This is a genomic window from Phreatobacter sp., assembly GCF_052440005.1.
Classification (GTDB): domain Bacteria; phylum Pseudomonadota; class Alphaproteobacteria; order Rhizobiales; family Phreatobacteraceae; genus Phreatobacter.
This window is the reverse complement of sequence record NZ_JBQVQL010000006.1, coordinates 1-54,594: the sequence shown is the minus strand read 5'-3', so window position 1 is coordinate 54,594 and position 54,594 is coordinate 1. Positions and strand designations below refer to the sequence as shown.

Below are 54,594 nucleotides of genomic sequence, written 5' to 3'. Positions count from 1 at the left end.
TCATCGCCCGGCCTGTGGAGAGCCTGCGCGCCGCCGCCCGCATCGCCGAGGCGGCGGGCCTGCCGACCCTCATTCTCGGCGACACCATCGAGGGCGAGGCCCGCGACGTGGCGCAGGTCCATGCCGCCCTCGCCCGCTCGGTGCTGGAACATGGCCTGCCCGCAGCGCCGCCGCTTCTGATCCTGTCGGGCGGCGAGACCACCGTGACCTTGCCGAAGGACCGCGCCATCGGACGCGGGGGACGCAACTCCGAATTCGCCCTCGCCTTCGCCGCCGCCATCCAGCCATTGTCGCCGACACTGCGGAACCGCATCCACGCCATCGCCCTCGACACCGACGGCATCGACGGCATCGAGGCCAATGCCGGGGCGCTGGTGACGCCGGAGATCCTCGCCGCTGCGGAAGCCCGGGGCCTCTCGCCCCGCGCCTTCCTCGACCACCACGACGGATTCGGATTTTTCGCTGCTCTGGACGGCCTCGTTGTCACAGGACCGTCACACACCAACGTCAACGATTTCCGGGCGATCCTTGTACAATGATACTCTCCGGCGTCGCGGCCGCGGGGATGGGTCGCGGGCCGGCATGAGGGGGATCAGAGATGACGATGACCTGGGTTCGTGCGGGGATCGGCCTTGCCCTCGCGTTGCTCACGCTGGGCGGCGGCGAGGCGCAGGCGCAGGCGCGCACGCAGGTCACGCTCTACACCTCGGTCGAGACTGACCAGCTCGCGGCGTTCAAGGAGGCGATCGAGAAGGATCTGCCGGACATCGAGGTCCGGTGGGTGCGCGATTCCACCGGCGTCATCACCGCCCGCGTGCTGGCCGAGCGGGCGAACCCGCGGGCCGACATGATCTTCGGCCTCGCCGCGACGAGCCTCTTGCTCTTCGCCTCCGCCGACATGCTGGAGCCCTACAAGCCGCGCAACGCCGAGGAGATCAAGCCGGCCTTCCGCGATTCATCGGCCCGCCACCGCTGGACGGGCATGGACGCCTATGTCTCGGCGATCTGCTTCAACCGCGACGAGGCGCGCAAGGTCGGCGCCCCCGCTCCCACCCGCTGGCGCGAACTGCTCCACCCCACGCTGCGCCAGCGCATCGTCATGCCCCATCCCGCCTCCTCCGGCACCGGGTTCCTGCTCGTCGCCGGCTGGATCCAGATCATGGGCGAGGAGGCCGCCTGGGCCTTCATGGAGCAGTTGCATGAGAGCGTCGCGCTCTACACGCACTCGGGCAGCGCGCCCTGCGTCCAGGCGGCGCGCGGCGAAAGGGTGCTGGGCCTGTCCTTCGACATGCGCGGCGCTCGCGAGAAGAGCATGGGCGCGCCCATCGAGGTCATCGTGCCCGAGGACGGCGCCGGCTGGGAAATGGAGGCCTTTGCGCTGGTCCGCGACCGGCCCAAGCACCAGGCCGAGGCCGCCCGCCGCATTGCCGACTGGGCGGCGAGCCGCCGGGCCAACGAGCTCTATGCGCAGTTCTATGCGGTGGTCGCCCATCGCGACGTGACGAACCGGCCGCCCAACTACCCGCCCCACGCCGAGGAGCGCATGCTGCGCAACGACTTCTCCTGGATGGCGCAGAACCGCGACCGCATCCTCGCGGAATGGTCGCGCCGCTTCGACGGCCGCCTGCCGGGATCGCGCTGAGCCGCCGGCAAGCTCTCCCGACACGGACACAATGAAAGACCCCGCCGCCTTGCGGGCGACGGGGCCTGTCGTCGCGGAACGGGGCGGCGCCGCCGCCCCTCTCCACAGCGTCAGTTGCTGGCGGTCACGCCCGCCGCCTTGATGACCGGCGTCCACTTGGCGATCTCGGCCTCCAGGAAGGCGCGCAGGCCGGCGGGGGTGGCGAGGTTGCCGGTGGGCAGGTCGGCGCCGAGCTCGGCGAGGCGGGCCTTGACGCCGTCGTCGTTCAGCGCGGCCACGAGAGCCTGGTTGAGACGGGTGACGATCGGCTCCGGCGTGCCCTTCGGCGCCAGCATGGCGTTCCACACCACCACCTGGTAGGCGGGCAGGCCGGCCTCGGCCGTCGTGGGCACGTCCGGCAGGGCGGCGTTGCGCGCGGCCTGCGCGACGGCGAAGGCCTTGATGGTGCCGGCGCGGACCTGCGGGGCGACGTTGACCACCTGGTCGCAGAGATAGTCCACCTGGCCGGCGACGAGATCGTTCATGGCCGGGCCGGTGCCGCGATAGGGCACGGACTGCGGCTTCACGCCGATGATCGCGTGGAGCAGCAGGCAGGTCGTGTGGCTGACCGAGCCGATGCCGGCATGGGCGTTGTTGGCGGTGCGCTCGTTGGCCTTCAGCCAGGCGACGAACTCGGAGAGGTTGTTCGGCGGCAGCGCCTTCTTGGCGGTGATCAGGATGGCGTTGGTGTTGACGAGGCCGATCTGGGCGAAATCCGTAACCGGGTTGTAGCGCAGGTTCGGGTAGAGCGCGACGGAGGCGGCGTGGGTGCCGGTGTGGCCGATCATGATGGAGTAGCCGTCGGGCTGCTGCTGGGTGAGACGGGTCGCGCCCGTGGTGCCGCCGGCGCCGGCGACGTTCTCGATCACCACGCTCTGGCCGAGGTTCTTCGACATGGCCTCCGCGACGATGCGGGCGACCACATCGGTCGGGCCGCCGGCGGCGAAGGGGATGATCATGGTGATGGGGCGGGTCGGATAGGTCTGCGCAGCGGCCGGAACGACGCCGGCCATGACGGCGGCTGCGGTTGCGGCGATGATGTGTCGACGATTCATGAAGGTCCTCCTGAACTCTGGAAATTCCGCATCCGGGTCCTGTGCTGCCCGGTTGCTCCACGCCATACCCAATTCCCCCGGGCTTGGATAGTAAGGAGCTAGTGCTGCGACGCTTCGCGGCAAGGAGACGGCATCCCGGTGTGGTGCCGGGGAGGATCGATGATCGAGCATGTGGTGACGGACCGTCTTTTTCCCGGCTTCAGGATGCTGGACGTCGCAACCTCCGGCACGACCATCCGGCTGCGCACCGGCGGGTCGGGCCCTGCCCTGCTGCTGCTCCACGGCTATCCGCAGACCCATGTGCTCTGGCACAAGATCGCCCCGCGTCTCGCGGAGCGCTTCACCGTGGTCGTCGCCGACCTGCGCGGCTACGGCGACAGCGGCAAGCCCGCGACCACCGCCGACCACGCCTCCTATTCCAAGCGCGCCATGGCCTTGGACATGGCGGAAGTGATGACCGCCCTTGGTCACGAGCGCTTCTTCCTCGCCGGCCACGACCGCGGCGGACGGGTCGCCCACCGCCTCGCCGTCGACCATGCCGACCGGGTCGCCAAACTCGCCGTGCTCGACATCGCGCCGACCCGCGAGATGTATGCCGGGACGACCGATGCCTTCGCCAGGGCCTATTGGCACTGGTTCTTCCTCATCACCCCCGCGCCGTTCCCGGAGCGCATGATCGGCGCCGACCCGGATGCCTACTGGCTGAAGAAGTGCGGCTCGGGCTCGGCAGGGCTGTCGCCCTTCTCGCCCGAGGCCCTGGCCGAGTATCTCCGCTGCTTCCGCGATCCCGCCGTGATCCATGCGAGCTGCGAGGACTATCGCGCCGCCGCCGCCATCGACATCGCCCATGACGATGCCGACGGCGATCGCAAGCTGGAATGCCCGCTGAGGGTCTTGTGGGGCCAGAAGGGCGTCATCGAAAGCTGCTTCGACGCGCTCGCCCTCTGGCGCCGGCGCGCCGCGGACGTCTCCGGCCGCGCCCTGCACGGCGGGCACTACCTGGCCGAGGAGCTTCCCGACGCGGTCGCGGACGAGTTCGAGGCCTTCTTCACCTGAGATCAGGGCGCGGGGGCGATGCCGGCTTCCCGGATGATGCCGCCCCATTTGTCGATCTCGCTGCGCACCAGGGCGGTCAGGGCCGCCGGATCCCGGTCCGCGGGGGCGGGCAGCTCGGCGCCGAGTTGCATGAGACGGGCGCTGACGGCGGGATCGGCCAGCGCCGTCTGCAGCGCGGCGGCGAGCCTCGCCACGACGTCGGGCGGCGTGCCGCGCGGCGCGAACAGGGCGTTCCACGCCGTCGCCTGGAAATCCGGCAGCCCGCCCTCGACCGAGGTCGGCAGGTCCGGTGCGGCCGGCGACCGCGTGCGGGTGGCGATGGCGAGACCCCTGACGGTGCCCGCGAGCACCTGCGGCAGGGCGCCAGCGGTCTGGTCGCAGCCATAGTCGATCTCGCCGGAGATCAGCGCGTTCAACACCGGCGCGGTGCCGCGATAGGGGATGTGGGTGACCTCCACGCCGATCAGCGCATTGAACATGGCGCAGGCGAGATGAGAGGTGGCGCCGACGCCGGCCGTGCCGAAATTCAGCCGGTTCGCGTTGGCCTTCACATGGGCGATGAAGGCAGGGAGATCGCGGGCGGGCACCTTGGGGCTCGCCAGCAGCAGCATGGGCGTGGAGGCGATCAGGCCGACGGGGGCGAAATCGCGGACCGGGTCATAGGGCAGGTTCGCCTGCAGCGTCACCGCCGCGGCATGGGTGCCCATGTTGCCGACGACGATGGTGGTGCCGTCGGGGGTGGCCCGTGCCGCCCGCGTCGCTCCGGTGACCCCGGAGTTGCCGGCGACGTTCTCGACGACCACCGCGACGCCGAGGGTACGGCTCAGGCTGTCGGCAACGATGCGGCCGATGACGTCGGTCGGGCCGCCGGCCGCGAAGGGCACGATCACGGTGATCGGCCGGGACGGCGCCGTCTGCGCCGCCGCGGGATTGGTCAGGAGGCTCATCGCCGTCAGGGCGAAGCCGATCATCAGGCGTACCGGTGCCATCACCGCGCTCCCCGTTGTGTTCAGACGGGGATACGCAGGGGGCCGCGACGGCGTTACGGCCCTGCGCCGTGACGCCATCACGAGGGGGTGAACGCTGGCCTCAGTTTGCGGTGACGCCGGCCGCCTTGATCACCGGCGTCCACTTGTCGACTTCCGCCGCCACATGGGCGCGCAGGGCCTCGGGGGTCTGGCCGGCCGCATCGGGGATCTCGCAGCCGAGCTCGAGCAGCCGCTTGCGCACGCTCTCGTCGGCGAGGGCAGCGCGGCCGGCGGCGTTCAGCCGGTCGACGATCTCCCGCGGGGTGCCCTTGGGCGCGAAGATGGCGTTCCAGCCGACCGCCTGGAAGGCGGGCAGGCCGGCCTCGGCGCTGGTCGGCACGTCGGGTGCCGTCGGCAGCCGCGACGGCGTCGCCACCACGAAGGTCTTGAGGTTGGCGAGCTGCGGCACGATGCCGACGGTCTGGTCGCAGACATAGTCGAGCTGCTTGCCGAGCAGCGCCGCCATGGCCGGGCCCGAGCCGCGGAACGGCACGTGCTGCACCGGCGCGCCGACAAGATGGTGGAAGAACACGCAGGTCAGGTGCGAGGTCGAGCCGACGCCGCCATGGCCGTAGTTGAAGCGGCCGGGATTGGCGCGGATCAGCGCGATCATCTCCTGCAGCGTGTTGGCCGGGAAATCCTTGTGCGCCGAGATCAGCATCGGCGTGCCCGCCGCGTTGATGACCGGTTCGAAGTCGGTGCGCGGATCGTAGGCGAGGCGCGGATAGAGGCCGACCGAGGCCGAATGGGTGCCGAGATTGCCCATCATGATCGTGTAGCCGTCGGGCGTCGCCCGCGCGACGCGGGTGGAGCCGGTGGTGCCCCCGGCGCCCGCCGCGTTCTCCACCACGATGGACTGGCCGAGCGTGCGGCTCATGTGCTCCGCCATGATGCGGGCGATGATGTCGGTCGGACCGCCGGCCGCGAAAGGCACGATGAGGGTGAGGGGCCGGTCAGGGAAGGTCTGGGCGTGTGACGCGGAGGTGGCGGCGAGGCCGGCGACGGCGGCGAGGCCGAGGATCACGCGTCGGGTCAGGCGATTCATGGTCGTTCCTCCTGTGAAGGGACGCCGGTTGGCCCGGCTGCCCCCGCGGTTTCAGAGATGTTTCAGGCCCCAGGCCGCCAGCAGCGGCAGGAGCTCGGCTTGCGTGCGCTGGCGATGGCGTCGCGCCGCGGCATCGGCCGCGGGCCCGTCGCCGTCGCCGATGGCGGCGATGACCGCTTCGTGCTCGCCGGCGGAGGCCCCGAGATTGCCGCGCAGGTGCAGCGTGAGCATCCGCGCGCGGTGCATCTGGTCGCCCACCGTGCGGGCGATGCGGCTGATCCGCCCGTTGCCGGCGCTGTCGACGAGGTCGCGATGGAAGAGGTCGTCGGCCTCGCCCCAGGCGCGCATGTCGCCGCGGGCGAGCGCGTCCGCCATGCGGGCATTGTGCGCTTTGAGCCGCGCCACGATCCCGGCACGCTCGGTGGCCGGGCGCGCTGCCGCAAGCTCGGCGGCGCGGCCCTCGATGGCGATCATCACGTCGTAGATCTCGCGCACGTCGTCCGGTGCCAGCGCACAGATGACGATGCCGCGCTTCGGCACGATGCGGACGAGGCCCTCCTCCTGCAGCTTCAGCACCGCCTCGTGGACGGGCGTGCGGCTGACGCCGAGGCGGAGCGCGATCTCCTGCGCGGAGGCCTGATAGCCCGGCGCGAAGGTGCCGTCGCGGATCGCGGCCTTCACGGCGGCATAGGCGTCGTCGACCCGCGAGGGCCTCCTCTCCGCCATGGCTTCGCCTGCTGCCGTCATCGCGCCCTCGCTCACCTTTTCATCCATAACATCTTCCATGGAAGGTGCAATGGAATGTTGACAGCGGGCTTGCGGCGGAGCATTGGGCGATGAAACAGGAGGGGCTGCCCATGAAGACCTATCGCATCGCCGCCATCCCCGGCGACGGCATCGGGACGGAGGTCGTCTCGGCCGGCGTCGAAGTGCTCGAGGCGCTCGCCGCCCGGGACGGCGGCTTCGCCATGGCCTTCGATCATTTCGACTGGGGCGGCGACTACTACAAGCGCCACGGCCGCATGATGCCGGAGGATGGCCGTGAGCAGATCCGCCACCACGACGCCATCCTCTTCGGCTCGGCCGGCCACCCGGACATCCCCGACCACATCACGCTGTGGGGGCTGAGGCTCGCCATCTGCCAGCCCTTCGATCAGTACGCCAACGTGCGCCCCACCCGCATCCTGCCGGGCATCACCTCGCCGTTGCGCCATGTCACCGGGCCGGAGCTCGACTGGGTCATCGTCCGCGAGAACTCCGAGGGCGAATATGCCGGCGTCGGCGGCCGGGTCCACCAGGGCCTGCCGATCGAGGCGGCCACAGACGTCTCGATGATGACCCGCGCCGGCGTCACCCGCATCATGCGCTTCGCGTTCAAGCTGGCGCAGTCGCGGCCGAGGAAGCTCCTCACCGTCGTCACCAAGTCCAATGCCCAGCGCTACGCCATGGTCATGTGGGACGAGATCGCCGTCGAGGTGGCGAAGGAATTCCCCGACGTGACCTGGGACAAGGCGATCGTCGACGCCATGACCATGCGCATGACGCTGAAGCCGGAGACCATCGACACGGTGGTGGCGACCAACCTGCACGCCGACATCCTCTCCGACCTTGCCGCGGCGCTCGCCGGCTCGCTCGGCATCGCGCCGACCGCCAACCTCAACCCGGAGCGCGAGTTCCCGTCCATGTTCGAGCCCATCCACGGCTCGGCCTTCGACATCATGGGAAAGGGCGTCGCCAATCCGGTCGGCACCTTCTGGTCGGCCTCGATGATGCTCGACCATCTCGGAGAGCCGACGGCTGGCGCCCGGCTGATGCGCGCCATCGAGCGCGTCACCGCCGACCAAGCCCTGCACACGCCGGACCTCGGCGGCAAGGCGACGACGCGGCAGGTGACCGATGCGGTCATCGCCGCCATCAAGGCCGACAACGAATAGCAGGTCGTCGGGACGGGCTCTGGCAGGCCGCTACCGTCCCGTCTATGCCCCGGCGAGCGGCGGAAGTGATCGCTCTTCGCGGCATGGCCGGGCTTGTCCCGGCCATCCACGACTGGACCATGACGCGCTGAGAGAAAGTCGTGGATGCCCGGCACAAGGCCGGGCATGACGTGAGCAACGCGGCGCGTTCGATAGCGCCCCCAGGAGCTGGAGACCCCCATGGCCCGTTCGAACACCTACAAGCTCGCCGTCATCCCCGGCGACGGCATCGGCACCGAGGTGATGCCTGAGGGCCTGCGCGTGCTGGAGCGCGCCGCAGCCAAGTACCGCTTCTCGGTCGACCTCGACCACCACGACTTCTCGTCCTGGGCCTACTACGAGAAGCACGGCCGCATGATGCCCGAGGACTGGAAGGCGAAGATCGGCGGCTCCGACGCCATCTTCTTCGGCGCCGTCGGCATGCCCGACAAGATCGCCGATCATGTCTCGCTCTGGGGCTCGCTGCTGCTGATGCGCCGGGAGTTCGACCAGTACGTCAACCTGCGCCCGGTCAAGCTGATGCCGGGCGTCCCCTCGCCTCTCGCCAACCGCAAGCCCGGCGACATCGACTTCTTCGTGGTGCGCGAGAACACCGAGGGCGAGTACTCCTCGGTCGGCGGCCGCATGTTCCCGGGCACCGACCGCGAGATCGTCCTTCAGGAGACGGTGATGACGCGGGTCGGCGTCGACCGCATCCTGAAATACGCCTTCGAGCTGGCCATGAAGCGCCCGCGCCGCAAGCTCACCAGCGCCACCAAGTCCAACGGCATCTCCATTTCGATGCCCTACTGGGACGAGCGCGTGGCCGAGATGAAGAAGTCCTATCCGGACGTCGCCGTGGACCAGTACCACATCGACATCCTGACCGCCCATTTCGTGCTGAACCCGGACCGCTTCGACGTCGTCGTCGCCTCCAACCTCTTCGGCGACATCCTCTCAGATCTCGGTCCCGCCTGCACCGGCACCATCGGCATCGCGCCGTCGGGCAACATCAACCCGGACCGCAAGTTCCCCTCGCTCTTCGAGCCGGTCCACGGCTCCGCCCCTGACATCGCCGGCAAGGGCATCGCCAATCCCATCGGCCAGATCTGGTCGGCGGCGATGATGCTCGACCATCTCGGCGAGCCGGAGGCGGCGGCCGCCATCGTCCGCGCCATCGAGGAGGTTCTGGCGACGCCGGAATACCGCACCCGCGACCTCGGCGGCACCGCCGACACGGTCGCCTGCGGCAAGGCGGTCGCCGACGCGCTAGCGTGACGGACATCCATGGGAGGCGAGGCGGCATCGCCCTCTCCCACTCCGGTCATGAACGGCCCCTCACCCGCTCCCTACCGGCGGGAGCGGGTGATGGAAGGAGCGCCATCATTGAAACCACGTACGTATAGCTTTTCCCGTACGTAGTTTTCGTTGGCCTCCGCGCCAGCAATCGCCTGTTTCTACCCACAAATGCGTATGTCCATCCTGCACGCCGAAGCCTAGCTTCGCGCCCGAAATCTGGGGCGCGACAATGGACTTCTCGACTCTGACCTGGATCGGCCTGCTTCAGGTCATCTGGATCAACATCATCCTTTCCGGCGACAACGCCGTGGTCATCGCGCTGGCCTGCCGCGGCCTGCCCGACCGCCAGCGCCTGATCGGCATGGTTCTCGGCGCCGGCGTCGCCATCGCCCTGCGGGTGATCTTCACGCTCTTCGTCGCTGCGCTCCTCGACATGCCCTTCCTCCGCCTCGCGGGCGGCCTCCTGCTCTTCTGGATCGCGGTGAAACTGGTCACCGACGAGGGCGACGGCGAGGGCAACGTCCAGTCCTCCGACAAGCTGTTCCATGCGGTGAAGACCGTCGCCATCGCCGACGCGGTGATGAGCCTCGACAACGTGCTCGCCATCGCCGCGGTGGCGCGCGACAGCAAGGCCATGCTGGTGATCGGTCTCGTCGTCTCGATCCCGCTGATCGTCGCCGGCGCCTCGCTCATCATGAAGCTGCTGGAACGCCTGCCGATCCTCGTCTGGGCGGGCGCCGGACTGCTCGGCTGGCTCGCCGGCGACATGATGCTCAACGACCCCTTCATCCGCGGCCAGATCGGCGGCGAGGCGGTGCATCGCCTCGAATTGCCGGCAGAGTTCGTGGGGGCCGCCTTCGTCATCGCCCTCGCCTACTGGATCAGGAGGACCCGCGCCGCGGCGGCCGCCTGAGGCCCGCCGGAAAAAGTTCGAAGAAGCCTGCTGACATCGGCACAATTACGTAATATGTCGCACCACCCCCGGCTGCCCTGCGGCGGCCGCATCGGACGGAAGCGGCATGGACAATCAATTCTGGATCGGCCTTCTCCAGATCATCTGGATCGACCTTCTGCTCTCCGGCGACAACGCGGTGGTGATCGCGCTGGCCTGCCGCGGCCTGCCCGAGAAGCAGCGCAAGTGGGGCATCCTGCTCGGCGCCGGCGCGGCGGTCGGCCTTCGCATCATCTTTGCGCTGATCATCACCTATCTCCTCGCGGTCCCCTTCCTGAAGCTGGTCGGCGGCCTCCTGCTGTTCTGGATCGCCACGAAGCTGATCGTCGGTGAGGAAGGCGGCGACCACGGCGGCATCGAGGAAAGCGACAACCTGTGGAAGGCGGTCCGCACGGTGGCCATCGCCGACGCGGTCATGAGCCTCGACAACGTCATCGCCATCGCCGCCGCATCGCACGGCAACGTCTGGCTGTTCATCTTCGGCCTCGCCCTCACCATCCCGCTGATCATCTTCGGCTCGACGCTGATCCTCGGCATCATCGAGCGCTACCCGATCTTCGTCTGGGCCGGCGCCGCCCTGCTCGGCTGGATCGCCGGCGAGATGCTTCTCAGCGACCCGGTCGTTCTGCGCCAGCTCGTGGCCTGGGGCACCGGCCTCGTCACCCCCGTCGAGGTCACCCAGGTCTATCCGGCCGGATTGAAACCGGTCGCCCTCGCCCATTACGGGTCGGCGGTGATCGGCGCCATCATCGTGCTCGCGCTGGGCTACATCCTGCGCAAGCGTCGCGACGAAGCCGCCGCGACGCACTGAACGCCTACACGGCCGAGAGATCCCGATGCCCGCCCTCGTGGCGGGCATCGTCGTTTTGAGGGGTCAGGCGCGGGTGACGGCGCCTGCGGCGACGGTGAAGAGGTCGGCACGGCCGCCGAGCGCGGCGAAGGCGTGCGGGTCGGCCCCCGTCATCCAGACCTGGGCACCGAGCGCCTCCAGCGCGTCATAGAGCGCCGCCCGCCGCTCGGGGTCGAGATGGGCCGCCACCTCGTCCAGCAGCACGACGGGCGTGAACCCCGCCATCTCTGCCACCAGCCGCGCATGGGCCAGCACGAGCCCGATGAGCAGCGCCTTCTGCTGGCCGGTCGAGCAGCGCTCCGCCGGCGCGCCCGAGGGACCGTGCACGGCGAGGAGGTCGGTGAGGTGCGGGCCAACCGTGGTGCGGCCGGCGGCGCGGTCGCGATGGCGGTTGTCGCGCAGGACGGCGCGGTAGTCGTCCTCCACGGCGAGGGCGGGGCGCTCCAGGACACCCGCCTCCAGCGTGCCGTCGAGCGCCAGCAGCGCCCAGGGGAAGGGCGAGGCGGGGTCCTTGGTGGCGGCGATCAGCCCGGCGAGGCGGCGAACCGCCTCGGCCCGCGCCGCCGCCACGGCGACGGCGAGCTCCGCCGTCTCGTGCTCGACAGCGTCGAGCCAGGTCGGATCCGGCGAAACCTCCTCCAGCAGGCGGTTGCGCGAGCGCAGCGACCGCTCCAGCGCGTTGACGCGGCTGCCGTGCTCGGCATCCACCGCCAGCACCAGCCGGTCGAGGAAGCGACGACGATCGCCCGCAGAACCGAGGAACAGGCCGTCCATGGCGGGGGTGAGCCAGACGACGCGCACATGGTCGGCGAAGGCGGTGGCCGAGCCCACCGGGGCGCGGTCGATGCGGCACTGGCGCGAGCGCACGTCCGGGTCGCCGCCGTCGATGCCGGTGCCGAGCAGGGCCTCGTCATAGGGGCCCTCGACGGCAGCGCTCACCGCCCAGCCGCCGTCGCCCTGGTCGAAGGCCGCTTCCGCGAGCGTCGCGCGCCTCAGGCCGCGGCCGGGAGTTAGGAAGGACAGGGCTTCGAGGATATTCGTCTTGCCGGCACCGTTCTGGCCGATGAGGGCGACGAGCTTCGCGTCCGGCTCCAGGGTCGCGGCCCGATAGCTGCGGAACCGCGACAGCGCCAGCCGCGTGACGCGGCCGCAGAGCGGCGCCGCTCCCTCATCCACCAGCCGCCCGGGGCCCTGAATCGTCTCCGCCATGGCGCCCTTATGGCGATGCCGCGGATTCGACGCCACCCCGGATATGGCGGCAGCGTGGATGGGTCGTTCCCGAGGGGAGTTGCCGACACTGCCGGGCACTCACCGTCATCCCCGGCGAGGCCCGATGACGAAGGTCGTGCCCGGCACCGCGGCAAACCGGGGGAGCTGCCGGCCGAAGCCCCCTCTCCCCGCTTGCGGGGAGAGGGTCAGGATGAGGGGCATGCAACCACCGGGAACCCCGACCCTCAGGCCGCCGGCTTGTCGGCCTCGTAGGTGAAGCGAAAGTCGCAGTGCGAGGCGCCCTGCATGATCGTCTGGGTGCGCTCGAGCTTGAGCTTCGGGTCGTAGCCCTCGCAGAACGTGCCGTCGCGCTGGCAGGAGAGCAGCGCGCCGATCTCGCCGAGGCCCATCGCCTTGTACATTTCCGAATAGCGGCAGCGCACGACGTTGAAGGCGTAGGTGGTCTCGGTACGGCCGATCTCCTCGACCGTCAACGCGCCCTCCGCCGTCCACAGCGGCTGCATCGCGATGAAGCCGGCGAGCGAGGGGCCTTCCGGCGACTGGGCGGCGAAGCGCGCCGCCTGTTCGAGCGCCGAGCGGCGCACTGCCTCGCCGATGGTGGAGCGCGCCACCTCGACGCCGTGGCTCTCCTTCAGCTGATCGTAGACGTGCTTGAGGATCTCGGCCTCGATCCGCCGCTTCTCGATCATCGAGAGGCCGGCGGGATGGGCCGGGGGCGCAGCCGGTGCGGTGGTGGCGGCGGTCATGGGAAGGCTCCTTCGAACGGTTCGAAGGAGACAGGGAAGCCGGATCGGCGGCGCCTGACAAGAGGCGCGGCCGCGACCCTCCCGCGCCGTCAGGCGACGTTGGCGGGCGCGCTGATTCCCCGGGCCCTGAGGCGCGGCTCGACCAGCAGCTTGCGCGGCTCGGGGCCGTAATAGCCGTCGAGATGCACCATGGGCCGCGGCTTGACGATGATCGAGATGATGCGTTCGAGCAGCGCCTTGCCGGAGATCGGCTTGGCGACGAATTCGTGCACGCCGAGGCGCGTCGCCTCCATCACCCGCCAGCGCTCGAGATGCGAGGTGAGCATGATGATCGGCACGTCCGGCACGGGGAAGCTCTTGGGATTGCGGACGATGCGCAGCATCTCCGCGCCGTTCAGCATCGGCATTTCCCAGTCGAGGATGACGATGTCCGGCGCATGGACGCGGATGTGCTCGAGGCCGGCGAGGCCGTCGGCGGCCTCGTGCACGGTCTTGATCCCGATGTTCATCAGGATGTTGCGGACAACCTTCCGCATGAACTGGTTGTCGTCGACGATCAGCACGTCGACGCTCGACAGCAGTTGCTCCGCCTTTTTCGAGATCAGGCCGTTCATGGCTTCAACACCCACCCAGTCACCACTGCCGGGGACACTAGGGGGGCCGCCTTGAACCGCGGCTAAGCCAATCGAGTCAATTTGAGTGAAGTTGCATTTTTGCGCGCAGCGCCGTCGAGGACAGCGGCGACTTGATCCCATGCAGGAAGATCCAGGCCGGCGCCGGGGTGGTCGCGAGCAGCGGCCCCTCCCCCTCGCTGAGCCGGTGACGGGACAGGCTCTGCGCCGCGACGCCCGCTGCCGCCTTCAGGCTCGCGCCCGGCCGGTCGACCACCGCCATGGGCAGCATGGCGGCGATGCCGCGCCAGTTCTGCCAGAGGTGGAACTGGGCGAGGTTGTCCGCCCCCATGATCCAGACGAAGCGCACGCCGCGGCAGCGCGCCTTCAGCTGGGCGATGGTGTCGAAGGTGAAGCGTGTGCCGAGCGCCGCCTCGATCCCGGTGACGTGGATGCGCGGATGGCCGGCGAGCCGGCGTGCCGCCGCGATCCGCTCGTCGAGCGGCGCCAGTCCGCGGCCGACCTTCAGCGGATTGCCGGGGCTGACCAGCCACCAGACCGCGTCGAGGCCGAGCCGTTTCAGCGCGGTGAGCGCCACCAGCCTGTGGGCGTCGTGCGGCGGATTGAAGGAGCCGCCGAACAGGCCGATCTTCATCCCCGGCGCATGCGGCGGCATGACGGGGCGCAGGCCGGCGCGCGGCCGGCGCGAGGCGATGCGGCTGCCGGCAGGCCTCACGGACGCGTCTGTCCCGTGCCGCGGACGCGGTATTTGAAGGTCGTCAGCTGCTCGAGGCCGACCGGGCCGCGGGCATGCATGCGGCCCGTGGCGATGCCGATCTCGGCGCCGAAGCCGAACTCGCCGCCGTCGGCGAACTGGGTGGAGGCGTTGTGCAGCACGATGGCGCTGTCGACCTCGGCGAGGAACCGGTCGGCGGCCGCCTGGTCGGTGGTGACGATGGCGTCGGTATGGTGCGAACCATGGCGCTCGATGTGGGCGATGGCCTCGCCGAGGCCGCTCACCACTTTCACGGCGATGATGGCGTCGCTGAACTCCGTGCCCCAGTCCTCCTCGCTCGCCGGCTTGACCCGGGGATCGACGATACGGGACAGGCTGTCGCCGCGGACCTCGCAGCCCGCATCCAGCAGGGCGGCGACCAGCGGCCGCAGATGCGTGCCGGCGCAGGCCTCGTCCACCAGCAGGGTCTCCGCCGCGCCGCAGACGCTGGTGCGCCGCATCTTGGCGTTGAGGACGATCTCCCGCGCCATGGCGAGCGGCGCGGCCCCGTGGACATAGACGTGACAGTTGCCGTCGAGATGGGCGAAGACCGGCACCCGCGCCTCTGCCTGCACCCGCGCCACCAGGCTCTTGCCGCCGCGCGGGATGATGACGTCGAGGTTACCCCCCAGCCCCTGCAGCATGAACCCGACCGCGGCGCGGTCGCGGGTCGGCACGAGGCCGATCGCAGCCGCCGGCAGGCCCGCCTGGTCGAGCCCGAGGGCGATGGCCTGGTGCAGGGCACGGGACGAACGAAAACTGTCGGAGCCGCCGCGCAGGATGGCGGCGTTGCCGGACTTGAGGCAGAGCGCCGCGGCGTCCACCGTCACGTTGGGGCGGCTCTCGTAGATGACGCCGATGACGCCGAGCGGCACGCGCACCCGCTCGATCCTGAGGCCGTTCGGCCGGTCCCAGGCCTCCATCACCGCGCCGACGGGGTCGGCGAGGTCGCGCACCAGTTCGACGCCCGCGGCGATTGCCGCGATGCGGGCCGGGTCGAGCGCCAGGCGATCGATGAAGGAGGCGCTCATGCCCTCCTGCCGCGCCGCGGCGACGTCCTCGGCATTGGCCTCGCAGATGAGGGCGGTACGGGCGCGGATCGCCTGCGCCATGGCGGTGAGCGCGGCGTTCTTCTGGGCCGGGGTGGCGAGGGCGAGACGGCGCGCCGCCGCCTTGGCGCGGCGGCCCATCTCCAGCATCACCTCTTCGGTGCTGGCCTCGTCGCCGATCGCGCTGTGAGCCGCGGACATCGTTTCCTCCCGAGCCGACTTGCCTAGCACGGCGGCCCGAACAGGTAAAATCACGCGGGATCGGCGCGATCCTCCGTCCTTTGGCGGGTTTGGTTAACCGCGGTTTAACGGTTCGCGCCTGATCTAGAGGAGCGGTATTCGACCGCGCCAGCGCAGGCGCCATGACCGACGATCTCAACGCCCCGCTCGGGGTGGACAGCCAGCAGGAGACGAAGCGGCGGCTGCCGGCCCTGCCGCTGCTTCCGATCGCCGCCGGCGTCGTCGGCGCCCTCATCCTCGGCATCGCCGGCGCCATCGCCTTCATCCACAATCCGCTCGGCGGCGAGCCGCGCGTCGTCACCGCCATCGCCATGCCGCCGCCGCGCACCGCGGAGCCGGTGACGCAGCCGGCAGCACCCGCCGCACCGGCGACGGCGCCGACGGAGGCTCCGGACGGCAACACCATCAACATCATCGACGGCATGTCGGGCACGGCCCGCGCCGTCCGCGTCGCGCCGGCCGCCCCGGAGGCCTCCTCGGGCCTCGACCCACGCCTCGGCGAGCGCACGCCCCTCGGCGTCCTTCCCCGCGTCGCCTCGGATGGCTCGAAGCCACGCGAGGTCTATGCCCGCACCTTCCGCCTGCCCGCCGGCGCCGACGCCAACGCCCCCCGCATCGCCATCCTCATCGGCGGGCTCGGCATCAGCCAGCAGAGCACCGGCGAAGCCATCTCCAAGCTCCCCGGCGCCGTGTCCCTGGCCTTTGCCCCCTATGCCAGCGATCTCGAGCGCATCGTCGCCCGGGCCCGTGCCGAGGGCCACGAAGCCTTCCTGCAGATCCCCATGGAGCCCATGGACTATCCGGAGAACGACCCTGGCCCGAAGACGTTGCTGACCACGCTCTCCGTCGAACGCAACACAGAGCGCCTGCACTGGTCGATGGCGCGGTTCCAGGGCTATGCCGGTCTCGTCAACTACATGGGCGCCAAGTTCACGGCGTCGGAGAGTGCCGTGGCGCCGATCCTCCGCGAGGCCAACCGCCGCGGCCTGATGATGGTCGACGACGGCACCAGCGCCCGCAGCCTCATTCCGCAGATCGCCACGGGCCTGCAGCAGCCGGTGGTGCGGGGCGACGTCCACCTCGACCGCGTGCCCACCCCGACGGAGGTCGACGCCCAGCTGACCCGCCTCGAGGCGAGGGCCCGCGAGCGCGGCTTCGCCCTCGGCGTCGGCTCGGCGCTGCCGGTCACGATCGACCGCGTCGCCCGCTGGGCCCGCACCCTGGAGAACCGCGGCTTCGTGCTGGTCCCGGTATCCAACGGAGTCGCGCGGCGGCAGCCGAGCGGCTAGGCTGCCCTTCCCGCCCCGGATCCACTCCATGCCCCGCTTCGAAGACCTGCCCTACCGGCCCTGCGTCGGCGTCGCCCTGTTCAATCGCCAGGGCCTCGTCTTCGTCGGACGCCGCAAGGGACCCGCGCCCGAACATGTCGACGCCGTCCACGCCTGGCAGATGCCGCAGGGCGGCATCGACCCCGGCGAGGACCCGCTCGCCACCGCCCGGCGCGAACTCTACGAGGAGACGAACATCCGCTCGGTCACGTTCCTCGCCGAGGCGCCGGAGTGGTTCGCCTACGACCTGCCGCAGGACGTCGCCGGACAGGCCTGGAAGGGCAAGTATCGCGGCCAGACGCAGAAGTGGTTCGCCTTCCGCTTCGACGGCGAGGAGAGCGAGATCGACGTCCTACATCCCGGCGGCGGCCACAAGCCGGAATTCGACGCCTGGCGCTGGGAGCCGCTGGCGGCAACGCCCGGCCTGATCATCCCCTTCAAGCGCGGCGTCTACCACAAGGTGGTCGAGGCCTTCGCGCCCTTCGCGCATCCGGTCTGACGCGCCGGCATCCGCACTCTTCCGCATCGCACAATCCGCCGGGCGGCGTAGCCTTGGGTTCGGGTCCACCACGGAGGCCGCCATGACCGATCGCTTCACCCTCGACCGCCGGGCCGCCATCGCCGGCGCCACATTGTTCACCGCGGCCGCCGTCCGCGGCGCCGCGGCGCAAGGCCGCCCGGCAATCGACGCCCAGACCGCCCTCGTCGTCGTCGACGTGCAGAATGACTTCTGCCCCGGCGGCCGCCTTGCGGTCCCGAAGGGCGACGAGGTCGTCGCCGTCTGCAACACCATCGGCAGGCGGTTCCAGAACGTCGTCTTCACGCAGGACTGGCACCCGGAGGGCCATTCCTCCTTCGCCTCCAGCCATGCCGGCAAGAAACCCTTCGATGTGGTGCAGATGCCCTATGGGCCGCAGGTCCTCTGGCCCGACCACTGCACCTGGGATTCCGCCGGCGCCGAGTTCCACGACAGCCTCGACATCCCCCACGCCCAGACCATCGTCCGCAAGGGCTACCGGAAAGAGGTCGACAGCTATTCCGGCTTCCTCGAGGCCGACCGCAAGACCCCGACGGGGCTCGGCGGCTATCTGAAGGAGCGCGGCGTCACCCGCGCCGTGGTCGTCGGCCTCGCCACCGACTTCTGCGTCAACTGGACGGCGCAGGACGCCGCCAAGGCGGGGCTCGAGACCTATGTGGTCGAGGAGGCCTGCCGCGCCATCGATCTCGGCGGCTCGCTCGACAAGGCCTGGGCCGACATGGCGGCGCTCGGGGTGAAGCGAATCAAGGTGGCCGATCTCGGGTGAGGGCGGGGCGCGATCGGATCCGCCCCGATGGCCGAATAGGATTTTTGTCCTTGACCAGCGTCACGCTCGGTGGTAGATGATCGGGCAGGTTCCAGTGCTGCGCACAATGCCACGGGCCAGTCGGCCCATAACCCTCTTGCATCGGCCGAGTGCGTCCTTCGAGGCTCGCTGTCGCTCGCACCTCAGGATGAGGAGGGTGGTGACCTGCAGTCTCCAGCAGGGTTGCGACCGGTCTCCCATCAACCGACCCCGATGCCAGTCTCAACCACCCTCATCCTGAGGTGCGAGCCCCGGCGATGCGTCAGCATCGCCCGGTGGCGAGCCTCGAAGGACGCACTTCGCTGAAGCAGGGCTCAGGCGCGAATTGGACGAACAGCAACCTTCACCGCACTGCTCCTGCCACCCCCGGACAGCAAAAAGGCCGCCCGGAGGCGGCCTTTGAAGAGATGCGGTGCGGATCGCCTCAGTGGGTCGAACCGGCGGTCGCGAGAGCCGCCTTGACGCCGAGAAGCTGATCGAGCCGCTCGGAGGCCTTGATCTTCAGCGCGTCGTCCTTGGCGTCGGCCATGTCTTCCTGCGCCTCGCGGATCTCGCGGTCGATCTGGTCGACGTGGAGATCCTCGACCGCGGTCGCCCGCTCGGCGAGGATGGTGAGCCCGCCGGCCGAGATCTCGGCGAAGCCGCCGCGCACGTAGAGGCGCTTCGGCTGGCCGTCGGCATGGATGGTCAGGATGCCCGGGCGCAGCGTCGAGACGAAGGGCGCGTGACCGGCGAGAACGCCGAAGTCACCCTCCGAGCCCGGCACCACCACCTGCTCGACGGCTCCGGAAAAGAGCTGCCGCTCGGGCGAGACCAGTTCGAAATGGAAGGTCGCCATGTCGTGCGATCCCCTCTGTCAGGCCGATCAGGCCGCCTCGGCAGCGAGCTTGCGGCCCTTCTCGACGGCTTCCTCGATGGTGCCGACCATGTAGAAGGCGGCCTCCGGGAGGTGGTCGTACTTGCCGTCGACCAGGTCGCTGAAGCCCTTCACGGTGTCCTTCAGGTCGACGAACTTGCCCGGCGCGCCGGTGAAGACCTCGGCGACGAAGAAGGGCTGCGACAGGAAGCGCTCGACCTTGCGGGCGCGGGCCACCGTCAGCTTGTCCTCTTCAGACAGCTCGTCCATGCCGAGAATGGCGATGATGTCCTGGAGCGACTTGTAGCGCTGCAGGGTCTGCTGGACCTTGCGGGCCACCGCGTAGTGCTCGTCGCCGATGACGCGGGGGTCGAGCATGCGCGAGGTCGAGTCGAGCGGGTCGACGGCCGGGTAGATGCCCTTCTCGGCGATCGAGCGGTTGAGCACGGTCGTCGCGTCGAGGTGGGCGAAGGAGGTGGCCGGCGCCGGGTCGGTCAAGTCGTCGGCGGGCACGTAGATCGCCTGCACCGAGGTGATCGAGCCCTTCTGGGTGGTGGTGATGCGCTCCTGGAGGGCGCCCATGTCGGTGGCGAGCGTCGGCTGATAGCCCACCGCCGAGGGGATGCGGCCGAGAAGCGCCGACACTTCCGAACCCGCCTGGGTGAAGCGGAAGATGTTGTCGACGAAGAACAGCACGTCCTGGCCCTGGTCGCGGAAATGCTCGGCGATGGTCAGGCCCGAGAGGGCGACGCGGGCGCGGGCGCCCGGCGGCTCGTTCATCTGGCCGAACACGAGGGCGCACTTGGAGCCTTCGCCGCCGCCCTTCTTGTTGACGCCCGATTCGATGAACTCGTGATAGAGGTCGTTGCCCTCGCGGGTGCGCTCGCCGACGCCGGCGAACACCGAATAGCCGCCGTGGGCCTTGGCGACGTTGTTGATCAGCTCCTGGATGAGCACGGTCTTGCCGACGCCGGCGCCGCCGAACAGGCCGATCTTGCCGCCCTTGGCGTAGGGAGCGAGGAGGTCGACGACCTTGATGCCCGTGACGAGGATCTCGGCTTCCGTCGACTGCTCGGCGAAGGTCGGGGCCGGCTGGTGGATGGCGCGGGTCAGCGTCGTCTTCATCGGGCCGGCCTCGTCGATCGGCTCGCCGACGACGTTGAGGATGCGGCCGAGGGTCTCGTCACCGACGGGAACGGCGATCGGCTGGCCGGTGTCCTTCACCTCCTGGCCGCGGACCAGTCCCTCGGAGGTGTCCATGGCGATGCAGCGCACGGTGTTCTCGCCGAGGTGCTGGGCGACCTCGAGAACCATGCGGTTGCCGTTGTTGCTGGTCTCGAGCGCGTTCAGGATTTCCGGCAGGTGGCCGTCGAACTGCACGTCGACAACGGCGCCGATGACCTGGCTGATCCGGCCGGTACCCGCCGGCGCATTGGTCGCTGTCTTTGCCATGATGGGGTCCTCGCTTGATGTCGTGAGCTCAGAGCGCCTCGGCGCCCGAGATGATTTCGATGAGTTCCTTGGTGATCATCGCCTGACGCGCACGGTTGTACTTGAGCGTCTGCTTCTTGATCATCTCGCCGGCATTGCGCGTCGCATTGTCCATGGAGGACATGCGGGCACCCTGCTCGGAGGCGGCGTTCTCGAGGATCGCCTTGAAGATCTGGATGGTCACGTTGCGGGGGAGCAGGTCGGCGAGGATCTCGGCCTCGCCCGGCTCGAACTCGTAAGGGGCGTTGTCGGCGCCGGCAGCGGCGGCGCCGCCGGAGACCTGCGCCGGGATGATCTGCTGGGCGGTCGGGATCTGGGCGATCACCGACTTGAACTTGGAGAAGAACAGCGTCGCGACGTCGAACTGACCCTCTGCGAACAGCTTCAGGACCTGCGTGCCGACCTCCTCGGCCTGGGCGTAGGAGAGCTGCTTGACCGCCCGGAACTCGATGTAGCCGACGATCTGCTTCTCGAACTGGCGGCGGATCAGGTCGTAGCCCTTGCGGCCGACGCAGAAGAACTTGACCGTCTTGCCCTCGGCCTGCAGCGCCAGGGCCCGCTCGCGGGCGAGGCGCACGATGGACGTGTTGAAGGCGCCGCACAGGCCGCGCTCGGCCGTGGCGACGACGAGGAGATGCACGTCGTCGCGGCCGGTGCCGCTGAGCAGCAGCGGCGCGTCCGAGCCGGTGACGGCGCCCGTGAGGTTGGCGAGCACCGCCTCCATCTTCTCGGCATAGGGGCGGGCGGCCTCGGCGGCGTTCTGCGCGCGCTTCAGCTTCGCCGCGGCCACCATCTGCATGGCCTTGGTGATCTTCTGCGTCGCCTTCACGGAGGCGATGCGGTTCCTGAGATCCTTCAAGCTCGGCATCAGCCGACGTCCCTTCTGGCTTCGATGGCCTGTTCCACCTTGCGGCGGAAGGCCAGCGGATCCGCAATCATCTTGATGGGCGTGGCGTTGATGCCCGTCCCGTGCACGGTCACGTTCCCGAAATTGAGAACGCGGCCGAGGAAAGTCTGGTCGACGGCGACCGAGTCGACCTTTTCGAGCCGCTGCTCGATGGTGGAGCGGGCGATGAAGCCCCACTTCGCCACCACCTTGCGCGACGTCACCGCCAGTTCGGTCGTCCGGCTCATGAACCAGGCGACCAGGAGCCAGAGCGACGCGAGGCCGAGGGCAACGAGTCCCCAGGGCCAGATCAGAACCGCCGCGGCGAGACCGACGACGACGGCGACCATGGGCCAGAAGTAGACGACCCAGTGGATCGTCGCCTCGTGGATGATCTCCTCACCCGGGCCCAGGCTGTCGCTGACGTAGCTCACCGCGCCCCGATCAGCTGAACGAGGCCGCGAAGCTCTCGACCGTGGCCTTCAGCTTGGCTGCGGTGTCGTCGGCGAGGTCCTTGGACGAACGGATCGTCTCCAGGACCGTGCCCTCCGAACGCAGCTTGCCGAGCAGACCCTCTTCGAAGGCCTTCACGCGGTTGAGCGGCAGCTTGTCGAGATAGCCGTTGGTGCCGGCCCAGATGACGGCGACCTGCTCTTCCATCTTCAGCGGCGAGTACTGGTTCTGCTTGAGGAGCTCGGTCAGACGGGCGCCGCGGTTGAGCAGGCGCTGCGTCGTCGCGTCGAGGTCCGAGCCGAACTGGGCGAAGGCGGCCATCTCGCGATACTGGGCGAGCTCGCCCTTGATCTTGCCGGCGACCTTCTTCATCGCCTTGGTCTGCGCCGAGGAGCCGACGCGCGACACCGAGAGGCCGACGTTCACCGCCGGGCGGATGCCCTGGAAGAACAGGTCGGTCTCGAGGAAGATCTGGCCGTCGGTGATGGAGATGACGTTGGTCGGGATGTAGGCCGACACGTCGTTGGCCTGCGTCTCGATGACCGGGAGCGCCGTCAGCGAGCCCTTGCCGGCATCGTCACCCATCTTCGCCGCGCGCTCGAGCAGGCGGGAGTGGAGATAGAACACGTCGCCCGGATAGGCCTCGCGGCCCGGCGGGCGGCGCAGCAGCAGCGACATCTGGCGGTAGGCGACGGCCTGCTTGGAGAGGTCGTCGTAGATGATGACGGCGTGCATGCCGTTGTCGCGGAAGAACTCGCCCATGGCGCAGCCCGAGAAGGGCGCCAGGAACTGCATCGGGGCCGGATCCGAGGCGGTGGCGGCGATGACGATCGAGTACTCCAGCGCGCCGTTCTCCTCGAGCGCCTTCACGAACTGGGCGACCGTGGAGCGCTTCTGGCCGATGGCGACATAGACGCAGTAGAGCTTCTGCATCTCGTCGGCGCCGGCGACGTTCAGCGGCTTCTGGTTCAGGATGGTGTCGAGCGCGATCGCGGTCTTGCCGGTCTGGCGGTCGCCGATGATCAGCTCGCGCTGGCCGCGGCCGATCGGGATCAGCGCGTCGATCGACTTCAGGCCGGTCGCCATCGGCTCGTGCACCGACTTGCGCGGAATGATGCCGGGGGCCTTCACGTCGACGCGGCGGCGCTCGGTGCTCTCGATCGGGCCCTTGCCGTCGATCGGGTTGCCGAGGGCGTCGACGACGCGGCCGAGCAGACCCTTGCCGACCGGCACGTCCACGATGGCGCCGGTGCGCTTGACGGTATCGCCTTCCTTGATGTCGCGGTCGGCACCGAACAGCACGATACCGACGTTGTCGGTCTCGAGGTTCAGGGCCATGCCGCGGATGCCGTTGTCGAACTCGACCATCTCGCCCGCCTGGACGTTGTCGAGACCGTAGACGCGGGCAATGCCGTCACCGACGGAGAGCACCTGGCCGACCTCGGAGACTTCCGCCTCCTGACCGAAGTTCTTGATCTGGTCCTTGAGGATCGCAGAGATTTCAGCGGCGCGGATGTCCATCAGCCGACCTCTTTCATGGCGGTTCTAATCGAGTTGAGCTTGGTGCGAAGGGACGTGTCGACCATCCGCGAGCCGACCTTCACGATCAGCCCGCCGAGGATGGCCGGGTCCACCTTCACGTCGATTTTCGGCTCCTTGCCCAGCACGTCCTTGAGGGCGGCGGAGAGGGAGGCGGAATGGGTCGGGGACAGCGCCTCGGCGACCGTCACCTCGGCGACGATCTCGCCGCGCGACTTGGCCACCATGGCGTTGTAGCCGCGGATGATGCTCTCCACCGCGAAAAGGCGGCGGTTGGCGGCGACGACCTTGATGAGATTGCCGGCGGTGCCGGTGATGCCGGCCTTGTCGAGGATGGCGCCGACGGCCTTGGCCTGGTCCTCGGAGGAGAAGACCGGGCTCTTCACGAGCCGGCGCAGGTCCTCGGAATCGGCGATCATGGCGCTGAAACGGGCGAGATCGGCCTGGACCTGATCAAGCTGCCCCGCTTCGTTCGCCAGCTCGAAAAGGGCCAGAGCGTAGCGCCCCGCCATGCCGGAAACGGTCTTGTCTTCGCCAGCCACCGCGTCTCTCGCGCTTCACGTGTCGAGGCCTTCGGGTCCCGCTGGCTGCCCCGCTTTCGCCCGGCAGCAACAAACCTTTGTCTCGACTGGGAAATTGGTCATCGGAGGAATGTCGCCGATGTGACTTCCCCCCGAAGTCGGCTGTCCGGTAGCACACGTATTCTCATGGTGCAACGCCATGAAAGCCGTTGGCCTGTGCACCAAAGGTCGCGGTGAGAAGGCTTTCCACGGTTTTGGGCGCTGGGCGGACCCGACGCGATGGAGAGAGGGCGCGGGGACCCTGATCCACCACCCGCGTTCCGCCACCCCGGATCGCGTGCTATCTTTACGGGAAGACGAATGGGAAGACAGGTGGAATTACCGTGGCGCTCAACATCAAGGATGCCGAGGCCGACAGGCTTGCGCGGGAGGTGGCTCGCCTCACCGGCGAATCGATCACCCGTGCCGTCGTGATCGCGCTACAGGAGAAGCTGGCGCGGGAGGAGCGACGGCGCAACGATGCCGGGATGCTCGTCGACGACGTGCTCGCCATCGCTCGCAGTCTCTCCGCGCATCCTACCCTCGACGCCCGCAGCGACGAGGAGATCCTCGGCTTCGATGCCATGGGCCACTGACCATGGTCATCGACACCTCGGCCCTGCTTGCCATCCTCCTGTCGGAACCGGACGGCGAGGCGCTGCTGCGCGCCATCGCGGCGGACGGAACGCGGCTGATGTCGGCGGGCAGCGTCCTCGAGGCGGGCATCATCGCCCAGGCCCGCAAGGGTGATGCAGGGAGCCATGCCCTCGACCTGATGATCACGAAGCTGGGGATCGAGGTGGTGGCCATGACGCCGCGCCACGCCGATATCGCCCGCCGCGCCTTCCGCCTGTTCGGCAAGGGCCAGGCGAGGGCCGGCCTGAACTACGGCGACTGCATTGCCTATGCGCTGGCCCGGGATACCGGCGAGCCCCTGCTGTTCAAGGGCGATGATTTCAGCCGGACGGACGTGGTCGCGGCGCCCTGGTAGGCGGGAGCGGAAACAGCAACGGGCGGCCCCGAGGGACCGCCCGCATCGTCTCATGCGATGACCGCAAGCCTCAGGCCGCGACCTTGTTGCCCGCCATGCGGCCGTAGAAGGTCTCGCCTGTCTGGGCCATCTCGCGCAGCAGCTTGTTCGGCGTGAAGCGGTCGCCGTACTTGGCCGCGAGCGCGTCGCACTTCTTCACGAAGGCCTTGGTGCCGATCATGTCGATGTAGCTGAGCGTTCCGCCGGACCAGGGCGCGAATCCGAAGCCGAGGATCGAGCCAACGTCCGCTTCCCGCGGATCGGTGACGACACCCTCCTCGACGCAGCGCGAGGCCTCCAGCGCCGTCGTCACCAGCAGGCGGTCGATGACCTCCTGGCGGTCGATCGTGTCCGGGTCCTGCATGGTGCCGACGAAGGCCTTCAGGCCCGGCCAGGCGGTCTTCTTCCCCGTGTCGGGATAGTCGTAGAAGCCCTTCTTGGCCTTCTTGCCGACGCGGCCCTCCTGCTCGACCATGAAGGTCAAGAGCTTCTCCTGTTGCGGATCGACCGCCTGGGCGCCGACCTGCGCCTTGGTGGCCTTCAGGATCTTCAGGCCGAGGTCGATGGCGACCTCGTCGTTGAGGGTCAGCGGACCGACCGGCATGCCGGCCTGCTTGGCGAGATTGTCGATCATGACGGTGGGCACGCCCTCCATCACCATCAGGTGGGCTTCCTTGATGTAGTTGCCGACGCAGCGGTTCACGTAGAAGCCGCGGGTGTCGTTGACGACGATCGGCGTCTTCTTGATCGCCTTGACGTAGTCGAGAGCGACCGCGAGGGCCTTGTCGCCGGTCTTCTCGGCGAGAATCGTCTCCACCAGCATCATCTTGTCGACCGGCGAGAAGAAGTGGATGCCGATGAACTGGTCGGGACGCACCGAATTCTCGGCGAGGCCGGTGATCGGCAGCGTCGAGGTGTTGGAGGCGAAGACCACGTCGGGGCGGATGGCCGCCTCGGCCTTTCTGATCACGTCGGCCTTCACGGCCGGGTCCTCGAACACCGCCTCGATGACGAGGTCGACGTCCTTGAGATCGGCATAGTCCGCGCTCGTCTTGATCTTGGCGAGCAGCGCCTCGCGCTGGGCCGAGGAGGCGCGGCCCTTGTTGACCTGGTCGGTCATCAGCTTGTGGGTATAGGCCTTGCCTTTCTCGGCGGCCTCCACGTCGCGGTCGATGAGCACCACGTCCATGCCGGCCTGGGCCGAGACATAGGCGATGCCGGCGCCCATGAAGCCGGCACCGATGACGCCGACGGTCTTGAGCTGCGTCGGGGGCACGCCGGCCGGACGGCGCAGGCCCTTGCCGAGGGCCCCCATCGACACGAAGAGCGAGCGGATCATCGCCTGCGCCTGCGGGGTACGGAGCACCGAGGCGAAGTAGCGCGACTCGATGCGCAGCGCCGTGTCCATCGGCACCAGGAGGCCCTCGTAGACCGCGCTCATGATGGCGCGGGCGCCGGGATAGTTGTCGTAGGTCTCCTTGCGGTAGATGGCGTTGGCGGGCGGCCAGACCATCATGCCGCCGGCGGAATAGACCGGGCCGGACGGGAGCTTGAACTTCGGCTTGTCCCAGGGCTTCACCGGATCGACGCCGGCCTTCAGCCTGGCCTTCGCCGCCTCGACCAGCTTGTCGGCGGGGACGATCTCGTCGATCAGGTTCATCGCCTTGGCGCGGTCGGCCTTGAGCTGGTCGCCCTTCAGGAGCATCTGCAGCGCCGACTGGATGTCGGCCATGCGCGGCACGCGCTGGGTTCCGCCGGCGCCGGGGAACAGGCCCACCTTCACCTCGGGCAGGCCGACGCGCAGCTTCGGATTGTCCGAGGCGACGCGGGCGTGGCAGGCCAGCGCGATCTCGAAGGCGCCGCCGAGGCACATGCCGTTGATGGCGCAGACGAAGGGCTTGCCGCAGGTCTCGATCTTGCGCAGCACCAGCGAATAGGCGCGGCTCTGTTCGAAGAAGTCGGCCATGGCCGCCTCGGGGCCCTTCGCCTTGATGGCGTCCTTGAAGGTCTGGCCCAGGCGCTCGAGCATGGTGAGGTCGGCGCCGCCGGAGAAGGTGTCCTTGCCCGAGGTGATGACGACGCCCTTCACGGCGGCATCGGCGACGGCCGCGTCGACGGCGGCGTTGAGGTCATGGCCGACGGACTCGTCGATGACGTTCATCGACTTGCCCTGCATGTCCCAGGTCAGGAGGGCGATGCCGTCCGAATCGACGGACCAGGTGAAGTTCTTGAGATCCATGGTCGTCTCTCCTCTCACACGCGCTCGATGATGGTGGCGGTGCCCATGCCGGCGCCGATGCACAGCGTCACGAGGGCGGTGGACTTGCCGGTGCGCTCGAGCTCGTCGAGCACCGTGCCGAGGATCATGGCGCCGGTGGCGCCCAGCGGATGGCCCATGGCGATGGCGCCGCCGCAGACGTTGATCTTGTCGTGCGGGATGTCGAAGGCCTGCATGTAGCGCAGCACGACGGAGGCGAAGGCCTCGTTGAGCTCGAACAGGTCGATGTCGCCGATCGACATGCCGGCCTTCTTGAGCAGCTTGTGCGTCACGTCGACGGGGCCGGTGAGCATCAGCGCCGGCTCGGAGCCGATATTGGCGAAGGCGCGGATACGCGCGCGCGGCTTCAGGCCCGAGGCCTTGCCGGCCTCGGCCGAGCCAAGGAGCACGGCGGCGGCGCCATCGACGATGCCGGAGGAATTGCCCGCGTGGTGGACGTGATTCACCCCCTCGAGCTCGGGATGGGCCTGGATCGCCACGGCGTCGAAGCCACCGGCCTCGCCCATCATGACGAAGGAGGCGTTGAGGCTCGCCAGCGACTGCATGGTCGTCGTCGGCCGCATGTGCTCGTCGCGGTCGAGGATGGTCAGGCCGTTCATGTCCTTCACGGGGATGACGGAGTTCTTGAAGCGTCCCTCCTCCCAGGACCTGGCGGCGCGCTTCTGGCTCTCCACCGCATAGGCGTCGACGTCGTCGCGGGAGAAGCCGTACTTGGTGGCGATGAGGTCGGCCGAGATGCCCTGCGGCATGAAGTAGCTCTTCACCGCGATGGAGGGGTCGACCGGCCAGGCGCCGCCCGAGGCGCCCATGCCGACGCGCGACATGCTCTCCACGCCGCCGCCGATGACGAGGTCGTGCTGGCCGGCCATGACCTGCGCCGCGGCGAAATTCACCGCGTCGAGGCCGGAGGCGCAGAAGCGGTTGATCTGGATGCCGGGGACGACGTCGCCATAGTCGGCCTTGAGGGCGGCGACGCGGGCGATGTCGCTGCCCGCCTCGCCGACCGGATCGACGCAGCCGAGGATGACGTCGTCGACCAGGCTGGTGTCGAGGCCGTTGCGGTCCCTGAGGGCCCGCAGCGTGGTCGTCGCCAGCTCGAGGGCGGTGACTTCGTGCAGGGAGCCGTCGGACTTGCCCTTGCCGCGCGGCGTGCGGACATGGTCGTAGACGAAGACGTCGGTCATGGCGGGTTCCTCTCCCCGGTTGATGGCTGGGCGCAGAGCGCAGGCCGGAGACTGGCCTGCGCCGCTCGGGTCAGAGCGTTCGCGCGATGAGAATTTTCATGATCTCGTTGGTGCCGCCGTAGATGCGCTGGATGCGCGCGTCCCGGTACATCCGCGAGATCGGATACTCGTCCATGAAGCCGTAGCCGCCGAAAAGCTGGAGGCAGCGGTCGACGATGGTGTTCTGCAGGTCCGAGAGCTTGTACTTCGCCATGGAGGCCATGGCGGTGTCGCACTTGCCCTCGAGGTGGAGGCCCACGCAGTACTCGTAAAAGACCTTGGCCATGGTCGCCTCGGTCTTCATGTCCGCGAGCTCGAACTGGGTGTTCTGGAAGTCGATCACCTTCTTGCCGAAGGCCCCGCGCTCCTTGACGTAGTCGATGGTCAGGGTCAGCGCCCGCTCGATCATGCCGACCGCGGCCCCCGCGATGGTCAGGCGCTCCTGCGGCAGGGCGCGCATCATCTGGTAGAAGCCCTGGTTCGGCTCGGGGCCGAGCAGCGCCTCGGCCGGCAGCTTCATGTCGTCGAAGAACAGCTCCGAGGTGTCGGCCCAGTCGAGCCCGAGCTTCTTCAGCTTGCGGCCGCGACGGAAGCCCGGCGCGTTCTCGGTCTCGACGACGAAGAGCGAGGTGCCCTTGGCGCCCGCGGACGGGTCGGTCTTGGCGGCGACCACCACCATGTTGGCGTGCTGGCCGTTGGTGATGAAGGTCTTCGAGCCGTTCAGCACCCAGCCGTTGCCGGAGCGCTCGGCTTTGGTGCGGATGCCCTGCACGTCGGAGCCGGCACCGGGCTCGGTCATGGCCAGCGCCGCGATGAGCTCGCCGGTCGCCATCTTGGGCAGCCAGGTCTTCTTCTGCTCGTCGGTGCCGTAGTGGAGGATGTAGGGCGCGACGATCGGCCCGTGGATGGCCCAGCCCCAGGAATCCGCGCCGGCCAGCGCGATCTCGTGGGCGATGACGGCCTCGTGGCTGTAGTCGCCGCCCGACCCGCCATACTCCTCCGGGATCGAGGCGGAGAGCAGGCCCGCATCGGCCGCCTTGATCCAGGCATCGCGGTCCATGACGCCCTCTTCCGACCAGCGGTCGAGGTTGGGCACGAATTCCTTGGCGAGGAAGGCCCGCGCGCTCTCGGCGAGCATGTCGTGCTCTTCGGTGCGCCAGGCGGGCTTCGGCAGGTTGAGGGCGCTCATGTGGATCTCCCGGGATGTTCCGTCGGCCGCTTCAGGCTCGATTGTGCAGTTACACCATCGACCTGCGCGGCTCTAAAGAGGGCCTTACGGGGGAGCCGCCTCCCCCGCAGTCATTGGTGAGGGGAGCGTCCCTCCCCGCGTCATGCCCGGCCTTGTGCCGGGCATCCACGAATTCCTCTCGCATGGCGGTGTTCAAGTCGTGGATGGCCGGGACAAGCCCGGCCATGACGGAAGGGGCGGAGCCCCCTCCCACGACCCGAACGCAGCCTCAGAACGCGTCGGCGGCGAGCGCCATCATGGAGTCGGCGCCGGCCTGGATGCGGGCGAGATGGGCGCCCGTCTCCGGCATCATCTGCTCGAAGAAGAAGCGCGCCGTCACCAGCTTGGCGTTCATGCGGTCGGTGGAGCCGTTGGCGCCCTCGGCGAGCTTCTCCGAGGCCACCTTGGCCATCTTCGCCCACATGTAGCCCATGGCGACGAGGCCGAACATGTGCATGTACGGCGTCGAGCCGGCGCCCGCATTGTCGGGCTTGGCCATGGCGTTCTGCATGAACCACATGGTGGCCGCCTGCAGGTCCTTCAGGCCCTTGGACAGCGAGCCGACATGGGCGCCAACCGTCGCATCGTCCTTGCTCTGCGCGCAGAAGGTGCCGACCTCGTTGAAGAAGCTCATTACGGCACGGCCACCGTTGGCGCCGAGCTTGCGGCCGACGAGGTCGAGCGCCTGGATGCCGTTGGCGCCCTCGTAGATCATGGCGATCCGGGCATCGCGGACGAACTGGCCCATGCCCCATTCGTTGATGTAGCCGTGGCCGCCATACATCTGCTGGGCCTTCACGGCGTTGTCGAAGCCGAGATCGGTGAGCACGCCCTTCACGATCGGCGTCATCAGGCCGAGGTGATCCTCCGCCTTCTGCCGCTCGCCGGCGTCCTCGGAGCGGTGCGAGACGTCGGCCATCAGCGCGGTCCACAGGATCAGCGCGCGGCCGGCCTCGTTGACGGCGCGAAGCGTCATCAGCGTGCGGCGGACGTCGGGATGGACGATGATCGGGTCGGCGGCCTTTTCCGGCGCCTTCGGGCCGGAGAGCGAGCGGCCCTGGATGCGGTCCTTGGCATAGGCGACCGCGTTCTGGTAGGCGACCTCGGACTGCGACAGGCCCTGGACGCCGACCGACAGGCGCGCCTCGTTCATCATCACGAACATGGCGTTGAGGCCCCGGTGCTCCTGGCCGACGAGCCAGCCGGTGGCCTCGTCATAGTTCATGACGCAGGTGGCATTGCCGTGGATGCCCATCTTCTCCTCGATCTTGCCGCAGGAGACGCCGTTCCGCTCACCCGGCATGTTGTCGGCCGTCGGCAGGAACTTCGGCACGACGAAGAGCGAGATGCCCTTGGTGCCGGCGGGCGCACCCTCGATGCGGGCGAGGACGAGGTGGATGATGTTCTCGGCCATGTCGTGCTCGCCGGCCGAGATGAAGATCTTCTGACCGGTGATGCGGTAGGAGCCGTCGCCGTTCGGGACGGCCTTCGTGCGCAGCATGCCGAGATCCGTGCCGCAATGCGGCTCGGTCAGGTTCATCGTGCCGGTCCACTCGCCAGACGTCATCTTCGGCAGGTAGATCTGCTTGATCTCGTCGCTGGCATGGACGTTGAGCGCCGCCATGGCACCCTGGGTCAGGCCCGGATACATGCCCCAGGCGAGGTTGGCCGAGGACATGAACTCGCCGACGACGGTGTTGACGGTGGCCGGCAGGCCCTGCCCGCCATAGTCGGGGGAGAAGGCGAGGCCCATCCAGCCGCCCTCCTGGTACTGCCGGTAGGCCTCCTTGAAGCCCGGCGGGGTCGTCACGGTGCCGTCGTCGTTGCGGCGGCAGCCGATCTGGTCGCCCACCACGTTGAGGGGCTGCAGCACCTCCTCGCAGAACTTCGCGCCCTCGCTGACGATCGCCTCGACCAGGTCGCGCGGCGCGTCCGAGAAGCCCGGCAGGTTGCCGTAGCCGTCCATCTTCAGGACGTCGTAGAGGACGAACATCGTGTCTTCGATGGGAGCCTTGTAGGTCGGCATGTCTCATCTCCTCCGAGAGGGGACGCCCGTTCGGGCGCCGGTTTCGCAAAGCCGCCGGGGGCGGCGGGATCAGTCCTTCGACACCGATGCGCCGATGCCGGCGAGCCGCCCGTCGATGACGGTGATCGCTCGTTCGAGTTCGTCGATGGCCGTGTCGATGTCGCTCTTCTGCGCCTGGAGCCGGCCGATCTGCTCGCGATACTTGGTCCGCGCCACCTTCATCTGTGTGACGCCGCCATCGCCCAGGTCGTAGAGGTCGAGCATGGCCTTGACCGCCTCGAGCGAGAACCCGACGCACTTGCCCATGAGGACGAGGCGCAGGCGCGAGCGGTCGCGGCGGGAATAGATTCGGTCCTGGCCCTGCCGCTCAGGCGCGAGCAGGCCCTTCTCCTCGTAGAAGCGCAGGGCGCGGGCGGTGACGCCGAACTCGCGCGTCATCTCGCGAATGGAGAAGGTGTCCTTGCCGGCCGACGCGCCGGTGCGCGCCAGGAGCTCGGCGAGCGTGACGCCCCCGTTTCGGGCGAGGTCCTGATCGGCCATGGGGTTCACCGGCATCGGGCTCCCGTCAGGGTGGACTGACTTCGCCTTTCGTCTAACTCACGTTTACGTAAACGTCAACACCTGCAGGTCCGCGAACGGCCCGGGTGTGAGGAGCCTCATTGATGTTCCACAAATGCGAAATTCGTTGCCACAAATCCCGAATAATCGCCCTCACGCCTGAGCCACCGCCTTTTTGGGGCTGCTAGCGGTACCAATGGCTCCAGACCTGATCACGATCCAGCTGGCGCCCGACGACACTGTTTGCGGTGCATCGCGTCGAAGCGAGGGATTTCTGTGGTCGTCGGCTTCGGGGCCCGAACCGGGCCTTTGACAGCTTCCGCTCTCGGCGTGCCGGCTCTAATCCAATGATCCGAGATTTGACGATGTCGCGTCTTGGGCAAATATCTGTTCGAAAACATGTGCCCCTTCGGTGAGCAGCCCATCCAGAGCGCCGGCATCAAGAGCCTCAACGACCATCAGCTTGTCAAAGCCATGATCGTGGGATCGCAACCGCTTTTCGTCGGTCTGGATACTCGTTGCTGCAGCATCGGCATGAAGCAGCGAGACCGCGACGATGCGGTCGCGGTTCGCGATCTCCGTAAGATGAGACGGCGTTGGGCAGAGGCCATCATCGACGAAGATGGGGGCGACAAGGGAGCCATGCCCTCCCCCCACGTGGGTCGCGACCCAACCGCCTCCGCGCCGAAAATTCATTAGCAAGGGCATGATGCGCCGCGACCAGGGCGATGGATCGTTGAGCCGCGCCAGATAGGCAGGGATCGCCATTACCTCCGCGGAGTCCAGAGTGTAGAGGATGAAGAAGCGCCGGAGACCGGCGTTGGTGTTTCGGAACAGCCGAACCTCGCGGAACCCTGGAATGGCGAGCCGCTCTTGAGCATGCTCGCGAGTCATCCAGTGCAGGTAATCGGTCTCATGCTCTGGAGGCACGTCGCTCCAGATCGCTAGGAAGCCCTGGCCCGTCATCATCGTCCGCCGCCTGTCAGGTAGACCGCCGCCTCTAGGGCGGCGATATATCCGTAGGGGCCGAGACCGCAGATGACAGCGGTTGCGGCGGTGGACGTGATCGAATGGCGGTGCAGTTCGTCGCGCGCGTGAATGTTCGAGACATGCAGCTCGATGATCGGTTTGCCTAGCGCCTTCATAGCGTCGATCAGCGCCACAGACCGGAAGGAATACGCTGCCGGGTTGATGATCAGCGCGTCGGCCGTCTCGCGGGCCTCCTGGATCCAGTCGACGAGGACGCCCTCGTGGTTGGACTGGCGGAAGGACAGGGCGATGCCGAGGTCGCGGGCCCGCTCTTCACAGCTCGCCTCGATCTCCGCGAGCGTGGTGTGGCCGTAGATGTGCGGCTCGCGAGTCCCAAGCAGATTAAGGTTCGGGCCGTTGAGGATGGTGATGCGGAGCGTCATGGGAGGGTCCTGGCAGACGTCTGAAACGGCGCGGCCCCTGCCGCGCCGACCTAGCCCTGGTAGCCCATGAGGCGAGGCAGCCAGAGCACGATTGATGGGAAGTAGGTGATGATGGCCAGGGCGCCGATCATGGCCCATAGGAACGGTAGCGTCTCCCGGACGAGGTCGCGCAGCGGCACCTCGGCGATCTGCTTCATGACGAAGAGCAGCAATCCATAGGGCGGCGTGATCAGCCCGAGCATGATGTTGATCACCACCACCACGCCGAAATGCACCATGTCGATGCCCAGCGCCTTGGCTGTGGGGATCAGCACCGGCACGATGATGAGCAGGATCGTCGTGCCTTCCAGAAGGCAACCGAGGATCAGCAGCAGCACGTTGACGAGTATGAGGAAGCCGAGCGGCGAGAGATCCCAGCTGGTCAGCACGACCCGAAGCGCGTTGGGGATGTTCTCGATGGTGACGACGTAGTTGAAGACGAGCGCACCGGCGATCAGCATGCCGATGGTGGCGGTCGTGCGGGCGCTGTAGGCGAGCGACCGGTAGAGGTCGGGGAAGCTGACGCTGCGATAGAAGACCACCGAGATCGCCAGCGCATAGGCCGCGGCCACCGCTGCGGCCTCCGTCGGCGTCGTCGCACCGCCATAGATGCCGCCGAGCAGCACCACCGGCATCATGATGACAGGCAGCGCGCGCCAGGTGATGCCGGGGAGTTCGCGAACCGGCACCGGCGCCTCGACGGGGAAGTTCCGCCGCCGCGCCGCTCCCGCGACGATTCCCATCTGGGCGAGGCCGAGGAGCAGGCCCGGAACGACGCCGCCGAGGAAGAGGAAGCCGATCGAGGCGTCCGAGACGAGGGCATAGAGCACCATCGGGATCGATGGCGGGATGATCGGCCCGATGACGGAGGAGGCAGCCGTCAGCGCAGCGGCGAAGGCCGGAGGATAATTGCCGTCCTTGGTCATCATGGCCTGCATCATGCGGCCGGTGCCGGCGGCGTCCGCGATGGCCGAGCCCGACATGCCCGCGAAGATGACGCTCTGGACGATGTTGACCTGGGCGAGGCCGCCCCGGAAGCGCCCGACCAGCGCGTCGCAGAACTTCAGCAGCCGCTCGGTCATCGAGCCGATGTTCATCAGCTCGGCTGCGAGGATGAACAGCGGCACGGCGAGGATGACGTAGTTGGTGTACATGCCGTTGAGCAGCTGCTCCGCGGCGATGCTGAGGTCCTGCCCGGCAACCAGCAGATAGAGGATCGAGCCCGCGATCATGGCATGGCCGATCGGCAGGCCGAACAGCGACAGCGCGAGGATCATGCCCAGCGCGCACTGGAAGGCGATGCTCATATGCCCGACCCCATTTTGGTGGGATCGACATCCTTCGGTTGGTCGCCGCGCAAGGCTGCAAAGCCGAGCCAGAGATAGCGGATGATCGCGGCGACGGCGAAGAGGATGTAGATCGCGTAGACCCAGGAGAAGGGCAGCTTCATGTAGGCCGTGCGTTCCACCTTCATGAAGGTGACGTAGTCGACCATGGCCGGCAGGGCCGTACCGTAGAGCACGACGACGGCGAGGGCCGTGACCACCCCCATGAGCCGTCGGGCGCGCGGGCTCACCGCGGCATGGAGCAAGTCGAAGCGGATCTCCTCGCGCTCCGTCAGCACGAAGGCGGCCCCCCAGAGCACCAGCCACAGCCAGAGGATGACGCTGATCTCGTGGGTCCAGCCGATCGGCAGGTTGAAGAGATAGCGGAAGGCGATCTGGATCAGGAAGGCGATGAACATCGCCGCCAGCATCGCGACGGCGACGTTCTCGGCGCGCCGCCCGAGCCAGGGCGCCCAGCTGTGGAGAGTGGACTTCACGGGGAGCGCCTCCGGCCCGCGCGATGCGGTTGGGGGAATCGGTCGCGGGCGGCCGCGTCAGAGTGCGTTGATCTTCTCCAGCATCCCGGACACCCAGGACTTCGCCAGATCGGACGCGAGGTACATCTTCTGCGCATGGTCGCGGAAGGCGGCGAGGTTCGGCGTATAGACCTCGAGCCCCTGCTTCTTGAAGAAGTCGACGAGCTCGCCCTCCCGCTTGACGTGTTCCGCCGTGCTCCAGTCGATGGCCGCATCCGCCGCCTGCTGGAACGCCGCCTGCTGCGGCGCGCTCATGGCGTTCCACGCCCGGTTGGTGATGCACAGGAGATCGAAGCCGACGAGGTGCGAGGTCAGCACGATCTGCGACATGACCTCGAAGAACTTCATGTTCTGGACGTTCGGCAGCGGATTGTCCTGCCCATCGACGGCGCCCGACTGCAGGCCGGTATAGACCTCGCCATAGGCCATCGGCGTCGGATTGGCGCCGAGCGAGCGTCCGAGGAACTGCCAGGCGTCGCCGCCCGGCATGCGCAGCTTGATGCCGGCCATGTCGGCGGGCGTGGTGATCCGCGTCTTCGGCTTCAGCCCAACCTGCCGCGCGCCGAAATAGGTCGGCCCGAGGATGCGGATGTTCAGCTTCTCCTCGGCCATCTTCTTGAGGTCGCGCCCGACGTCGCTGGCGAAGACGCGCTTGAGATGGTCGGCATCCTTGAAGAGATAGGCCGAGGTGACGATGGACCAGGCCGGGATCTGGTTCGAGATGTCCTGCGGGGCGATGTTGCCCATCTCCAGGTTGTTGCGCTGCATGGCGACCAGCTCGGTGCCCTGCCGGAACAGCGTTCCGCCGTAGTAGGGCTGCAGCGTGACGTCGTTCTTGATGGCCTCGGCAAAGCGCTTGACCATGTCGGCGCGGATGTCCTGCTCGGAGAACACCGCCGAGAAGCGCAGGTTCGGCTTGGCCTGGGCCATGGCGCCCGTGGCGGAGCCGGCGAGGCCGGCAGCCGCGGCGCCCGCCATGAACAGTCGACGATCGATGCTCATCCTCAAGTCCTCCCTTGGCCCTCTTTCGGGGCTCGTCCTCGTCACTATCGCCCGATCCTCATCCGGAGGCAACAGACAGTCTCCGTTTCATCGGATGATTCCTGAATTCTCATACGCTCACTCCCGAGCCAGGGGCCGGGGCAGGGTCGTCGGCGCCAGATGCCGCTTCTGGGCCGCGATCCGGAACGGCGCGTTGAAGGCGCCATAGCCGGTATAGCCGCGGCGCTCGACCACCTCGAAGAAGAAGCCGTCCTCGCCGGTGCGCCCGTAGAGCTGGAAGAATTCGCCACCTGCATCGCGGTCATAGAGAATGCCCGCGGCCTTCAGCGCCTCGATCTCGGCGGCCGGCAGGCCGAAGCGCGCGGCGAGATCGTCATAGTAGTTCGCCGATACGCGCAGCGGCTGGAAACCGTTGGCCGCCAGCGCCTGCGCCGTGCGCTTCATGTCGCCGGTGGCGAAGGCGAGGTGCTGGATTCCCGCGCCGAAGAGCTCGCTGACGAAAAACCCGGCCAGCGTCCGCCGGTTCTCGGCGCCGTTGAGGGTCAGGCGCAAGCCGCCCTGCTCATTCTCGATGACCTGGCTGCGCACGAGACCGCCGGGATCAACCACGTCGACCATGGGCAGTTTCCGGACATCGAAGAGCGACGTGTAGAAGAGGAGCGAGGTCAGCAACTCGTCGACGAACATGGTCTGGGCGACATGGTCGATCCGCTCCAGGCCCGCATCGGTCGGGGCAGCCCCATCGGCGACGTTGACGAATTCATGCTCCCAGAGCCGGACGAGGTCCGGAGATCGGTCGATGAAATAGATGACGCTTCCGCCGATGCCGCGGATGCCGGGCAGGCGGATGTCGCCGGGGTTCGGATCCTGGTCGAAGGGCTCGGCGCCCAGCGCCACGGCCCGCGCGAGCGTCGCCCGCGCGTCGTCCACCTGCAGCCCGATGGCATAGGCCGCAGTGCCGTGGGCCAGGAAGGCAGAGCGCGCCTGCCCCTCCTGCTCCGTGTTCACCACGAGGTTGATCTGGCCCTGCCGGAAGAGGTCGACCGACTTGGAACGGTGCCGCCCGGCCTTGCGGAAGCCGAGCGTCTGCAGCGTCGACCCGAGCGCTGCGGCGCGCCGCTCGTCGGCGGCGAATTCGACGAACTCGACCGCGTGGACCACGGAACGGTCCGGCAGGGGGCGGGCGGGCGCCCGTCCAAGGCCGCTCTCGCGGGACACCTGGTCCATCAGGTGGACGAGGGAGCGATGGCCGTCCTTGGCGACGGCGCGGGCCGATCCGCCGCGGAACTGGTCGTTGAAGATCTCGAGCGATAGATACCCCTCATAGCCCGTGGCGTAGATCGCCTTGACGAAGTCCTTTACCGGCAGATCGCCCTCGCCCGGCATGTTGCGCAGGTGGCGGCTCCAGTGCAGCAGGTCCATGTGGATGAGCGGCGCATCGGCCAGTTGCACGATGAAGATGCGGTCGCCGGGAATGGAGCGGATCGTCCCGGAATCGATGCCCTTCGCCAGCGAGTGGAAGCTGTCGAGGACGAGGCCAATGGCCTGGTGGTCGGCCCGGCGGACGATCTCCCAGGCATCGCGATGGTCGCTGACGTGGCGGCCCCAGCACAGCGCCTCGTAACCGACCCTGAGGCCACGCCGCGCGGAACGCTCGCCCAGCTCGCGGAAATCCGCCGCCGCGCGGTCGATGCCGCCGAGAGCCTGCGGGGCAACGCTCGAGCAGACCAGCATCAGGTCGGCGCCGAGTTGCTGCATCAGGTCGAACTTGCGCTCGGCCCGGTCGAAGGCGGCGGCGCGGTACGGGTCCGGGAGGGTCTCGAAGTCGCGGAAGGGCTGGTACAGCGTCAGCGCGAGGCCGTGGTCTTCGATCATCCGGCGGACGGTCGCCGGCGTCTCGTCGGTGATGAGCAGGTCCTGTTCGAAGAGCTCCAGCCCGTCGAAGCCCGCGGCGGCGATGGCGGCGATCTTCTCCGGCAGCGTGCCGCTGACCGAGACCGTGGCGATGGAGGTTCGCATCACGAAGCCTCCCTCAGCGCGTCGCCGGCAAGCTCCCGTCGCAAGGCCTCCGCGTCGACGTCGTGCCCGGTGAAGATGCGGAATGCATCGATGCCCTGGAACAGGAAAAGCTCGTAGCCGCTCAGGATGTCGAGGCAGCCCTCGCGGGCGCGGGTGAGGAACTCGGTCCATTCCGGTGTGTAGACGGCGTCGAAGGCCCAGCCGGCGCCGTCGAGCGCCACATCCGGAATGGCATTGCCTCCGACGCCCGCCATCCCGAGAGGCGTGGCGTTGACGATGCCGTCGACACGCTCGCCCGCCTCCACGACACTGTCGCAAATGACGATGCGGGTGCCCTCGGCAACTGGCGCAAGGGCGGCGGCGAGGGCCTCCGCCTTGGGGCGATCGGCGTCGCAGAGCCTGATTTCGCGCGCCCCGAGTGACACGAGGGCGAAAGCAATGGCCTTGCCGACGCCGCCGGCGCCTGCCATCGCGACCACGCCGGGCGAGGCCTCACCGAAACGGTGACGGAAAGCGGAGGCGAAGCCGGTGCAGTCGGTGTTGGCGCCCCGGGGGCCTCCCTCATCGAAGACGACGGTGTTGCAGGCGCCGAGCGCCGTGAGGCCGGGCGCGGGCGAGGCGAGACGCGACAGCACCCGCTCCTTGTAGGGATAGGTGACGTTGATGCCGCGATAGCCGCCGGTGCGGCCATGGTCGAAGACAGCGTCGAAAGTCTCGCCACGAGCTGGGGGAATGAGCAGATCGTAGCTTACGTCAAGCCCGCAGAGCCGGCCGGCGAGGCGGTGCAGGTCGGGGGAGCGGGAGGCCTGGATCTTGTCGCCGATCAGGCCGAGCTGAACATGCTGCATCGGGACGCCCTAAAACCCTGCCGGGACCTTTAAGGCGACCAGTCATAACTCATTTCATATGAGATTCAATAAATCATCTGATGCTAGGAGATCGCCTCCGTGGCTAGGGCGTGCTCCACGCCGCCGGCGATGTGGCGCTCGAGCAGGGCGCATCCCTCATCGGCGTCGCGGCGCAGGGCGGCCTCTTTCATCGCCATGTGCTCCGCTGCGGCGATCGCCCCCCGATAACTCAGCGCGATCATCTGGTAGCGTAGGTAGCGTTCGAAGATCGCCGCGTGGGCATGCATGAGACTCTGCGAGCCGCAGGCCGACACGAGCGCCTGGTGGAACTGCCAGTCATAGCGCTTCCACAGGTCGGTATCGGTGCGGTCGCCGCTCGCCATCCGCGCCTCCATCTGGGCGAGCTTATGATGGGCGGCGATCACCCGCGCTTCCCATTCGAGATCACCCTGGGCGAAAGACTGGCGCAGCGCATGGCATTCGAGAAGCTGGCGCAGCGCGGCGATTTCCCGAAGGTTGGCGGCCGAGATCGGGCCCACCTCGAAGCCACGCTGTCCCTCGGCCACCACGAGCTTCTCGGATACGAGGCGGTTAAGCGTCTCCCGCAGGGTGCTGATGCTGGCCTCGTAGCTGCGGCGAAGCACGTCCAGCCGCAGCCTGCTTCCGGGGGCGAGCCGCCCGGTGATGATGTCCGTGCGGATGCGCTTGTAGGCACTCTCGCCCGCCGAGGGGAACAGGTCGGTCGTCATGCCGCGAACCGGGTCTCGGGAAGAACGTTGCGCGCCTCGATGGCAAGGACGCAGGACCGGATATGGGTGGAGAGGATCGCCTTGGCGTCGCCGGTGCGACGGGCCAGCGCCGCTGCTGCCAGGTCCGCATGTTCACCGGCGGCCACCTCGCCCCGGAAAATGCCGACCACCATCTGGTAGCGCAGGTACTTGTCGTAGACGCCGGCATGGATGTCGAGCAGTTCGGCCGAGCCGCAGGCCGACACCAGGCTATGATGGAATTCCCAGTCGTAGCGCTTCCACTCGGTAGGATCGGCCGCCTGCCCGGCCAGGAGGCGCTGTTCGATGCGCGCGAGCTTGTGGTGGGCCGCGACCACCCGGCCCTCCCACTCGAGATCGCCCGCCGCCAGCGAAAGCTCCAGGGCATGATGTTCGAGGAAGAGGCGCATTTCCGCGACCTCCCGCAGCTCCGCCGCCGAGACCGGCGCCACCTCAAAGCCCTTCTGGCCCTCGGCCAGGACCAGGCCCTCCGAGGCGAGCCGGTTGAGGATCTCCCGCAGGGTCGAGACGCTAGCGCCATAGGCGTCGCGCAGCCCGTCGAGTTTCAGGCGCTGGCCGGGCTTCAGGCGCGCGAACAGGACGTCGGCGCGGATCTGGCGATACGCGACCTCGCCAACGGATGACTCAACCTTGAGAGTGGCAATTGGCATGTCACCTGACCGGGCCGGCTTGGGCTCGCCAGAAAAGCTGGCACAGCGGCAACTTGCAACAGCCATGCAGACGGCGCCCGCATCGGGGATACACGCTCGGTCTGTCAGCCGACAGTGATCGACACGGACGCTCGACCGGCGCGGAACGTCCGGCGAGCGGGGCGGCCCACGTCTCTTGTTCGGTACACGGCTTGGGGAGTCCGCTTTGGCCGGGAAGCAGAGCCGCAAGTCCGCTGTCGGGCGGATGTGTCATGTCCGCTCTGGCGGCGCGAAGCCGAAGCAGCCGTCGCGAGTTGCGGGCCCTTAATTGAGTAGTCGGGACAATAGCGGACATTCCCGGACCCTCCATGGGCCGCAGCGGCTCACGGATCCCGACCAAACTCGTTGCGATAATAGGTCTTGAACAGTCGCCAATGCGCAAATCCCCACCGCATGGCGATGCGTTTCACATTCGCATGGGGGCCGATCGCTGCGACCTCGTCCTGCACCCTGAGCAGGCGCAGCCGCCGCAGATACTGCATCGGAGTGCAGTCGAACTTGTCGCGGAATGCCATCTGCAGGGCGCGGATGCTGACGCCGGCCGCGTTTGCGACGTCCTCGACGACGATGGGCTCGTGGAGGTGGGCCGCCATGAAGTCCGTAGCCCGCATCAGCTTCGATGAGTCTGCGGAAGCGGCGGCCGAATGCATGTGTTCCGAGTAGGTGTGGCGGAGGAAGTTGGCGACATACTGCATGATGGCGTCTGCCGTGCTCGCAATCGCCAGCGGGCTGGCACGGAATTCGGGCAGGTGCGCCGTCGCGTCGAACAGGCTCTGCAGGTAGGACGCGAAGAAGCTATGGCGCGGGTCGGACAAGGAGAAGGCCGGTTCGAACACGATCCGCTTCTTCGGCTGGTACCCCAGGTTACGCGAGACGGCGCGCTCGATCACCGCATAGGGCATGGACAGCTGGACGTCGGACCAGCCCCCGCTTGTCTGGCCCCTCGTCACCTGGCGCATGTCGATGACGGTCCCGAAACCGGGGCGGCAATGGTAGGTGTCGTGGCCCGCCCGCGTGACGGAATGGCAGTCGGATCGGGGAATGACGATCTGCATGTTCTGGGACGGAACCTCGGTCGTGAAGCTGTAGGCGCCGTCAGACCGGGCACTGAGCAGCGTCAGACCGGAGAAATGATAGAAGTCCGCATGCCAGAACGACAGGTTCTCCTGACTGGCGAGGCGGTGCACCTGGCCCCATTGGCGGACGAAAAAGTCCTCCACCGCCTCCAGCGAATCGCAACGCGCGCTGAAGGCGACGACAGGGATTTCGAGCATTCTTCCCTCCCCATCTCGGTCGACGGACACGATAGGGAGCCTCGCATTCGCATTCAACAAAACAAAAACGCAAATAGTGCCCATTCTGCGAAAGCGACCGCCAGCAATCCTTTCACGATGTCATCGAATAATAATGGGGTCTCACATGAGGACGCATAATGATCATTCCATTCCGCGAACCCCGCCCATGCCATCCACAGCCTGCACGATTCCTCATCAATTCAGCAAAAGAGATGTTCTCGTTTGCCCAGCAACTGGACTGGTACTGCGAGGATGACGCAGCGCGTATTCAGTTCCTGCTGCGAAGCCAGGACATCATCAAACGGACCGAGGCCTTGGCTGCGGAGTTGCTGTCCTACAAGGCGGCGACGACATTCCAGAAGATGTCGGGAGAAGGCTAGGAGGCGAAGAGCGGCGCCCCGTCATGGCACACGACATCTCTGCACTCGCCAGAAGAACCGGGGTCTCCGTGTCGACGATCCGCGCTTGGGAGGCACGGTATGAACTGGTTCGCCCGGCGCGATCCGCGGGAGGACACCGTCTCTACAGCGACAACGACGCAGAGCGGGTCGCCCTTTTCAAGGAACTCACCGATCTGGGCCATCGTCCCCGCGATCTGGCGTCCCTGCCGACGGACGATCTCGCGCGGATGCGGTCGACGGCCCAGACCGAGCCGATCATGTTCGGGCAACTCGTGTCCGCCCTCCGGCGAGCCATGCGGCTCAGGGACCGCGCCGGCTTTCACCGGCACCTCGTCGCCGCGTTCGCCCTTCTGCCGCCTATCGAGGCCGCGGGTCTCTATTCGTTCTGCCTTCAGCAGATCGGCACGCTGTGGGAGGACGGAACGTTTTCAGTCGCCGATGAGCACATCTTCTCGTTCACAGCGCGGAACGTGATCATAGCCGCCACCCAGACGCGCCCGACGCTCATTTCTGCCGGGCCGATCGGCTTTGCCACGATCGAAGGCGAGCATCACGAACACGGGCTTCTGGCGGGAGCGTTTCTCGCTGCGAGCGCCGGGGTGCAGACGGTCTATTTCGGCACTTCCATCCCAACGGACCACCTGGCCGAAGCCGCGCGTCGCGACGCGCTCAAGGCACTTCTCATCAGCATCGTGCACGTTTCGGACGTTGGCGAACTGGTGCGCAAAGTGATGCACCTGGGCGGCTTGCTCGACCAAGGCACGCAACTCTGGCTCGCCTGTGCGGCGGGCCTGAGACCGAGTTTGATCGACGTCGCGGGCGCCGCCGTTCTCCATAGCCATGCCGAGCTGCGAGCCAGGCTCGCCTTGATCCGCTGAGGGGCCGCTCCGGTCCTCAAGAAGATCCTCCATTCGCTTCCGGCCCGCAGGCCGTCCGAAAAATCGCCACATCGCCGTCAGGGTTCGCGACCGGACCTCGCCTTTCGCAATTCCGTCATCCCCGCGTCCCGACGATGGCTGCAAGATTATGCGATCCGGCTTTCCTGCCGCTGTCCGAAACAAGCCGTCGTAGAGGCTGAAGCTGTACACAGTCTCCACTCGATACCCGTGTCGGGGCGACCTGCGCATGCAAGCCTGATCGGACGCATTATTACGAAGCGGTGCGTTAATGCGCGCTTCATCTCGCTTTATACAGAGTACTTGTGTAAATGACGCAGCGTAATGTCGGGGGTTCAAATGTTCTTCCAGTCTGATGCTGGCTCCAAGTTGGCCGCTCTCGAACGATCCCAGGCCTTCATCGAATTCCGCCCGGACGGTACGATCATCAGGGCGAACGCCCTGTTTCTGCGGACCCTCGGCTTTGATCTGAACGATATCGTCGGTCAGAACCACGCGATGTTCGTGCCACCGGCCGACCGCGGCTCCGACCAGTACCAGCGCTTCTGGGATGAACTGCGAGCCGGGCGTTCGCACATCGCCGAGTTCAAGAGGGTCGGCAAGGGCGGCCGCGAAATCTGGATCCAGGGTTCCTACAATCCTGTGCTCGACCGGCACGGACGGACGATCAAAGTCTTCAAGATCGCCAGCGACGTTACCGAGCGAAAGATGCGCGACGCCGATGTGCAGGGTCAGTTGGCAGCCATCGGCAAGGCTCAGGCCGTCATCGAGTTCGACATGACGGGCAAGATTCTCGCCGCCAACGCCAACTTCCTGGTGACCCTCGGCTACCGGCTCGATGAGATCGTCGGCCGGCATCATTCTATCTTTGTCGCTGCCGCCGAGCAGAACACCCCCGACTACGCGCACTTCTGGGCCGCCCTCGCGCGCGGTGAATACCAGGCTGCACGCTACCGCCGCATCGGCAAGACCGGAGCGTCGGTGTGGATCCAGGCGAGCTACAATCCGATCCTCGATCCTGACGGTCGCCCCTACAAGGTCGTCAAATTCGCCACCGACATTTCCGACCAGGTGGCCGAACAGGAACGCCGGGTCGCCGTCGGCCAGGAGATCGACAGGAACCTCGAGGGGATATCCGAGAGCGTGTCATCCGCCTCACACGAGGCGACGGAGGCGGCTGCAGCCTCGACGCAGACGTCTGCGAACGTTCAGGCGGTGGCCGCCGGCGCCGAGGAGTTGTCGGCCTCGGTCGGAGAAATCCGACGGCAGGTCGTGCAGGCGCGGGAGATTGCCGGGCGCGCGGTGACGCAATCCAACGAGACCAACCAGATCGTGGGAGGTCTGTCGTCGACGGCGGCGAAAATCGGCGAGGTGGTGAAGCTGATCAACTCGATCGCAGATCAGACCAACCTCCTCGCGCTGAACGCGACCATCGAAGCCGCCCGCGCCGGCGAAGCCGGCAAGGGCTTCGCGGTCGTGGCCGCGGAGGTGAAGAGCCTCGCCAACCAGACGGCCCGCGCCACCGACGAGATCAGCCTGCAGATCGACGCCGTCCAGAAGGCCACCCAGGCCGCTGTGAACGCCATCGGCGAAATCGCCGAGACCATCACCATGATCAGCGCGATATCGACATCCATTGCCTCTTCGGTTGAGCAGCAGTCCTCGGTCACGGTGGAGATGTCGGAGAACATGCGTGTCGCTGCCGAGGGGGTCTCCGCGATCTCCGCCAGCATGAACGCGATCGCGCGATCCACGGCGGAGATCGACCAAGCGACGAAATGCGTGCGCGCGGCCTCCAGCGATCTCGCCTAGAAAAGGGAAACAGAACGATGCACGGCAAGAAGACCCCGCGAACGGCCGCAATCATCCAGCAGTCGAAGACCAACCTTCACACTTTCGCCTCGCTCATCGAGCACGTGAACGACCTGCGCAAGGCGACCCTTCACGGCGATATGGCGGACGACCTGCAAGTGGCGCTCGCCGCGAATTTTTCGGCCGCGATGGAGCATCTCCTGCTCGCCAACCTGCAATATGCGACCTGGGCGATCGGCGAGGTAAGAGACTCCGTCGATCTGATCGCCGTGGGGCCAACCCAGCAGATCGAGCTGGGGCCCTGCCTCACGGATGCCAACAGTCCCTGCCGGACCATCAGCTTCACGGCCGCCCTGGCGCGCCGGAACAAGCCCCTGAACTGACGTCGGCCTTGCCGCCCCGGTTCAGGGGGGCCGGCCGCTCGCGGCATGCCTGCAACGTCAAACCCGGGTTCGGCTGGTCGGTCGGAGCCGGGTTTTCTACAGGACAGGGTGAGGAAGTCCGTTCAGGTCGTGCAGGACCGAGTCGAGCTGGCGGGCGCTGAAGGGCTTCCTGAGCGTGGCGAATTGGCGGTTGGCGGTCATGGCGGCCGTGTCCCCCGATATGATCACGATCTTCGTGTCCGGGTTCACCGCCCGGATGACACGGGCGGTCGCCAGCCCATCCAGGCCGCCCATGTGCAGATCGATGAAGACGAAGTCGGTGGGTGCCCGGGCGAAGCACTCGATGCCTTCCACGCCATCGGCGGCTTCGACGACGTGGACGCGGAATATCGAACGGTCGAAGATCCGCTTGATCAAACGGCGCGCAGTGCCGCTGTCGTCGATCAGCAGAGCGGTGGTGCGCGCCCTCACCTTCTGAAACGCGTCCAGTGACCGGTGAACATCCAGGATCGAGACCGGCTTGCTGATGAAGTCATAAGCGCCGAGGGCACGGGCCTCCTCGCGATCGAGCGCCGTCTGGCTGCCCGACACCACCACGACGAAGGTTCCCATGCCCTGCTCGCGCGCGATGCGAACGGCGTCGAGACCGGAGGACGTCCCGAGCGCTATGTCGACGAATGCGAGATCATAGGCGTTCGTCGCCAGTTCCCGCAGGAGGTCCTCGCTTCGGGAGACGATCTGCACCTCAGTGGGATAGGAATAGTCTGCTATGGCGGCCTGGATGCGTGCCCGGCACCCGGGATTGTCCTCGGCGATCAAGATGGCCCAGGAGCCGTCGACGAAGACGATGTCCGACGCCTCGGTCGTGACAGGCTTTCCATCCGGCATCATGGGTCATCCGAGCTTGCTGGGGCGGTTCGGGGCCGGCCTGCCGCCCACGAGGAACGGTGGTGCCCGGCACGATGTGCGATCAAGCCGCACTCTGTGTGCGAAGGGATCTGGCGGGCAGGAGAACGCCTGGCCTACGGACCGGCACGAGGCGCACGCGTTCCCGTCACCGACGACGTGGCGTGTCGCACGCACCTGGCAGTTCACGAGTTGAGCGGGGGCCCGCCCGCCTCCCCAGGTGAGCCGGTGCTAGGCTGGGACACTGATCGGACCTCAAGCCCGGCGAACGGTGGCGAGGAACGTGTCCACCTGCCGCTTGAGCCGCGAGGCCTGGGAGGAGAGTTCGCCCGATGCGTCGAGGACCTGGCCCGCCGACTGTCCGGTGGCCACCGCCCCCTCGTTGACCGCGATGATCGACGACGACACCTCGACCGTCCCGCGGGCGGCTTCCTGGACGTTCCGCGCGATCTCGCGCGTCGCGGCCCCCTGCTCTTCCACGGCAGCGGCAATGGCGGTCGCGATGTCCGCGACATCGACGATGGTCGCGCCGATGGCCTGGATGGAGGCCGCCGCTTCGCGCGTCGCGCCCTGCATCGCCTGGATCTGGGTGCCGATGGCCTCGGTGGCGCGGGCGGTCTGACCCGCGAGAGCCTTGACCTCGCTGGCGACCACCGCAAAGCCTTTGCCGGCCTCGCCAGCCCGCGCCGCCTCGATCGTGGCGTTGAGTGCCAGCAGGTTGGTTTGCTCGGCGACCGCGGTGATGAGTTTCACGACCTCACCGATCTTCGATGCGGCGTTCAGCAGCTCCGACACCTTGAGGTCGGTGGTCTTGGCTTCGGCCACGGCGGCATTGGCCTTCTGCATCGAATGCTGGACCTGCCGGGAGATCTCCTCCACCGAGGAGGTCATCTCATCGGTGGCGGCCGCCACCGCCTGGACGTTGCCCGAGGCCTGCTCGGATGCGGCCGCGACCGTCCCCGACCTCCCCTGGGTCACCTCGGCCGTGGCGGCCAGCGTCTGGGCCGCCGCTTCGAGCTGGGTGGACGCCGACGTCACCGCAGAGACGACGTCGACGACCGTCCGGTCGAACTCCTCGACGGCCGCGGCGAGGACGATGGCACGGTTCTCCTTGGCGGCGCGGTCTTGGGCCTGCTCCGCCTCGATCCGCCTCGCCTGCAGGGCGTTGTCGCGGAAGACCGCGAGGGCGCGGCTGAGATCGCCGATCTCGTCCATCCGGTCGGACACGACGACGGGCGTGTCGAGGTCGCCGGCGGCAACGCGGTTCAGGGAAGCCGTCGCGGCGGACAGCGGCCTCGTCGCACGCTGCACGATGACTGCGGCCGCAAGACCGAAGACGGTGGCGATACCGATGAGGGCTGCCAACAGTGCATAGAGCGTCTGGCGGGCGGCGCTCTCCAGTTCTTCGGTCGGGATGCCGATGAAGAGAACGCCTATGACTGTGCCGGCGGCGTCGAGGACCGGCTGATAGGCCGCGAGATAAGGCCGGCCGAACAGGTTGGCCGGTCCGTAATAGGATTGTCCCTGCCGCAGGAACGCCTGAGCGGGATGATCGGCCGCCAGTGACGTCCCGATGGCCCTTTCGCCGTTCTCCTTCCTGAGATTGGTCGACCGGCGGATGAACGCGCCCTTCTCGTCCGTCACGAAGATCGTCGCGACGCCGCCTCCCGCCTGGACATTGCGGTCGACCAGCGAGTGATCGGCAAAGGTCGGCATTGCGGCCGCCCTGACGATGGCGAGACGATCGGCCTCAATAGTGACGTCGACGCCCTCCGCCGACCGGGACAAGAGGACCGCGAGAGTGCGCAGGCTCGTCCTGGCTTGGCTCATGGCCGCCTTGTCGTTGTGCTGCTGCATCTGCAGCCAGGCGAGGGACGTCAGCGCGAGCGACGTCAGTCCGATCAGCAGCATCGCCAGGACGACGGCCTTGCCGCGGATCTTGAGCTGGGGCATCGGCAATGTCATCGGGTTCCTCAAGGATGCGGTCTTTGTGGGGCGCGGGCTCGGCGCTCCGGAGACGAGGGTGGAGGCCCGGCGGGTCATTGCACCAGTCTCACCGAGTCTGACGCCGGGCTGCCGCCACCGGGCAGCGTCGGGGTCGACAGCCGCCAGTTCAGCGTGTTGAAAATGATCGTGTTGCCGACGATCTGGACCTTCGAACCGATGACGGTCGAGGTGGAGTTCCAGGTGAGGTTCCGGCGGGGCAGGTAGATCAGCCCCGATATCTCCTCGCTGACCGACGAGTTGAAGACGTATTGCACCCTCGATGTTGCCGTTCCAGGGCTCGGCTCGAACATCAGGATGTTCGCATAGGGCCCGCTGGCCGGGGCGCTCAGCCGCGAGGTCAGCGCGCCGTTGAAGCGGATCTCGGACCCGGTGTCGGGGAAGAAGAAGGTGACGCCGGCGCCCTCCACCACGGCACCCGAGTTGATGATCATCCTGCCCTTGATGATGTGCAGGCCGGGCTGGAAGAGGACCCGGGGGGATCCGTTGAACGTGAGATTGCACCAGACCGAGCCCGCCGGCATCACGTGGGGCGCGCCGCCGGACGGCGGATCATAGACCGACTTGGTGTTGGTGCAGGCGCCGACCACAGGCTTGGGAAGCGCGTCCACATAGGGGTCGGCCGCCGCGTCGCAACCGGTCTCGATCGGCAGCGGGTTGGAGGTATTCTTGATGATACTCGTCCCCTGAATGCAGAACCTCTTCAGCTTCAGGGTCGTCCCGGCATTGAAGATGGCGGCCGGCGACGCGGTGGAGCGCACATGCACCTCACAGTCCGGGGCGTCGATCTTCGCGCCCGAGTTGACCAGAAGGGCCTGCTTGGCAGACGGCGCGAGCGCGATGATGCATGGCGACCCGCCGGCCGGTGTTCCCGACATCGTGCGCAACGCCTTTGCAGCCGCTTCCACCCTGAGCGATGAAATGCCGGCCAGTTTCATGAACGTCGTCGGCACGTGAGCGTGTGCCGAACCCTCCAGCGTATCGCCCTTCAGGGCGAAGGAATGCTCGACGCCTGCGATCGTGTTCTGTGCATTGAAGAGGTTCTCGGCCGCGAGAGCCTCTGCGCCGCGGCTACGCAAGCCGCCGAGCACCGACGCATCGAGAATGGACTGGAGTTTCGCCTTGGCGTTCTGTGCGACCGTGAAATCGACCGCTGCCCCGACGGTCAGCGAAACAGCAAGCAGCGATCCGGAGAACAACAAGGCCACGGATGCACTGTTGTCGGATTGAAGGCGGCGCAACCAATGCATGAGGGCGATCCGTCTGAGGTTAACCTCCTCGACAGTGCACCCAATCCTCAAATGACCGGATAAGCGACCGATGCGTCGTTATTGTGTAGTTTCGTTTTTATACAAGGCGACATCATCGAGCTTTCGGCGCCCATCGGACGCATCGGAGAGAGGCCGGCCGCAATCCGCAGACAACGTGCTGGACGGCCAGGCAGTGACTTTCGTGACGCGTCACGAAAGTCGTCGTACCTGTGGTGAGAAATTGCAGATCGTCAGCAATCCGCCGCAGATCGCACGTCCGCTTAGGAGGCGCGAAGCTGACACGGCTCCGGTAGCTCTTGGGCCCACTGAAGACATTCGGAACGTCTGCTTCGGGACGCCATAGGGGAGCCTCAACGGCTTCGCGTGACAGCGTGACGGGCTGCAGAGGTGCCAGTTACCGCTGCTAAAAGGGGCACGCTGCTTGATCCGCCTCTCAGGTGGGCCGGCATATCCGTCGCCACATGCTTTCGCGAGCCGTCCCAGCGTTCGCCGGCCTCAACCGTTGAGGTGCTCATGCGCCGGCTTCACGACGGACAAAGCTGTGGGCGACGCGGCCGCCTCGTCGCCGACGATGAGGCGGGCGCCGCGCCGGTGGGTGACGTAACTCCAGGCCCAGTCCACTGCGACTGCCAGGCGGCTACGCGCCTCGATGAGGAAATAGACGTGGGCGACGGACCAGAAGAGCCATGCGATCCGCCCGGTGAGCTTTCGCCCGCCAAGGCTGACGACGGCTTCGTTGCGTCCGATCGTGGCGAGATCGCCCTGATGCCGATAGCGGAACGGTCCGGCAGAGGGCCGCCCCGCGACCCGGTCGGCGATAAGACGGCCGACATAGCGACCCATCTGTTTGGCGGCAGGAGCGATGCCAGGGACGGGATCGCCTTTCTCGCCGGCGACCGCCGCGACGTCGCCGACGACGAAGACCTCGGGATGACCGGGAAGCGAGAGGTACTCCCCGACGATGACGCGCCCGGCGCGGTCCGCCCCGGCGCCCAGCCAGGAGGCTGCGGGAGATGCCCTGACGCCAGCGGCCCAGATGGTCACCGAGGCCGGGATGAGACCCCCCTGGACGATGACGCCTTCCGCAACGCAGCGCTCCACCGTCGTGCCGAGCAGAACCTCGACACCCTGGCGGACAAGGGCCTGCGCAGCGTAGCTGGAGAGGTCGTCGGGGAAGGCCGCCAGGATCTTCGGGCCAGCCTCGATGAGAATGATCCGGGCCTTCGCCGTGTCGATGCGGCGGAAGTCGCGGCGGAGCGACAGGTGGGCCATCTCGGCGATCGCGCCCGCCATCTCGACGCCCGTGGGCCCGCCGCCAACGACGACGAAGGTGAGGAGAGGTGCCCGTGCGTCCGGAGGTGCGAGTTCGGCATTCTCGAAGGCGCAGAGGACGCGGCGGCGAATGGCGGTTGCGTCCTCGATCCTCTTCAGCCCGGGGGCGTGTTCCGCCCATTCGGGGTGGCCGAAATAGGAATGCGTCGCGCCGGTGGCGATGACGAGATGGTCGAAGGCAAAGGCATGCGGGCCCGCATGGACCACCCTGGCAGGAAGGTCGATGCCCTGAACCTCCGTCTGGTAGACGGAAAGGTTGCGCTGGCCGCGGAGCAGGTAGCGGATCGGCCAGGCGATTTCGCCCGGTGAGAGAGCGGCGGTGGCGACCTGATAGAGAAGCGGTTGGAAGCAGTGGTAGTTGTTGCGATCGAGCAGCACCACATCGGCATCAGCGCCCTTCAGCGCTCTGGCGGCCTCCAGACCCGCAAATCCGCCGCCGATGATGACGATACGGTGCCTTGGAGGCTGTGCAGCTACCATTCCTGCCCCTTCCGTGGTTGCGCGTTGCAGCCGAAACGGCGGTTCCTCGCAGGACGTTCCTTTACGGGCGGCGGAGATGGGACAGGACCCGGGTCCGGTTCCGGCCGGCCAGCCGGCCAGTAGTCCGTATCTAGTGAGAAACTCTTTGGTCCAGTCGCCGGCCAACGTTGATGGCAACCGCGACAAGATCATCGTGATCGAAGCAGCCGGCGTGCGCGGCGGCCAAAATTGCATAGGCAAGGGCGCGCTCGCCCTCAGTGTCACCGTTGAGGCCGGTCATATACGCAGCCTCGATCAGAGCACTTCGCATCACCTCGAGCTGGTGGGTCGTGAACAGGTGTCCGGGGAAGAAAGTCATTCGACGATCCCGAGCTCCACGGTCTTGTAGGCGCGCCCCGCTCAGTACCGGCGCGTTGACGGGAGGCAAGACTGGCGTTCCGAACCAACCGGGCTGGTCAACCGCCTGTTCCTCTTTGCGGGAATTTCCACACGGGGAGATCCAGCGAACCTCGTCCAGGCCCGGATCTGGCAAGGCTTTCGCCGGACGGGATGGGCGGTCCTGCCAGCGCCCTGTCTCCCGTCTTGCATGCGATCCATGCCGCCGGGTCACGGTAATAGAGCTTCAGCTGCAATCCCCCGGACCGCAACTGAATGGTTTGAGAAGGCGCCATAGGAAGTAGCCCACTCATGAACCCTCCATGTCTTCTGCAACTCGGGAAGGTGGGTCCGTTCCTGTCGCGAGGGGTGACCAAACCGAGGCGGCCCGTGTCATCCGCGCAAGCTTAGCAAAGATGTCACCAGGTTCGGCCCAGACGCAGCCGCCGATGCAAGCGCTCGCCCTTCAGCTTCTGCCGTCCGTCCTGTCGGGGAGGATGGAAGGGCTGGCTTCCGTCAGCGAGAAAGCGCTGCGCTGCGCGGCCTCGAGTTCCCTGAGGCTCACTGCGAGTGCAGCCCCCCAAACCAGGTGGGCCGCAAGCATCAGGCTGTTCCGCCGGACCGGATGGCGGCCGCCGAACGTGAGGATTCGCGCCGCCGGAATCCACCCCAGATAGCTCGCACCCCACACGCCGATGCCGAACAGAGCGCCGGTCGCAGGATCCCGCCTGTCGGAGAGAGTGGCATAGAGGCTGCCCGCGGCGGCGCCGTAGAGGAAGTGATAGGCGAGCGTGGCGACTGAGGCAGGCACCCCCAGGGTCGGCAGGCTCTGCGATATCTCGCGCGGCGGCAGGGGATAGCGCTCGCCCCGTGGCAAGCGCCCGTGCAGACGCACCATGGCCGCCGTCATCGGCAAGGTTGCGACGAACCCTGCGAGGCCGCTGAGGAGGATCTTTCCGCTGAATGACATCGCAGGACCCTCACCTATCCCGGGGCGGGCTGGAGGCAAGGAAGGAGGCCGTCATCGCCACATAGGCCAGGGCAATGCTGGCGGGGGACAGGACCGCTTCCCAGCCAGGCGTCAGCCGCTTCGGAACCAGCGCGTAATCGACCACGGCAGCGAGCGCCGCCACCCCCAGGGCATCCGGCACCGGCGAGCGCTCCGGCCGCGCCTTCCGGAGCCGCAAGAACAGCGCACTCCAGAAGACTGAAGCTGCGCAGTGGGTAGCGAAGCCGACGAGCGTATGGCTCGCGTCGACATCCCTGGAATGCCCCGCGCCCTCGCCGTGCAGCCAGTGGCTGGTGGCGTTGACCGGCTGGACGGCATCACGCCCCTCAACCTTGGCAAGGACACCGAGAACACCGACGGAGGACAAGCTGGCGGCGGCGCCGGTCATCAGGACCCGGGACAGGAATGACATGATGGCTCCCTTGATCGATCGGGTTCATGGCAAACACCGGCTCGACCGCTGCGTTCCTATCGGAGCTGTTCCAGACCGCGGTGCCTCAGGGCGGCGTCAGGCAGCCGATGAGGAGCAACTGGTCGAGGGTCGGATGAAATCCGAAGGCGATGCGCCCCCACACCGGCGCGGTCGCGACGACGGCCAGCACGGCGAAGCAGAACCACCCGGTGGCGATACCAAGCGGGGAGCCAAGGTAGCCGGCGGGCAGCGATGGCCGTTTCATGGCCTGCGCTCGAGCATGATCCGGTCCTCACGGCGCGTCAGGGCAAGGCCTCCGATGAGCATCGCCGCTCCCCAGACGAGGAAGCCGATATCCCAGACGATCCGCTGAGAGGGCGGAACGAGTTCGTTGACCCGGTGCAGCACGAGGAGGTGATGATTGACGAGGCCCTCGACGAGGTTGAAGGCGCCGAACCCCGTCAGCATCGTTCCGGCGAGGAGCATGTTGGACCAGACGAGATGTCTGCTCCGGGCATGGCGCCACAGCACGAAGAGGCCGGCGAGGACGAAGAGGTAGGTGGCAGAGTGGAACACCCCGTCCCAGAACGTGTTCAGCTCCAGCGCCTCGACCGACGTGATCGGATACCAGCTGCTGACCATGTGGTGCCATTGCAGCACCTGGTGGAGGACGATGCCGTCTAAGAACCCGCCGAGACCCAGGCCGAACAGGATCCCGGCCGATTTCGGAAAGGTCCCGACGTCCTTCATCGTTGCCTCCTCGCAGGGAGGACGCCGGGAATCCGCCCGGCGCCCTTCGGATCGCGCGCTAGTGCTTGGCCGTCTCGCCGCGCGCCTCGCGCTCGAGATATTGCATCGTGGTCGGCGCGAGGTGCTCGGCGAGCCAGGCGGCCATGTCCTCCTCCTCCTCGAGGATGGCCTGGCAGGCGTCGCGCGTCTCGGTATCGCCCGCCCGTTCCGCGGTGGCGACCAGCACCCTGTAGGCAGCGATC

At 67.5% G+C, this 54,594-nt stretch carries 56 protein-coding genes (1 of these 56 only partly in view); 16 read left to right on the top strand and 40 right to left on the bottom strand.

What is annotated here, in order from left to right:
* On the top strand, positions 1–539 hold the 3' portion of the coding sequence (locus ACT6XY_RS02785) for a glycerate kinase type-2 family protein (RefSeq protein WP_444746802.1). It extends 754 nt beyond the left edge of the window; the window shows 539 of its 1,293 coding nt (coding positions 755–1,293); the start codon falls outside the window, past its left edge; it ends in the stop codon at positions 537–539.
* 65 nt (positions 540–604) lie between these two features.
* Positions 605–1,642 (top strand): putative 2-aminoethylphosphonate ABC transporter substrate-binding protein, encoded by a 1,038-nt coding sequence (locus ACT6XY_RS02780; RefSeq protein WP_444746801.1) that lies wholly within the window; start codon positions 605–607, stop codon positions 1,640–1,642.
* A 110-nt stretch (positions 1,643–1,752) separates the two neighbouring features.
* On the opposite strand, the gene ACT6XY_RS02775 is transcribed toward ACT6XY_RS02780, so the two are convergent.
* Positions 1,753–2,736, bottom strand: coding sequence for a tripartite tricarboxylate transporter substrate-binding protein (locus tag ACT6XY_RS02775; protein ID WP_444746800.1), 984 nt, complete (start codon positions 2,734–2,736; stop codon positions 1,753–1,755).
* A gap of 159 nt (positions 2,737–2,895) precedes the next feature.
* Between ACT6XY_RS02775 and ACT6XY_RS02770 the strand changes: the two genes are divergently transcribed.
* Positions 2,896–3,792 carry an alpha/beta fold hydrolase gene (locus ACT6XY_RS02770; protein ID WP_444746799.1) on the top strand — a complete coding sequence of 299 codons (897 nt, stop codon included), beginning with the start codon at positions 2,896–2,898 and terminating at the stop codon, positions 3,790–3,792.
* Positions 3,793–3,794: 2 nt separating this feature from the next.
* Here the strand turns inward: ACT6XY_RS02770 and ACT6XY_RS02765 are convergent, their stop codons facing one another.
* The 3 genes from ACT6XY_RS02765 to ACT6XY_RS02755 form a co-directional block, all read right to left on the bottom strand.
* Positions 3,795–4,781: a Bug family tripartite tricarboxylate transporter substrate binding protein gene (locus tag ACT6XY_RS02765; RefSeq protein WP_444746798.1), complete on the bottom strand. Its 987-nt coding sequence runs from the start codon at positions 4,779–4,781 to the stop codon at positions 3,795–3,797.
* A 100-nt stretch (positions 4,782–4,881) separates the two neighbouring features.
* A complete protein-coding gene (locus ACT6XY_RS02760; RefSeq protein WP_444746797.1) occupies positions 4,882–5,865 on the bottom strand; it encodes a tripartite tricarboxylate transporter substrate-binding protein in 984 nt (327 codons plus the stop codon).
* 51 nt (positions 5,866–5,916) lie between these two features.
* Positions 5,917–6,612, bottom strand: coding sequence for a GntR family transcriptional regulator (locus ACT6XY_RS02755; RefSeq protein ID WP_444746796.1), 696 nt, complete (start codon positions 6,610–6,612; stop codon positions 5,917–5,919).
* Between the two features lie 110 nt (positions 6,613–6,722).
* Here ACT6XY_RS02755 and ACT6XY_RS02750 point away from each other — a divergent pair, with 110 nt between their 5' ends.
* The 4 genes from ACT6XY_RS02750 to ACT6XY_RS02735 all read left to right on the top strand — a co-directional run bounded on the left by ACT6XY_RS02750 (position 6,723) and on the right by ACT6XY_RS02735 (position 10,879).
* Positions 6,723–7,799, top strand: coding sequence for a tartrate dehydrogenase (locus ACT6XY_RS02750; RefSeq protein ID WP_444746795.1), 1,077 nt, complete (start codon positions 6,723–6,725; stop codon positions 7,797–7,799).
* Positions 7,800–8,018: 219 nt separating this feature from the next.
* Positions 8,019–9,095: a tartrate dehydrogenase gene (locus ACT6XY_RS02745; RefSeq protein WP_444746794.1), complete on the top strand. Its 1,077-nt coding sequence runs from the start codon at positions 8,019–8,021 to the stop codon at positions 9,093–9,095.
* Positions 9,096–9,345: 250 nt separating this feature from the next.
* Positions 9,346–10,029, top strand: a complete 684-nt coding sequence (locus ACT6XY_RS02740) for a TerC family protein (RefSeq protein WP_444746793.1) — start codon at positions 9,346–9,348, stop codon at positions 10,027–10,029.
* A gap of 106 nt (positions 10,030–10,135) precedes the next feature.
* Positions 10,136–10,879 carry a TerC family protein gene (locus ACT6XY_RS02735; RefSeq protein WP_444746792.1) on the top strand — a complete coding sequence of 248 codons (744 nt, stop codon included), beginning with the start codon at positions 10,136–10,138 and terminating at the stop codon, positions 10,877–10,879.
* A 63-nt stretch (positions 10,880–10,942) separates the two neighbouring features.
* Here ACT6XY_RS02735 and recF read toward each other — a convergent pair whose 3' ends face one another.
* The 5 genes from recF to ACT6XY_RS02710 all read right to left on the bottom strand — a co-directional run bounded on the left by recF (position 10,943) and on the right by ACT6XY_RS02710 (position 15,530).
* Positions 10,943–12,127 (bottom strand): DNA replication/repair protein RecF, encoded by a 1,185-nt coding sequence (gene recF / locus ACT6XY_RS02730; RefSeq protein ID WP_444746791.1) that lies wholly within the window; start codon positions 12,125–12,127, stop codon positions 10,943–10,945.
* A gap of 245 nt (positions 12,128–12,372) precedes the next feature.
* Positions 12,373–12,894 carry an L-2-amino-thiazoline-4-carboxylic acid hydrolase gene (locus ACT6XY_RS02725; protein ID WP_444746790.1) on the bottom strand — a complete coding sequence of 174 codons (522 nt, stop codon included), beginning with the start codon at positions 12,892–12,894 and terminating at the stop codon, positions 12,373–12,375.
* Positions 12,895–12,983: 89 nt separating this feature from the next.
* Positions 12,984–13,508, bottom strand: a complete 525-nt coding sequence (locus tag ACT6XY_RS02720) for a response regulator (RefSeq protein WP_444746789.1) — start codon at positions 13,506–13,508, stop codon at positions 12,984–12,986.
* Positions 13,509–13,584: 76 nt separating this feature from the next.
* Entirely contained in the window at positions 13,585–14,181 is a 597-nt protein-coding gene (locus ACT6XY_RS02715; protein ID WP_444746834.1) for a nicotinate-nucleotide adenylyltransferase, read from the bottom strand.
* A gap of 56 nt (positions 14,182–14,237) precedes the next feature.
* Positions 14,238–15,530 carry a glutamate-5-semialdehyde dehydrogenase gene (locus ACT6XY_RS02710; protein WP_444746788.1) on the bottom strand — a complete coding sequence of 431 codons (1,293 nt, stop codon included), beginning with the start codon at positions 15,528–15,530 and terminating at the stop codon, positions 14,238–14,240.
* 161 nt (positions 15,531–15,691) lie between these two features.
* On the opposite strand from ACT6XY_RS02710, the gene ACT6XY_RS02705 reads away from it, so the two are divergent.
* The 3 genes from ACT6XY_RS02705 (at position 15,692) to pncA (ending at position 18,201) form a co-directional block, all read left to right on the top strand.
* The gene (locus ACT6XY_RS02705; protein WP_444746787.1) at positions 15,692–16,858 is read left to right on the top strand and encodes a divergent polysaccharide deacetylase family protein; all 1,167 of its coding nucleotides are present in this window, start codon (positions 15,692–15,694) and stop codon (positions 16,856–16,858) included.
* 28 nt (positions 16,859–16,886) lie between these two features.
* Positions 16,887–17,396 carry an RNA pyrophosphohydrolase gene (locus tag ACT6XY_RS02700; RefSeq protein ID WP_444746786.1) on the top strand — a complete coding sequence of 170 codons (510 nt, stop codon included), beginning with the start codon at positions 16,887–16,889 and terminating at the stop codon, positions 17,394–17,396.
* A gap of 82 nt (positions 17,397–17,478) precedes the next feature.
* The gene (gene pncA, locus ACT6XY_RS02695; protein ID WP_444746785.1) at positions 17,479–18,201 is read left to right on the top strand and encodes a bifunctional nicotinamidase/pyrazinamidase; all 723 of its coding nucleotides are present in this window, start codon (positions 17,479–17,481) and stop codon (positions 18,199–18,201) included.
* Positions 18,202–18,664: 463 nt separating this feature from the next.
* Here pncA and ACT6XY_RS02690 read toward each other — a convergent pair whose 3' ends face one another.
* From ACT6XY_RS02690 to ACT6XY_RS02665, 6 genes are read right to left on the bottom strand one after another with little or no spacing between them, the layout of a single operon-like run.
* Positions 18,665–19,078: a F0F1 ATP synthase subunit epsilon gene (locus ACT6XY_RS02690; protein ID WP_444746784.1), complete on the bottom strand. Its 414-nt coding sequence runs from the start codon at positions 19,076–19,078 to the stop codon at positions 18,665–18,667.
* Between the two features lie 27 nt (positions 19,079–19,105).
* Positions 19,106–20,548, bottom strand: a complete 1,443-nt coding sequence (gene atpD, locus ACT6XY_RS02685; RefSeq protein ID WP_444746783.1) for a F0F1 ATP synthase subunit beta — start codon at positions 20,546–20,548, stop codon at positions 19,106–19,108.
* Positions 20,549–20,576: 28 nt separating this feature from the next.
* Positions 20,577–21,455 (bottom strand): F0F1 ATP synthase subunit gamma, encoded by an 879-nt coding sequence (locus ACT6XY_RS02680; protein WP_444746782.1) that lies wholly within the window; start codon positions 21,453–21,455, stop codon positions 20,577–20,579.
* Positions 21,455–21,907 (bottom strand): PH domain-containing protein, encoded by a 453-nt coding sequence (locus ACT6XY_RS02675; RefSeq protein ID WP_444746781.1) that lies wholly within the window; start codon positions 21,905–21,907, stop codon positions 21,455–21,457. Before ACT6XY_RS02675 ends, ACT6XY_RS02680 begins: the two co-directional genes overlap by 1 nt.
* Positions 21,908–21,917: 10 nt before the next feature.
* The gene (gene atpA, locus ACT6XY_RS02670) at positions 21,918–23,447 is read right to left on the bottom strand and encodes a F0F1 ATP synthase subunit alpha (protein ID WP_444746780.1); all 1,530 of its coding nucleotides are present in this window, start codon (positions 23,445–23,447) and stop codon (positions 21,918–21,920) included.
* On the bottom strand, positions 23,447–24,007 hold the full coding sequence (locus ACT6XY_RS02665) for a F0F1 ATP synthase subunit delta (RefSeq protein WP_444746779.1): 561 nt from the start codon (positions 24,005–24,007) through the stop codon (positions 23,447–23,449). The genes atpA and ACT6XY_RS02665 overlap by 1 nt, the downstream gene beginning before the upstream one ends.
* A 362-nt stretch (positions 24,008–24,369) precedes the next feature.
* On the opposite strand from ACT6XY_RS02665, the gene ACT6XY_RS02660 reads away from it, so the two are divergent.
* Positions 24,370–24,621, top strand: coding sequence for a type II toxin-antitoxin system VapB family antitoxin (locus tag ACT6XY_RS02660; protein WP_444746778.1), 252 nt, complete (start codon positions 24,370–24,372; stop codon positions 24,619–24,621).
* Between the two features lie 2 nt (positions 24,622–24,623).
* On the top strand, positions 24,624–25,016 hold the full coding sequence (locus tag ACT6XY_RS02655; protein WP_444746777.1) for a type II toxin-antitoxin system VapC family toxin: 393 nt from the start codon (positions 24,624–24,626) through the stop codon (positions 25,014–25,016).
* Positions 25,017–25,086: 70 nt separating this feature from the next.
* Here the strand turns inward: ACT6XY_RS02655 and ACT6XY_RS02650 are convergent, their stop codons facing one another.
* The 15 genes from ACT6XY_RS02650 to ACT6XY_RS02580 all read right to left on the bottom strand — a co-directional run bounded on the left by ACT6XY_RS02650 (position 25,087) and on the right by ACT6XY_RS02580 (position 42,300).
* On the bottom strand, positions 25,087–27,294 hold the full coding sequence (locus ACT6XY_RS02650; protein ID WP_444746776.1) for a 3-hydroxyacyl-CoA dehydrogenase NAD-binding domain-containing protein: 2,208 nt from the start codon (positions 27,292–27,294) through the stop codon (positions 25,087–25,089).
* A 14-nt stretch (positions 27,295–27,308) separates the two neighbouring features.
* On the bottom strand, positions 27,309–28,517 hold the full coding sequence (locus tag ACT6XY_RS02645) for an acetyl-CoA C-acetyltransferase (protein ID WP_444746775.1): 1,209 nt from the start codon (positions 28,515–28,517) through the stop codon (positions 27,309–27,311).
* 70 nt (positions 28,518–28,587) lie between these two features.
* On the bottom strand, positions 28,588–29,745 hold the full coding sequence (locus ACT6XY_RS02640) for an acyl-CoA dehydrogenase family protein (RefSeq protein ID WP_444746774.1): 1,158 nt from the start codon (positions 29,743–29,745) through the stop codon (positions 28,588–28,590).
* A 268-nt stretch (positions 29,746–30,013) separates the two neighbouring features.
* A complete protein-coding gene (locus tag ACT6XY_RS02635; protein ID WP_444746773.1) occupies positions 30,014–31,810 on the bottom strand; it encodes an acyl-CoA dehydrogenase C-terminal domain-containing protein in 1,797 nt (598 codons plus the stop codon).
* A gap of 69 nt (positions 31,811–31,879) precedes the next feature.
* Complete coding sequence (locus ACT6XY_RS02630) at positions 31,880–32,350, bottom strand: MerR family transcriptional regulator (RefSeq protein WP_444746772.1); 471 nt, start codon at positions 32,348–32,350, stop codon at positions 31,880–31,882.
* Positions 32,351–32,707: 357 nt separating this feature from the next.
* Entirely contained in the window at positions 32,708–33,337 is a 630-nt protein-coding gene (locus ACT6XY_RS02625; RefSeq protein ID WP_444746771.1) for a hypothetical protein, read from the bottom strand.
* On the bottom strand, positions 33,334–33,780 hold the full coding sequence (gene aroQ, locus ACT6XY_RS02620; protein ID WP_444746770.1) for a type II 3-dehydroquinate dehydratase: 447 nt from the start codon (positions 33,778–33,780) through the stop codon (positions 33,334–33,336). The genes ACT6XY_RS02625 and aroQ overlap by 4 nt, the downstream gene beginning before the upstream one ends.
* A gap of 50 nt (positions 33,781–33,830) precedes the next feature.
* On the bottom strand, positions 33,831–35,126 hold the full coding sequence (locus ACT6XY_RS02615) for a TRAP transporter large permease (protein ID WP_444746769.1): 1,296 nt from the start codon (positions 35,124–35,126) through the stop codon (positions 33,831–33,833).
* On the bottom strand, positions 35,123–35,641 hold the full coding sequence (locus ACT6XY_RS02610; protein ID WP_444746768.1) for a TRAP transporter small permease: 519 nt from the start codon (positions 35,639–35,641) through the stop codon (positions 35,123–35,125). The genes ACT6XY_RS02615 and ACT6XY_RS02610 overlap by 4 nt, the downstream gene beginning before the upstream one ends.
* Before the next feature lie 57 nt (positions 35,642–35,698).
* The gene (dctP, locus tag ACT6XY_RS02605; RefSeq protein ID WP_444746767.1) at positions 35,699–36,682 is read right to left on the bottom strand and encodes a TRAP transporter substrate-binding protein DctP; all 984 of its coding nucleotides are present in this window, start codon (positions 36,680–36,682) and stop codon (positions 35,699–35,701) included.
* Positions 36,683–36,799: 117 nt separating this feature from the next.
* A complete protein-coding gene (locus ACT6XY_RS02600) occupies positions 36,800–38,701 on the bottom strand; it encodes a bifunctional sugar phosphate isomerase/epimerase/4-hydroxyphenylpyruvate dioxygenase family protein (RefSeq protein ID WP_444746766.1) in 1,902 nt (633 codons plus the stop codon).
* A complete protein-coding gene (locus tag ACT6XY_RS02595; protein ID WP_444746765.1) occupies positions 38,701–39,549 on the bottom strand; it encodes a shikimate dehydrogenase family protein in 849 nt (282 codons plus the stop codon). Before ACT6XY_RS02595 ends, ACT6XY_RS02600 begins: the two co-directional genes overlap by 1 nt.
* 83 nt (positions 39,550–39,632) lie before the next feature.
* A complete protein-coding gene (locus tag ACT6XY_RS02590) occupies positions 39,633–40,298 on the bottom strand; it encodes a GntR family transcriptional regulator (RefSeq protein ID WP_444746764.1) in 666 nt (221 codons plus the stop codon).
* Positions 40,295–40,987: a GntR family transcriptional regulator gene (locus ACT6XY_RS02585; RefSeq protein WP_444746763.1), complete on the bottom strand. Its 693-nt coding sequence runs from the start codon at positions 40,985–40,987 to the stop codon at positions 40,295–40,297. Before ACT6XY_RS02585 ends, ACT6XY_RS02590 begins: the two co-directional genes overlap by 4 nt.
* 362 nt (positions 40,988–41,349) lie before the next feature.
* Positions 41,350–42,300 (bottom strand): helix-turn-helix domain-containing protein, encoded by a 951-nt coding sequence (locus ACT6XY_RS02580; protein WP_444746762.1) that lies wholly within the window; start codon positions 42,298–42,300, stop codon positions 41,350–41,352.
* Between the two features lie 158 nt (positions 42,301–42,458).
* Between ACT6XY_RS02580 and ACT6XY_RS02575 the strand changes: the two genes are divergently transcribed.
* The 4 genes from ACT6XY_RS02575 to ACT6XY_RS02560 all read left to right on the top strand — a co-directional run bounded on the left by ACT6XY_RS02575 (position 42,459) and on the right by ACT6XY_RS02560 (position 45,813).
* The gene (locus ACT6XY_RS02575; protein WP_444746761.1) at positions 42,459–42,701 is read left to right on the top strand and encodes a hypothetical protein; all 243 of its coding nucleotides are present in this window, start codon (positions 42,459–42,461) and stop codon (positions 42,699–42,701) included.
* Positions 42,702–42,724: 23 nt separating this feature from the next.
* Positions 42,725–43,600, top strand: a complete 876-nt coding sequence (locus ACT6XY_RS02570; RefSeq protein ID WP_444746760.1) for a MerR family transcriptional regulator — start codon at positions 42,725–42,727, stop codon at positions 43,598–43,600.
* A 357-nt stretch (positions 43,601–43,957) separates the two neighbouring features.
* Positions 43,958–45,430, top strand: coding sequence for a methyl-accepting chemotaxis protein (locus tag ACT6XY_RS02565; RefSeq protein ID WP_444746759.1), 1,473 nt, complete (start codon positions 43,958–43,960; stop codon positions 45,428–45,430).
* Positions 45,431–45,447: 17 nt separating this feature from the next.
* Positions 45,448–45,813: a hypothetical protein gene (locus tag ACT6XY_RS02560; RefSeq protein ID WP_444746758.1), complete on the top strand. Its 366-nt coding sequence runs from the start codon at positions 45,448–45,450 to the stop codon at positions 45,811–45,813.
* Between the two features lie 96 nt (positions 45,814–45,909).
* Here the strand turns inward: ACT6XY_RS02560 and ACT6XY_RS02555 are convergent, their stop codons facing one another.
* From ACT6XY_RS02555 to ACT6XY_RS02510, 10 genes are all read right to left on the bottom strand, one after another.
* Positions 45,910–46,704: a response regulator gene (locus ACT6XY_RS02555; RefSeq protein WP_444746757.1), complete on the bottom strand. Its 795-nt coding sequence runs from the start codon at positions 46,702–46,704 to the stop codon at positions 45,910–45,912.
* Between the two features lie 270 nt (positions 46,705–46,974).
* A complete protein-coding gene (locus ACT6XY_RS02550; protein WP_444746756.1) occupies positions 46,975–48,672 on the bottom strand; it encodes a methyl-accepting chemotaxis protein in 1,698 nt (565 codons plus the stop codon).
* Between the two features lie 86 nt (positions 48,673–48,758).
* Positions 48,759–49,973, bottom strand: coding sequence for a TadE/TadG family type IV pilus assembly protein (locus ACT6XY_RS02545; RefSeq protein ID WP_444746755.1), 1,215 nt, complete (start codon positions 49,971–49,973; stop codon positions 48,759–48,761).
* A 516-nt stretch (positions 49,974–50,489) separates the two neighbouring features.
* A complete protein-coding gene (locus ACT6XY_RS02540; RefSeq protein WP_444746833.1) occupies positions 50,490–51,836 on the bottom strand; it encodes an NAD(P)/FAD-dependent oxidoreductase in 1,347 nt (448 codons plus the stop codon).
* Positions 51,837–51,936: 100 nt separating this feature from the next.
* A complete protein-coding gene (locus tag ACT6XY_RS02535) occupies positions 51,937–52,164 on the bottom strand; it encodes a hypothetical protein (protein WP_444746754.1) in 228 nt (75 codons plus the stop codon).
* A 483-nt stretch (positions 52,165–52,647) separates the two neighbouring features.
* Positions 52,648–53,151: a hypothetical protein gene (locus tag ACT6XY_RS02530; protein ID WP_444746753.1), complete on the bottom strand. Its 504-nt coding sequence runs from the start codon at positions 53,149–53,151 to the stop codon at positions 52,648–52,650.
* Positions 53,152–53,161: 10 nt separating this feature from the next.
* Positions 53,162–53,602 (bottom strand): hypothetical protein, encoded by a 441-nt coding sequence (locus ACT6XY_RS02525; RefSeq protein WP_444746752.1) that lies wholly within the window; start codon positions 53,600–53,602, stop codon positions 53,162–53,164.
* Positions 53,603–53,687: 85 nt separating this feature from the next.
* Positions 53,688–53,867, bottom strand: coding sequence for a hypothetical protein (locus tag ACT6XY_RS02520; RefSeq protein WP_444746751.1), 180 nt, complete (start codon positions 53,865–53,867; stop codon positions 53,688–53,690).
* A complete protein-coding gene (locus ACT6XY_RS02515) occupies positions 53,864–54,352 on the bottom strand; it encodes a DUF2243 domain-containing protein (RefSeq protein WP_444746750.1) in 489 nt (162 codons plus the stop codon). The genes ACT6XY_RS02520 and ACT6XY_RS02515 overlap by 4 nt, the downstream gene beginning before the upstream one ends.
* A gap of 58 nt (positions 54,353–54,410) precedes the next feature.
* Positions 54,411–54,594, bottom strand: a 184-nt coding sequence (locus tag ACT6XY_RS02510) for a DUF892 family protein (protein ID WP_444746749.1), incomplete at its 5' end; no start/stop codon positions are given.

Excerpts from the sequence above, each read along its gene's own strand:
- ACT6XY_RS02780 (WP_444746801.1), top strand. The coding sequence starts at position 605 with ATGACCTGGGTTCGTGCGGGGATCGGCCTTGCCCTCGCGTTGCTCACG.
- ACT6XY_RS02775 (WP_444746800.1), bottom strand. The coding sequence starts at position 2,736 with ATGAATCGTCGACACATCATCGCCGCAACCGCAGCCGCCGTCATGGCC.
- ACT6XY_RS02770 (WP_444746799.1), top strand. The coding sequence starts at position 2,896 with ATGATCGAGCATGTGGTGACGGACCGTCTTTTTCCCGGCTTCAGGATG.
- ACT6XY_RS02765 (WP_444746798.1), bottom strand. The coding sequence starts at position 4,781 with ATGGCACCGGTACGCCTGATGATCGGCTTCGCCCTGACGGCGATGAGC.
- ACT6XY_RS02760 (WP_444746797.1), bottom strand. The coding sequence starts at position 5,865 with ATGAATCGCCTGACCCGACGCGTGATCCTCGGCCTCGCCGCCGTCGCC.
- ACT6XY_RS02755 (WP_444746796.1), bottom strand. The coding sequence starts at position 6,612 with ATGACGGCAGCAGGCGAAGCCATGGCGGAGAGGAGGCCCTCGCGGGTC.
- ACT6XY_RS02750 (WP_444746795.1), top strand. The coding sequence starts at position 6,723 with ATGAAGACCTATCGCATCGCCGCCATCCCCGGCGACGGCATCGGGACG.
- ACT6XY_RS02745 (WP_444746794.1), top strand. The coding sequence starts at position 8,019 with ATGGCCCGTTCGAACACCTACAAGCTCGCCGTCATCCCCGGCGACGGC.
- ACT6XY_RS02740 (WP_444746793.1), top strand. The coding sequence starts at position 9,346 with ATGGACTTCTCGACTCTGACCTGGATCGGCCTGCTTCAGGTCATCTGG.
- ACT6XY_RS02735 (WP_444746792.1), top strand. The coding sequence starts at position 10,136 with ATGGACAATCAATTCTGGATCGGCCTTCTCCAGATCATCTGGATCGAC.
- recF (WP_444746791.1), bottom strand. The coding sequence starts at position 12,127 with ATGGCGGAGACGATTCAGGGCCCCGGGCGGCTGGTGGATGAGGGAGCG.
- ACT6XY_RS02725 (WP_444746790.1), bottom strand. The coding sequence starts at position 12,894 with ATGACCGCCGCCACCACCGCACCGGCTGCGCCCCCGGCCCATCCCGCC.
- ACT6XY_RS02720 (WP_444746789.1), bottom strand. The coding sequence starts at position 13,508 with ATGAACGGCCTGATCTCGAAAAAGGCGGAGCAACTGCTGTCGAGCGTC.
- ACT6XY_RS02715 (WP_444746834.1), bottom strand. The coding sequence starts at position 14,181 with ATGCCGCCGCATGCGCCGGGGATGAAGATCGGCCTGTTCGGCGGCTCC.
- ACT6XY_RS02710 (WP_444746788.1), bottom strand. The coding sequence starts at position 15,530 with ATGTCCGCGGCTCACAGCGCGATCGGCGACGAGGCCAGCACCGAAGAG.
- ACT6XY_RS02705 (WP_444746787.1), top strand. The coding sequence starts at position 15,692 with ATGACCGACGATCTCAACGCCCCGCTCGGGGTGGACAGCCAGCAGGAG.
- ACT6XY_RS02700 (WP_444746786.1), top strand. The coding sequence starts at position 16,887 with ATGCCCCGCTTCGAAGACCTGCCCTACCGGCCCTGCGTCGGCGTCGCC.
- pncA (WP_444746785.1), top strand. The coding sequence starts at position 17,479 with ATGACCGATCGCTTCACCCTCGACCGCCGGGCCGCCATCGCCGGCGCC.
- ACT6XY_RS02690 (WP_444746784.1), bottom strand. The coding sequence starts at position 19,078 with ATGGCGACCTTCCATTTCGAACTGGTCTCGCCCGAGCGGCAGCTCTTT.
- atpD (WP_444746783.1), bottom strand. The coding sequence starts at position 20,548 with ATGGCAAAGACAGCGACCAATGCGCCGGCGGGTACCGGCCGGATCAGC.
- ACT6XY_RS02680 (WP_444746782.1), bottom strand. The coding sequence starts at position 21,455 with ATGCCGAGCTTGAAGGATCTCAGGAACCGCATCGCCTCCGTGAAGGCG.
- atpA (WP_444746780.1), bottom strand. The coding sequence starts at position 23,447 with ATGGACATCCGCGCCGCTGAAATCTCTGCGATCCTCAAGGACCAGATC.
- ACT6XY_RS02655 (WP_444746777.1), top strand. The coding sequence starts at position 24,624 with ATGGTCATCGACACCTCGGCCCTGCTTGCCATCCTCCTGTCGGAACCG.
- ACT6XY_RS02650 (WP_444746776.1), bottom strand. The coding sequence starts at position 27,294 with ATGGATCTCAAGAACTTCACCTGGTCCGTCGATTCGGACGGCATCGCC.
- ACT6XY_RS02645 (WP_444746775.1), bottom strand. The coding sequence starts at position 28,517 with ATGACCGACGTCTTCGTCTACGACCATGTCCGCACGCCGCGCGGCAAG.
- ACT6XY_RS02640 (WP_444746774.1), bottom strand. The coding sequence starts at position 29,745 with ATGAGCGCCCTCAACCTGCCGAAGCCCGCCTGGCGCACCGAAGAGCAC.
- ACT6XY_RS02635 (WP_444746773.1), bottom strand. The coding sequence starts at position 31,810 with ATGCCGACCTACAAGGCTCCCATCGAAGACACGATGTTCGTCCTCTAC.
- ACT6XY_RS02630 (WP_444746772.1), bottom strand. The coding sequence starts at position 32,350 with ATGGCCGATCAGGACCTCGCCCGAAACGGGGGCGTCACGCTCGCCGAG.
- ACT6XY_RS02625 (WP_444746771.1), bottom strand. The coding sequence starts at position 33,337 with ATGATGACGGGCCAGGGCTTCCTAGCGATCTGGAGCGACGTGCCTCCA.
- aroQ (WP_444746770.1), bottom strand. The coding sequence starts at position 33,780 with ATGACGCTCCGCATCACCATCCTCAACGGCCCGAACCTTAATCTGCTT.
- ACT6XY_RS02615 (WP_444746769.1), bottom strand. The coding sequence starts at position 35,126 with ATGAGCATCGCCTTCCAGTGCGCGCTGGGCATGATCCTCGCGCTGTCG.
- dctP (WP_444746767.1), bottom strand. The coding sequence starts at position 36,682 with ATGAGCATCGATCGTCGACTGTTCATGGCGGGCGCCGCGGCTGCCGGC.
- ACT6XY_RS02600 (WP_444746766.1), bottom strand. The coding sequence starts at position 38,701 with ATGCGAACCTCCATCGCCACGGTCTCGGTCAGCGGCACGCTGCCGGAG.
- ACT6XY_RS02595 (WP_444746765.1), bottom strand. The coding sequence starts at position 39,549 with ATGCAGCATGTTCAGCTCGGCCTGATCGGCGACAAGATCCAGGCCTCC.
- ACT6XY_RS02590 (WP_444746764.1), bottom strand. The coding sequence starts at position 40,298 with ATGACGACCGACCTGTTCCCCTCGGCGGGCGAGAGTGCCTACAAGCGC.
- ACT6XY_RS02585 (WP_444746763.1), bottom strand. The coding sequence starts at position 40,987 with ATGCCAATTGCCACTCTCAAGGTTGAGTCATCCGTTGGCGAGGTCGCG.
- ACT6XY_RS02580 (WP_444746762.1), bottom strand. The coding sequence starts at position 42,300 with ATGCTCGAAATCCCTGTCGTCGCCTTCAGCGCGCGTTGCGATTCGCTG.
- ACT6XY_RS02575 (WP_444746761.1), top strand. The coding sequence starts at position 42,459 with ATGATCATTCCATTCCGCGAACCCCGCCCATGCCATCCACAGCCTGCA.
- ACT6XY_RS02570 (WP_444746760.1), top strand. The coding sequence starts at position 42,725 with ATGGCACACGACATCTCTGCACTCGCCAGAAGAACCGGGGTCTCCGTG.
- ACT6XY_RS02565 (WP_444746759.1), top strand. The coding sequence starts at position 43,958 with ATGTTCTTCCAGTCTGATGCTGGCTCCAAGTTGGCCGCTCTCGAACGA.
- ACT6XY_RS02560 (WP_444746758.1), top strand. The coding sequence starts at position 45,448 with ATGCACGGCAAGAAGACCCCGCGAACGGCCGCAATCATCCAGCAGTCG.
- ACT6XY_RS02555 (WP_444746757.1), bottom strand. The coding sequence starts at position 46,704 with ATGATGCCGGATGGAAAGCCTGTCACGACCGAGGCGTCGGACATCGTC.
- ACT6XY_RS02550 (WP_444746756.1), bottom strand. The coding sequence starts at position 48,672 with ATGCCCCAGCTCAAGATCCGCGGCAAGGCCGTCGTCCTGGCGATGCTG.
- ACT6XY_RS02545 (WP_444746755.1), bottom strand. The coding sequence starts at position 49,973 with ATGCATTGGTTGCGCCGCCTTCAATCCGACAACAGTGCATCCGTGGCC.
- ACT6XY_RS02535 (WP_444746754.1), bottom strand. The coding sequence starts at position 52,164 with ATGACTTTCTTCCCCGGACACCTGTTCACGACCCACCAGCTCGAGGTG.
- ACT6XY_RS02530 (WP_444746753.1), bottom strand. The coding sequence starts at position 53,151 with ATGTCATTCAGCGGAAAGATCCTCCTCAGCGGCCTCGCAGGGTTCGTC.
- ACT6XY_RS02525 (WP_444746752.1), bottom strand. The coding sequence starts at position 53,602 with ATGTCATTCCTGTCCCGGGTCCTGATGACCGGCGCCGCCGCCAGCTTG.
- ACT6XY_RS02520 (WP_444746751.1), bottom strand. The coding sequence starts at position 53,867 with ATGAAACGGCCATCGCTGCCCGCCGGCTACCTTGGCTCCCCGCTTGGT.
- ACT6XY_RS02515 (WP_444746750.1), bottom strand. The coding sequence starts at position 54,352 with ATGAAGGACGTCGGGACCTTTCCGAAATCGGCCGGGATCCTGTTCGGC.